Source organism: Clostridium caldaquaticum (assembly GCF_023806125.1).
In the GTDB taxonomy this organism is placed as follows: Bacteria; Bacillota; Clostridia; order Clostridiales; family Clostridiaceae; genus Clostridium_AT; species Clostridium_AT caldaquaticum.
Window position 1 is genome coordinate 1 of the sequence record NZ_JAMSKT010000018.1, and the last position, 57,671, is coordinate 57,671.

The following is a 57,671-nucleotide window of genomic DNA, read 5'->3' on the forward strand; positions in this document are numbered from 1 at the left end:
ATATCTGCATACTTGCCTATATTATTGACAGAGTTTGTACAGAATATACATTTTCATAAATTTTTGTGCCTTGAGCACAGCGAAAGGAATGATAGTTAATATGATAAAAGTCTTACTAAATGGCTGCTCTGGGAAAATGGGAACTATGGTTACAGCAGTTTCTAAAAACTTTTCTAATCTTAAAATTGTAGCCGGAGTGGATAAATTTAAAACTAAATTAGACTATCCGATATATGAAAACATATCTGAGTGTAGTGAAAATATAGATGTAGTTTTGGATTTTTCAAGACCTGATTCTTTAGATAATCTTTTAAATTACTGCAAAGAAAAAAATATTCCTCTTGTATTATGTACCACAGGCTTCACAGCTGAGCAGCTTCAAAAAATAGATGAATACAGTAATATTATTCCTATATTCCACTCTGCAAATATGTCTCTAGGAGTTAATGTAGTAAATAGTATTTTAAAGAAAATAAGTGCTTTGTTATATACCAATTTTGATATCGAAATAATTGAAAAACATCATAATCAAAAGGTAGATTCACCAAGCGGAACTGCAATTTTACTTGCAAATACTATAAAAGATTCTATATCTGACAAAACTCAATTTGTATATGGGAGAGAAGGTATAGGCAAGAGAGAGCATAAAGACATTGGAATACACGCAGTAAGAGGTGGAAGTATAGTAGGAGAACATGAGGTAATATTTGCAGGACAAGGTGAAATTATAGAAATAAAGCATACCGCACTATCTAGAGAGGTTTTTGCAGTTGGAGCTTTGAAAGCTTGTGAATTTATGCATGGAAAAAATAACGGATTATATAATATGGATGACCTTATAGAAAATCCAGTATCATAATAATAATGGACACACTTTTGAGTGTGTCCATTATTATCTTGTCTTATTCCATTTACTTTATTAATAACATTTCCTTAGTCTTCTACTTAAAGTTTTTATTTAGCCAGTTCTCTAATTTGTCCATTCCTTCTTTCAACGTATCTAAGCTATATGAATATGATATTCTTATATGTCCCTCTCCTCCATTTCCAAAGGCAGAGCCTGGAACCACTGCAAGATGTGCTTCTTTCAAAAGTCTTTCGCTAAACTCTTCGCTTTTTAAATTATACTTAGCTATTGATGGAAATATGTAAAAAGCTCCTTTAGGCATTACAATATCCATTCCCATGACTGTTAATCTTTCATAAACATAATCGCGTCTTTTGATAAATTCAGCTTTCATTTTTTCTACATCTTGAAGGCAATCTTTCAAACCTGCATAAGCTCCATATTGAGCAATGGATGAAGCACAGGAAACATTGTATTGATGCACCTTTATTATTTGAGTCATAAATTTTAAAGGAGCACAAACAAAGCCAACCCTGAGTCCTGTCATAGAAAACATTTTTGAAAAACCGCTTACTAAGATAATTCTGTCTTTTAACTCTTGTATTTGAGCTATTGAGTAATAATCTTTTTCAAAGCATAAGGAACTGTATATTTCGTCAGTAACTATAACAATAGACTTTTTTTTCAGTACATAATAAAGCTTATCTCTATCTTCTTTTGAAAGCACTGCTCCTGTAGGATTTGATGGATAAGATAAAACTAATATTTTAGGCTTCTCCTTATCAATAAGTTTTTGAAGCTCTACAAAATTTATTGAAAAATCTTCCTCGAGCTTATAATCTATAGTTTTTCCCCCCATAAGTCTAACACAGCTTTCATAGGCTGGATAGGCAGGAGTTGGAATAAGTACTTTATCACCAGGATTCAAAAGAGAAGTAAATACCGAAAGTATAGCTTCACTTCCCCCTATAGTTATGCATACTTCTTCAGCATTATATTTTATATTAAAGCCCTGTAAATAGTTACATATCTCCTCTCTGAGTTCTATTATTCCAGCATTAGCAGTGTATGCAGTTTTATTTTCTTCAATTGCTTTTATCATTGCTTTTTTTATCTTTTCAGGTACGCTAAAATCTGGCTGTCCTAGTGTTAATGATATAGCTTCTGGAAAATGCATCACCTTATTAAAAAACTTTCTTATACCTGATATTTCAATACTTTGTACATTTCTTGATATCAAATTCTCTGTGTTTTTTAAATCTGTCATTTTATAATCCTCCATATAATGCTTCATTAAATTATAATTTTTTGTACTGTTAAACTGAACTTTTAAATTGAATACATGTATATTAAATTATTATATACTTATTTGTTATTTTTTAAAAGATTTTCTTCCATGTCCAAATTCCCCCTTTTATTATTGCTTATTTTCTATTATAATTTATGATATACTGTCATACTTATTTGATTTTTGTCTTAAAAAGGAGGATTATGATATGGAATATAATTTAACAGATCCATATGAGATAGCAAGGTATATAAAAGAGGCAAAAAAAGTAACTCCTGTTAAAGCTTATATTTCTGGAGATTTAAGCGGAGTGGACTTTGGAAAAATTGAGGTTTTCGGCTCTGATAATTTCTATGTACTTTTTGGAGAAAGCCATGAAGTATGCGATTTAGTAATGAAAAACAAAGACAAGATAAGTAAATTCAAATTTGAAAATGATAGACGTAATTCTGCTATACCACTTATGGATATTTTAAATGTAGATGCAAGAATTGAGCCAGGTGCTATAATCAGAGATAAGGTTACTATAGGCAAAAATGCTGTAATAATGATGGGTGCCGTAATAAATATAGGAGCTGAAATCGGAGAAGGTGCCATGATAGACATGAATGCTGTTGTAGGAGCAAGAGGAAAAATCGGAAAGAGAGTACATCTTGGTGCCGGTGCAGTTGTAGCTGGAGTACTTGAGCCACCTAGCAAAGAACCTTGCATAATTGAAGATGATGCACTAATTGGAGCAAATGCAGTAATACTTGAAGGTGTTAAAGTAGGTAAAGGTGCAGTAGTAGCAGCAGGTTCAGTTGTAGTAGAAGATGTTCCTGATGGTGTTGTTGTTGCAGGAACTCCTGCTAAGATTATAAAAACTGTAGATGAGAGAACAAAAGAAAAAACTCAAATTCTAGAGGATTTAAGAAGATAAAAAATTAGCAGATAGAATAACTATCTGCTAATTTTTTATTAAAATAATATTATTCCTCTATATTTTCTATTATACTTTCTTCATCACCAGTGGAGGCATTTCTAGTATCTTTATTAACTCTTTCCATCTTTGATATTGAAACCTCATAGGCTACTTTCTTAATAATTTCAGTATCTGAAATCTTTTTCTCATACTCTCTGCTTTGCAATCTTCCCCAAACTCTTATATTATCTCCCACTTGAAGACCTTGACAAAATCTTGAGTTTCTTCCCCAAGCTATAGTTGGGATGTAATCTGATTTGTTATATGAACGATTTACAGCCAAGAGCATATCTGCTATTTCCCTTCCGAAAGGAGTAGTTCTATAAACTGGCTGTTTGCATATATATCCATCAAGGAATATTTGATTCGGGTTTTTACTTTTTTCAATACAAAACTCTACATTCCTTGCAAATACCGAAAGTATTAACCTATTAGCTCCATCAATAAATTTGTTGTAAGATCTAAGCTGTCCCTCAACTATTACCTCACTGCCTTCTTTTAACTCCATTCCCCCTATTAGTCTTTCTGAAACTGTAACGCATAATACGTCCTTAGCATCACTTAATCTAGGTACTTCAAGATTAAATGTATAAAATCCTTCTCCATACATCTCATGACTAAATTGAAGGTTAGATATTATCTTTCCCTCCAAGTAAATCTTGTTGTTTAACATTAAATTATCCATCGTAACCCCTCTTTCCCTTAGTTTTAATTACCTATACAAAATATAAATATTCAAATAAAATACAAAATATAACTTTTTTATATTAATTATAAAACTTTTTTACTAAATTTCTTTCTATAGTTTCACTATCTATACACTGAATTAAGCCTATAGTTATAGCAATCATAAGAGCGTATAAATGAATATCATCTGAAAATTGGAGACGAATTGGTATTTCCTGCGGTTCAATTTGATTTATTGTGTCTAAATTCAAATATCGTTGAAGGCAGTATACAAAACCTAAATTATTGTCCTCAACACTTGAAACAGTTACCGTATTTTTTATTCCAAAGCCATAGGTTATGGTATTTCCAAAAACATTCAGGTTATCACTGAAATTACTATCCATATTTACAAAGCAATACTTTCCCTTTAAGGTAATGTTCTCAAATTTTTTACTACTATTTAATAATATGTAATCTAAGTACATATTTTCTTTCAAACTTTCTGCTGCAACAAAACGATGACTAATACCTAGCACATTTAAAGCATCTTTTAAATATGTTTTTAGTTTTTCTTCCATAATACCTTCAACTACCGTTAATGTTTTCAAATTATCGCCCCCTGCCTATATGCTTGTTTAAATTTATTTTAAACAGGTATTATTATTTTATACCTTATGGCAGAGATATTACCATTATAATACATTTTAATTGCTGCTTTCAATAAAATATAATATTCAAAATTATTTAGAAATTTGTTTTCCTGCTGCATCTATGTAAAAATTATTTTTATATATTAAATCTGACACCTTTACAAAACTATACCCATCTTCTTGAAGCTTTTTTATAACCTTTGGCAGCGTTTCCGGAGTATATTTTGCAGTATTATGATATAAAAGTATAGAGCCAGGCTTAGTTTTTTTTATTACTCTATTATACTCAATATCTGCTCCATGTTCCTTCCAATCTATGCTGTCTACATCCCATTGTATGCAATAATACCCTGCATTTTGTACAGTTTCAATTACAAGATCATTATATGCACCTGATGGACATCTAAATAGTTTTGTACTCTGTCCACTTATAGCTATTATCTTAGCTTCACAACTCATAATATCTTGCAGCATTTTTTCTTTTGATATCTTTGTCATATCTGGGTGTTTATTTGTATGATTTCCTAACTCATGTCCTCTTTTTACAATATCTTTTACTAAATTTTCATTATCATCTATCCAAGCTCCTACAAGAAAAAAAGTAGCCTTTACCTTGTATTCATCTAATATGTCTAATATTTTAGAGGTATTATCATTCCCCCAGCTTAAGTCAAAAGTTAAAGCTATTTTCTTATCTTTAGTTTCTACACTGTAAATAGGAACTTTTTTATAAAACAGCTTAAAAACTCCTGTATCTCTATAATTGCTAATTATTGAGATAATTGAACCAAACAGCAAAAGAATTATAAGTAAATATACTTTTTTTAACCTAACACTTTTTATGTAAAAATTTCTCATACTTCTCCCTCTTATAAATTTATTTTCAATATAATTTTATTCTACTTTAAAGATTATATTCTTTTGTTTTAACTTAGTGGATAACTTAACCAATAAAGCCTGAAACATCACAGTATAAACTGTTATATGCAGCAAAAACTATTAATACAATACATAGCAAATATATATAAGGGAGGAATTATAATGGCACTAGGTTCATCAAGAAGCAGAAAATCTCAATTAATACCCGAAGCACATAAAATATTAGACAATATGAAATATGAAATTGCAGAGGAGCTAAATTTAGGTGTTCATCAAGGCTCTGAAGATTATTGGGGATATGTGTCAACAAAAAATTGCGGCCGTGTAGGTGGAGAAATGGTAAAAAGATTAATCTCCTTAGCTGAAAATGAATTAATTAATAATAAAAAAGCTTAAAATACATATGGAAAATATTTAATTTAAAAGCACCGATTCACTTCGGTGCTTTTTGTGATATAATATTTTATAGCTGATTTTATAAGCTTAACAAAAGGGGGAAAGGCTATGTTTGGAGATACTTCAGATTTAGCAGAGAATAAATTACTTGTACTTTATATATTGGATAAAATTAAATTTCCAATTTCAAATATACAAATAACACAAATAATTTTAGAAAATAATTTTATTAATTATTTTACTCTTCATCAATACATATCTGAGCTGGTGTCCTCAGGTTTTTTAGAATATAGCACTGAAGAATCTAAACAAAGATTGATTATAACGGAAAAAGGCACAAAAGTTCTATCTATGTTTAAAGAAAGACTTCCTCAAAACAAAATAGAAATAATAGACAGCTATTTAAAGAAGAACTTAGTTAAAATAAAAAAAGAAATTACTATTTCAGCTGATTATACTATAGAAAACAATAATAATTATATAGTAAATCTAAAAGCTACAGAAAACAGCACTACCTTGATTGACTTAAAGCTTAATGTCCCATCAAACAAACAAGCAAGTGACTTATGCAATAAGTGGAAAAAAAACTCTGCTGAGCTTTACAGCAGCATTATTCGTCTGTTGGTAGATTAAATTAATGTCATTCCAGTAGGTTCGCCGCCTATAGGTATGACTTTTTTATTTTCCTTATCTAAATTTAACTCCACTAATAAATTATTGTAGTTATCTCCAATATATATGTTTCTTCCTTCTTTAACTATTCCCCTTGGCATACCCCCTATTTTAATTCTTTTAACCTCTATCATCCTTTTTATATCAACAACACTAATTGTTCCTTCTCCAAAATTTGAAATATAAGAATAGTTCTCTTCAGTATATATATCTACAGGACAATTTCCTAATTTTACATTACCAACTGTCTTTAAACTAATTAATTCTATTATTTTTAAATTTCCATATTCATGTATTCCCATATTGCTCTCACACACCAAAACATATCTTCCATTTGGTGTAAATATTGCCTTTGTAGGATATGGTGCAACCTTTATGTTCGCTATATTTTCTTTATCACTGCAGCGTATTAATGTTATACTGTCACTTTGCATATTAGCAATAACCATAATACCCTTTTCTTTATCAATGCTTATACTGTGTGGAAAGCTTTCACAAGGTATTTCCTCAATTATTTTTCTTTTTATTAAGTTGAAAACTATTAAACAATTTGATTCTCCACAAATAATATAAGCATTGTCGCCAAATAATGAAACTCCATTGCAGTGCATACCAATAAAATAACTTTCAATTTCTTTGTTTTCATTTATGTCTACAATAGATAAACTATTGTTATAACTATTAGCAATTAATAATTTATCTTTATAAGGACAAATATCATGGGGACCTACTCTGTTTAACTTATCCTGGTTCAATGGTATTTTATATTCTTCTTTAAATGCTGCCAAATTTACTTTTGAAATATTGTCAGAAGATGTATTACAAATATATAAATAACTCACTTTTACCACCCCCGTTACACTTATATAATATGTAACCGGGGTAAAACTGTTAATACTTTATTTATTTCTTATTATCTTTCTCATGTCACCTATCATATAAAGAGAACCAGATATTAGCAGCAAATCATTTTCAGTACAATAGGTTTTTGCAGTATTATACGCAGCTTCATAGTCTTCAATAACCTCTACACTAGGATTGACTAAACTTATAGCATAAGCTAATTCTTCTGCCAGTTCTCCTCTATCAGAATGAGGAGTTACAGCTATTATTTTAAAAGCTTTAGGTGCTATAATATCTATCATCTCTTTTATTTGTTTATCTGCTAATATTCCTAAAATCAATATAAGTTTTTCATAATTAAAATAAGTATCTATACTTTCTGCAAGTTTTTTAATACCGTCAATATTATGTGCTCCATCAATTACTACTAAAGGTTTTCTGCTCATCATTTCTAATCTTCCAGGCCATTTTACCTTTTTAAGTCCGTTGATTATGTGTTCCTTCCTTATTTGCAAACCCTGCAGTGCTAATTCTTCAGCTGCATAAATTACAGTAGCGCAGTTTTGAATTTGATGTTTTCCTAAAAGTGAAAGATATATATCATAACTATCCTTTTCAGTATTAATTATTAAATGCTGCATATAATCTGAAACTTCTTTAAGCTTAGCTGAATCTTTAGAAACCTCTACAAGTTTAGCATTTTTCTCTATACAGATATTTCTTATAACCTTTAGGCTTTCTTCTTCCTGAGGGGATAATACTAACGGTACACTATACTTTATTATTCCAGCCTTTTCGTAAGCTATTTTGCTTAAAGTATCCCCTAAAATATTCATATGATCATAGCTTATTGAAGTTATTATGCTAAGTATTGGAGTAATTACATTAGTTGAATCCAACCTTCCTCCAAGACCTACTTCTACAACTGCATAATCTACTTTATGCAAATAAAAATAATAAAACATAGTACATGTAATAATCTCAAATTCTGTTGGATGTTCATAACCTAAGCTTACTACTTCATCTACGGCTTTTGACACTGCTGTTACCGAAAAGCTTAAATCATTCTTTGCAATATTTTCTCCGTTTATCTGAATTCTCTCTTCAAACTCTTCTAAATAAGGGGATATATACATTCCCACTTTATAGCCTGCTTCCTTTAATATTTCCGTAATCATAGCAGTAGTAGAACCCTTACCATTTGTCCCTGCTATATGTATGCACTTAAGCTTTTTATGTGGATTTCCTAAAAGTTCTAAAATTTTCTCTGTTCTTTCCAATCCATACTTACTTCCAAACTTTGCAGTATTTTTTATATAATTCATAGCTTCATTATAATTCATAATAGTCACCTTCTAATAATTTAGACACGGAAATTGTGGATTCCGTGTCTATAATTGTATTTAAAATTTAACATATTGTATTTATTTAGCATTAAGTTTTTTAGCGTTAAATTTCAACAGAGATTTAATTTAAGCTATCTATTCTTTGAAGAACAGCAGTTAACATCTCTTTGTACTTTTCTCCCTTTACTTTTTCTTCCTCTACAACTGAAGCTGGAGCCTTGCTTGTAAAATTACTATTAGAAAGTTTCTTTTCAACTCTGTCTATTTCGCTTAAAAGCTTAGCTTTTTCTTTGTTTAATCTTTCAAGCTCCTTTTCCCTATCAACCAAGTCTAATAATGGAATAAAAATTTCAGCTCCAGATGTTACAATTGAAACAGCATTTTCCGGAATACCTTCTTTTGAATCTAAAATTTCAACTTCTGAAGCAGAAGCCAGTTTTTCAAAATACACAGTTCCTGCATTAAATGCAGCTTTTGCTTCACTTGCTGCGTAAACCATGAGCTTAGCCTTTCTTGAAGGCGGTACATTCATTTCTGCTCTTACATTTCTTATTGATCTTATAGCATCTATAATATAGTTCATATCCTCTTCGGCATTTCTATCATTTAAAGATTCTTCATATTGCGGCCAATTTGAAATAGTAATAGATTCATATTCTGCATCCAAATGAGTATAAATTTCCTCGGTAATAAAAGGCATTATAGGGTGAAGCAGCTGTAAGCTGGTTGTTAAAGCTTTATATAATACATTTAAGGATGCACCCTTTTGTTTCTCATCATTACCATAAAGAACTGGCTTAACAAGCTCTATATACCAGTCGCAAAGCTCAGTCCAGATAAAATCATATATCTTTTGAGAAGCTATACCTATTTCAAACTTGTCTATATTATCAGTTATTTCCTTAACTATTGTATTTAATCTTGATAGCATCCATTTATCAGCTAAAGTATAAACTTTCTCTTCTTTATACTTGTCTATAAGAGATTTATCTAAGTTCATCATAACAAATCTTGAAGCATTCCAAATCTTGTTTGCAAAGTTTCTAGCAGCTTCAACTTTCTCTATTTGGAAGCGTATATCATTACCTGGAGCGTTTCCTGTTATAAGCATAAATCTTAAAGCATCAGCTCCATATTGTTCTATAACATCAAGAGGATCTACACCATTGCCTAATGATTTAGACATTTTTCTTCCTTCTGAGTCTCTTATAATACCGTGAATTAATACTGTTTCAAACGGAATATCCTTCATATTGTGAAGTCCTGAGAAAATCATTCTTGCTACCCAGAAGAATATAATATCATAACCCGTTACAAGTGTACTTGTTGGGTAAAAATATTTTAAGTCTTCTGTTTCATTTGGCCAGCCTAAAGTTGAAAATGGCCATAAGGCTGAACTAAACCAAGTATCAAGAACATCTTTGTCCTGCTCTAGATTGTTACTGCTGCATTTTAAACAAATCTTCGGAGCTTCTTCAGCAACTATCATATTACCACAGTCATTGCAGTACCAAACTGGAATTCTGTGTCCCCACCAAAGCTGCCTTGATATACACCAATCTTGAATGTTTTCCATCCAATTGTAGTATATCTTTTCAAATCTTTCTGGAACAAATTTAATCTTCTTTTCTCTAACAGCCTGAATAGCTGGCTTTGCAAGAGATTCCATCCTTACATACCACTGTTTTGATATCATAGGCTCAATTACAGTTCTACATCTGTCATGGCAGCCAACATTGTGAATATGGTCTTTTATCTTAACAAGGAAGCCTTGTTGTTCTAAATCATTAACAATAACTTTTCTTGCCTCGTATCTGTCCATGTTAGCATATTTACCGCCTAAATGGTTTATAGTACCATCGTCATTCATAACCTTTATCTGCTCTAAATTATGTCTCTTACCAACTTCATAATCATTAGGATCGTGTGCTGGAGTTATTTTTACTGCTCCAGTTCCAAATTCCATGTCTACATAGTCATCTGCTATAATTGGTATTTCTCTATTTATAAGAGGCAGCATCAAAGTTTTACCTACTAAATGAGCATATCTTTCATCCTTAGGATTTACTGCAACAGCTGTGTCACCAAGCATAGTCTCAGGTCTTGTAGTAGCAATTTCTATAAACTCATTACTTCCAACTACTGGGTATTTTATGTGCCAAAAGTATCCAGACTGCTCACTGTATTCTATTTCTGCATCAGAAAGTGCAGTTTTACATTTTGGACACCAGTTGGTTATTCTGTTTCCCTGATATATAAGACCTTCTTTATAAAGCTTAACAAAAACAGTTCTTACAGCTTTATTTAAATTCTCATCCATAGTAAAAGCTTCCCTAGTAAAGTCTGCAGAAGCTCCCATCTTCTTAAGCTGCTGTCTTATTCTATCTCTATATTCATCGGTCCATTCCCAAACCTTATCAAGAAAGGCTTCTCTTCCCATTTCCTTCTTTACAAATCCTTGTTTTAAAAGCTCATTTTCAACCTTTACTTCTGTTGCAATACTTGCATGATCTTCCCCTGGAAGCCAAAGAGTACTGTAGCCCTGCATTCTCTTTACTCTTATTAAAAAGTCCTGAAGAGTATTGTCAAGAGCATGACCTAAATGAAGCTTGCCTGTTATATTTGGAGGAGGCATTACTATTGTATAAGGCTTTTTAGATTTATCTACTACAGGGGTAAAATACTTTTTCTCTTCCCATGTTTTATAAATTCTTTCTTCAAATTCTTTTGGATTATAGGTTGTTGCAATGTTTTTAAACTCTTCCATATCTTTCATCTCCTTGTATTAAACATTATAACCAAATAAAAAAGCCTTCATCCATAAAAGGACGAAGACATACTCGCGGTACCACCTTTTTTCCTACAGGCAACCTGCCTTATAGGCTCTTAATCAAATTAACGGTAAAGAAAACCGTCCTGCTCTACTAAATTCAAGCAAGAAGCTCCAAAGCTACCTTCAAGGTAATTCATATAGAAAGTCTTACAGCCTATGAACCTTCCTCTCTTAATACTCCTTAACCTCTACTCCTCTTTTTCAAAGCTTTTATTTATGATATTATTACTAATTATTATACTATTATTTTAAAAACTGTCAACCTAAGATTTAAAAATCAAATAGAGGTTGTAGAAAAACTATTTTTAAATAGTTTTCCACAACCTCACATTAGCTCTTATAAATTCACCATAATATTAAAAACATAAATTTAAAGTGTTTATTTACTTTATAAGTCTTACCATTGTTACACCATCAATAGCTTTTATATTTTGCAGAATTTCTTCTGTTACATCTCCCTCAACATCCAATATGTTATATCCAGTATTTCCCTTGTGTGCATTTATCATACCAGAAATATTTATATTATTGCTTGCTAATATTGTTGTTATTTGTCCAACCATGTTAGGAATATTAATATTAGCAACTAAAAGTCTTATTCCTCCTGAGTAAGGAAGCTCACAGTCTGGAAAGTTAACAGAATTCTTTATAGTACCTTTTTCAAGAAAGTTTTTAAGCTCATCTACTGCCATAACAGCACAGTTTTCCTCAGACTCTGGAGTTGAGGCTCCTAAATGAGGAATAGGTATGATATTTTCATTATCTAATAGCTCATCCTCTGGAAAATCTGTAACATAACAGCTAACAGTACCATTTTCTATAGCCTCAAGCAAATGCTCGTTTACAACAAGTCCTCCTCTAGCCATATTAATTATCTTAATGCCTTTTTTCATTAAAGCAAATTTCTCTCTATTAATCATACCTTTAGTGTTTTTATCTAAAGGAATATGAATAGTAATGTAATCTGAAGTTGCTAATAAATTATCAAGACTTGTTGCCTTTTTTACATTTTGTGAAAGCTGCCATGCTGCATCAACTGATATATATGGGTCATAACCTATTACCTCCATACCAAGAGCAGCTGCAGCATTAGCAACTAATACTCCTATATGTCCAAGTCCTAAAATTCCAAGCTTCTTCCCCTTAATCTCCGGCCCCTCGAAATTAGATTTACCCTTTTCTACTAATTTTGCAACCTCTTCTCCTTTTCCTTTAAGAGATTTAGCCCAATTTATACCAGCATTTATCTTTCTTGAAGATAGAAAAAGAGATGCTAGCACAAGCTCCTTAACCGCATTTGCATTAGCTCCTGGAGTATTAAAAACAACAATTCCTTTTTCAGTACATCTCTCAACTGGTATATTGTTAACTCCCGCTCCTGCTCTTGCAATTGCCTTAAGATTTTCAGGAAGTTCATAATTAAGCAAATTAAAACTTCTTAGAATTATTGCATCTGGATTTTCAAAATTTTCTCCCTGCTCATATAAATCCTTTGGCAACACATCAAGTATTTCTTGCATAATATTATTATACTTTTGAATTTTAAACATAGATATAGCCCCCTTTTTTATATGCAATTTTTATTATATCAAAATTGCATTTATATTACAATTCTTATAATTTATAGGTCTTTCCAACTGGCTAAAACGATCATTTTTAATGACATTAGTAACCTTTGAAAAAAAACTATATAATATTGTTTTTTCTATTTAATTTTACAGCATTTCATCCAATCTTTTCTTGATTTCCCAAAGGAAGTTTTCAGTATTCACTACCTTAACCTCATTTGATTCAACCAATTGTGCAAGGTCTTTTGTCATGCAGTTTTCTTCAATAGTTTTTATAGACGCTTTCTCAAGTTTGTCTGCAAATTCAACAAGTTCCTTTATTCCATCCAGTTCTCCTCTCTTTTTAAGAGCGCCAGTCCAAGCAAAAATTGTAGCCATTGAATTTGTTGATGTTTCCATACCCTTCAAGTGATTATAATAGTGTCTTTGTACTGTTCCATGAGCTGCCTCATACTCATAATAACCTTCAGGTGAAACAAGCACTGAAGTCATCATAGCAAGACTTCCAAAAGCTGTAGCAACCATATCAGACATAACATCACCGTCATAGTTTTTACATGCCCAAACCATACCCCCTTCAGAACGTATAATTCTGGATACTGCATCATCAACAAGAGTATAAAAATACTCTATTTTTGCATCTTCAAACTTTGACTTATACTCTTTATCATAAATCTCCTGGAAGATATCTTTAAAGGTGTGATCATAAATCTTTGATATAGTATCTTTACTTGAGAACCATAAATCTTGTTTTAAATCCAAAGCATAATTAAAACAAGCTCTAGCAAAGCTTTTTATGGACTCATCAAGATTGTGCATTCCCATTAATACTCCGGAACCTTCAAAATCCTGAATTGTCTGTCTTGTAATATTTCCACTTTTTGATGTAAATACTAGCTCTGCCTTCCCAGCTTCTTGTACACGATACTCTACATTTTTATAAACATCACCATAGGCATGTCTTGCAATTGTTATAGGCTTATTCCAAGTTCTTACAAACGGCTTGATATTATTCACTATTATTGGAGTTCTAAAAACAGTACCATCTAAAATAGCTCTTATAGTACCATTAGGGCTTTTCCACATTTTTTTCAAATTGTATTCTTTAACTCTATCAGCATTGGGTGTTATAGTAGCACACTTTACGCCTACTCCATACTTCTTAATAGCCTCAGCTGCATCTACTGTAACCTGGTCGTTAGTTTCATCTCTATACTTAAGTCCCAGATCATAATACTCAGTATTTAATTCTACATATGGGTTTATAAGAATTTCCTTAATTTTGGCCCATATTATCCTTGTCATTTCATCGCCATCCATTTCCACTAAAGGAACTAGCATTTTAATCTTAGTACTCATAAATAACCCCCTATGAATTTTTTAGCTACAGATATTGCATAATTTTAAATATTAAATAAATCATTAATCTATATTATTATAGTTTATTATAGTGTTAATATCAAGAGATTATTGGAATTTAACAGAATTGTAATAATGAATGTTTTTATTAATTTTGTATCAAAAACTCTTAAAAGATTTTTAAATTTTTCAAACTTGCATGAAGAACTGCATAGATTATATGTTAGTAACAATTTTCTATTCTTATATTTATCATATTTGAAGCCTATATAAATAAATTTTTCTTTAACACTATCTCCCTCCATAACATATTATAAATTATACTTAAATTTTAATGGAGGTGTACCATGAAGAAAAGACGCATAACTTTATTTTCCCTGCTTGTCTCTTTTATAATAATTGCAACTATATTTGCAGGCTGTAAAAAACAAGTCAGTGATACTGTAGTAAAAGTAAAATTAAATGAGGTAACTCGTTCCATTTTCTATGCTCCATTTTACGTTGCCATGAATGAAGGTTTTTTCAAGGAAGAGGGTTTGGAAATCGAACTTACAACTGGTGAAGGTGCAGATAAAACTATGCAGCAAGTACTTAGCAAAAGCGTAGATATAGGCTTCTCTGGTCCAGAACAAGTATTATATATTTATAACCAAAAAAGAGAAGACTACCCTATAGTATTTGGTCAGCTTACACAAAAGGACGGTTCCTTTTTAGTGTCAAGAAAAGAAGAAAAAGATTTTAAATGGGAATCCTTAAAAGGAAAAAACGTTATTGGAAGACGACCTGGTGGAATGCCTGAAATGGCTCTTGAATATGTACTTAGAAATCATGGGCTAACTCCAGGAAAGGATCTAAATGTAATTACAAATATAGCTTTTGCTGCAACAACAGGAGCTTTTAAAGGTGGTACAGGAGATTATGCTGCACTGTTTGAACCAAATGCAAGTCTTTTAAAAAAAGATAACGCTGGTTATATTGTAGCATCAGTTGGAGCTTCTGCTGGAATAATTCCATATACCTGTTACTATGCAACAAAATCCTATATAGAAAATAACCCGCAAATTATAGAAAAATTTACAAGAGCTGTTTACAAAGGTCAGCTTTGGGTTCAGAAAAATAATGAAACAGAAATTGCTAAAGCCATAAAATCCTTTTTTCCTGGAACTGATGAAGCTTTAATAGCACAAGTTGTTAAAAACTATAAAGATATAGACGCTTATGCATCAAATCTTATCCTTAAAGAAGAAAACTTAACAAGACTTATGGATATAATCCAATCCTACAAAGCAGATCTTTTAACAGAAAGACCACCATTTGATAAGATAGTAAACAATACTTTTGCTGAAAAAGCAATAAAAGATTTAAAATAATTTTAATGGCATGCCAGCTTTGGCATGCCATTACACTAGATTTAAATACATATTTTCTTAACGTGGGCTACTCCTATTCTCTAACAGAACGAATCGCACCTGTAGCTGCTGAAGCAGTACTTACTGAATATAATCTTAATAACTTTCCTGCTTCTCGTTTTACCACTTCTAACTCTTGTTTTCTCTTTTCCAATTCTTCATTAGACACAAGTAATGTAATTGAACGATTTGCGATATCTATGGAAATTTTATCACCATTTTTTACCAGTGCAATAATTCCGCCTTCTGCTGCCTCTGGACTTACATGTCCAATAGATAATCCTGCAGATGCACCTGAAAAACGACCGTCTGTAATTAAAGCAACGTATTTAAATTTGCCTAGAATTTCTGTACAACGATGCATTTCTCTCATTCCTGGTCCACCTTTAGGTCCTTCATAACGAATAACAACAGCATGATTTTCACGAATTTTCCCTGCCTGATAAGCTTCTTCAAAATCTTCCTCACAGTTAAAGACGATTGCATCACCAATAAAGGATTTTAAATATTCAGGAACCGCAGACTGTTTAATTAAGGCGCCATCTGCAGCCAAATTACCTTTCAGTACAGCAATTCCGCCTTCATTGTCGATTGGTCTATCAATATAGTGAATAATTTCGCGGTCAAGAACCTTAGCATCCTTAATATTTTCTGCAACTGTTCTTCCTGTTACTGTTAAAACATTAAGATTTAAATACTCTGAAATTTCCTTCATTAAAGCAGGCATTCCTCCAGCACGTTGTAAATCATTCGTTGTATATTCATTATTGTTTGGTGTCACACCAGCAAGGAATGGAACCTTACGGCTAATTTCATCAAATAGTTCTAAAGGCAGCTCTATTCCAGCTTCATGGGCAATTGCAGGCAAATGAAGACATGCATTAAGGGAGCCACCCATAGCTAGCAGTACTGAAATTGCGTTTTTAAAGGCATCTAATGTAAGTATATCTCTTGGCTTAATTCCTTTTTTCACAAGTTCTACTGCTTGACGCCCTGCTTCCTCAGCAGCCAATAGCTGCTCTTCAGATAAAGCCTGCATCCATGATGTTTTAGGCAATGTCATTCCTAATGCTTCTGATAATCCCTGCATAGTGTTAGCTGTACCTAAAAACGGACATGCTCCTGCACTTGGATAATATTTTTTTGTTACCTCAACAAGACCTGCTTCATCCAGCTCTCCTGCTAAAAATTGTTTTCTAGCTTCCTTTGACTCCTTTGGCTTAATGTGATTTGGCATTACACCGCCTAATACTACTAAACTTGGTAAATTCAATCGTGCAGCAGCCATTAGCATACCTGGAACAATCTTGTCACAAGAACTTAGTGCAACCATTCCATCGAATATACCGTGTCCATTTACCATTATCTCAACACTATCTGCAATAGTTTCACGGCTTGGAAGAGAATATTTCATTCCTTCATGCCCTTGAGTAATACCATCACAAACCGCAATAGTATTAAACTCAAGTGCAAGTCCACCTGCTTCTTCTACACCTTTTTTAACACGGTCAGCTAATTGTCTTAAATGAACATGACCTGGAACTATTTCATTCCACGAATTTGCTATTGCAATTATTGGCTTATCCATATTTTTATAATCAATACCACATGAACAAAGATGACCTTTCAATATGGCACGAGTGTATGGTTTTATTGTTGACAGACGATTTTGCATAATTACTCCCCTTTAACTCAAGAAATTTATTTTCTTAACTCTTTTTTAAAATACGTATATGTGCAATTGTTTGAAAAAAATTTTCTTCATTTATATTATATCATTTAATTTTATATTGTAAATAAAAAATTTTTTTCATTAAAATTAATCACATTATAATAGTAAAAATGGTATTTACAGACTGAAAAATCCTTTTGCCATTACGACAATTCCTCAATCTATAAATACCACCTTTTAAAATGCTTTACTGATTTCTGAAGCTGCTTATAAGCTTTTTATTTTTTTCTAAACAAAATATTTGATTTATTATTTACCTTTAAAAATAATTTTAAATTACCATAAAACTATTATTAATGAACCTATAAAAATTTAATTAATTCCTTAATACTATCTATTAAAATATCAGCTTCAGCAAGTTCTCCATCTAATGCAAATCCATAAGTACATCCTATGGTATAAATATTGTTTTTCCTTCCGGCTTCTATGTCTTGTTTTCTGTCACCTACTATAACCATATCATATGGGTAATTATTCTTTATTGCCTTTAAAATCTCATACTTAGGGATAAAATCATACTCATGTGAGCAAATTAAAGTTTCAAAATATCTGTCCAGCTTAAATAGCTTACTATGACACTCTTTATAATAAATGTTACAGTTGCTAATAAAAACAAGATGATATCCTTTATTTTTTAAATATCCTAATGTTTCTAGTGCGCCTTCATAAAGAATAGGTTTTCCTTTTTCAATTAGAAGTTTCATTTCTGTTCCAATAATACTGCTGCACTTCTCTCTAAGCTCATCACTTAAATTCGGCATAAAGATTTTCCACATATCCTGAGCATTAAACCCTAAGAAGTAACTTATTTCCTTATCTGACCATTCCTTTTCTTCAGCTAAACCTTCTTTAACAAGAAACTCATATGCCTTTCTAAAAGCAGGAGCATATATTTTTACACTATTGTGCAATGTTCCATCATAATCAAAAAATATAGTATTAATATTATTAAGCCGCATAAGATTTAACACCAATAAATTCTAAAACTGCTTTAGTAAATTTGCCATTTCAATAGCAGTAACCGCTGCATCATAGCCCTTATTTCCAGCCTTTGTCCCTGCTCTTTCTATTGCCTGTTCAATTGTATCTGTTGTCAAAACGCCAAATATTACAGGCACTTCTGTTTCAAGTGATACATTAGCAATACCTTTTGATACCTCACTTGATACATAATCAAAATGAGGTGTTGCTCCTCTAATAACAGCACCAAGACATATTACTCCATCATATTTCTGAGTTTTAGCCATTTTTTTAGCAACAAGAGGTATTTCAAAGGCTCCTGGTACCCAAGCTATTTCTATATCTTTATCTTCAACACCATGTCTTTTTAAGGCATCAACAGCTCCAGCTACAAGCTTTCCGCCTATAAATTCATTAAACCTTCCTACAATAATACCAAACTTCAATCCTTGTGCAATTAAATTACCTTCAATTGTTCTCATCTTATTTAACCTCCTCAAATTTTAATAAATGTCCAAGCTTTTCCTTCTTAGTTTTTAAATAATATTCATTTCTTTCATTATGCTTCATCTGAATTGGAACTCTATCTACAATTTCTATTCCAAAACCAGATAGACCTTTAATTTTTCTAGGGTTGTTTGTCATTAATCTTACTTTTTTTACTCCTAAATCAGCAAGTATCTGAGCACCGATTCCATAATCTCTCATATCCTCTGGAAAACCTAAAGCTAAATTTGCTTCTACTGTATCCATTCCTTTATCCTGAAGAGAATAAGCTTTTATTTTATTTATAAGACCAATTCCTCTTCCCTCTTGACGCATATATAATAAAATTCCTCTTCCCTCTTCTTCAATTCTTCTCATTGCTGCTGCATACTGTTCACCGCAATCACATCTTAGTGATCCAAAAGCATCACCAGTAAGACATTCTGAATGAACTCTAACTAATACTGGCAAATTATCTGAAACATCACCTTTAACCAAGGCTACATGGTGCTCTCCATTTAGCGTATTTTCATAGCCAATTATTCTAAATTCACCATATTTTGTTGGAAGCTTTGCTTCTGCTGTTCTTTTTATATAATTTTCCTTTTTTCTGCGGTAAGCAATTAAATCTGCTATTGTTATTATTTTTAAATTATGTTCTTTAGAATATTCCATAAGCTGTGGAACTCTTGCCATTGTACCATCTTCATTCATTATTTCGCATATTACTCCTGCAGGATATAATCCTGCTAAATTGGGAAGATCAACTGCAGCTTCTGTATGTCCTGCTCTTTTCAGTACTCCTCCCTTTTTAGCAACTAGCGGAAAAATATGTCCAGGCCTTTTAAAATCCTCTCCTTTAGCTTGGGGATCAATAACTTTTTTAACTGTTAATGCCCTTTCATAAGCAGATATTCCCGTTGTAGTTTCTACTGCATCAATAGATACTGTAAAAGCTGTTTGGTGAGAATCTGTGTTTCTATCAACCATATATCCTATGTTAAGTTCTTTAAGCCTTTCCTCTATAACAGGCATACAAATCAAACCTCTGCCATACTTAGCCATGAAATTGATTGCCTCTGGAGTAACTTTCTCAGCTGCCATAAGTAAATCTCCTTCATTTTCTCTATCCTCATCATCAACAACAATTATAATTTTCCCAGCCTTGATATCCTCTATTGCTTCATCTACAGTATTAAACTTATACATTGTTTATCCTCCTTATAATATTATACAAATCCATGCTCACTCAAAAATTTCATATCTATGCATTTTTTAACTGATTGCTGCTCTTTAGATACAAGCAGTTTTTCTATGTACTTGCCCACCATATCACATTCTAAATTAACAATATCACCAGCTTTTTTCCTAAGCAGCGTTGTAACTTCCTTAGTATGCGGGATAATTGAAACTTTAAATATATTTTCATCTACATAGGCAACTGTTAAGCTTACTCCATCTATAGCAATAGAACCCTTTTGAATTATATATCTTAATATATCAGTATCTGCAGAAATTGTTACCCATACTGCATTGTCTTCATTTTCGAATCTTTCTATACTTCCCATTCCATCTATATGTCCACTGACCATATGACCACCTAGCCTGTCTCCAAGCCTTAAAGCTCTTTCAAGATTAACTTCATCACCTGGAGATAATAAATGAAGATTGCTTCTTCTCATAGTTTCTGCCATAACATCAACTGCAAAACTTTTAGATGTAAATTCTGTAACTGTAAGGCATACTCCATTAGTGCTTATGCTATCTCCAAGCTTTACTTCTTCTAAAACCTTACTAGCTTTAATTATAATTTTCGCAGACTTAGCTCCCTTAACTATGGACTGAACCTTTCCTATCTCTTCTATAAGCCCAGTAAACACCTCTTTATCACTCTCCTTTCAAATAGCCTTCTATCATGATATCATCTCCAAATTTATAAACTTCTACATCTTTAAGCAATGCTGCCTCTTTCATTAAAGTTCTTCCTATTCCTCCAACAGGCGTCTTTGCTTCCCTCCCGCATATAATCTTTGGAGCAATGAATACATTTACTTTATCAACAATACCTGCATCAATTGCTGAATAATTTAACTCGCTGCCACCTTCTAATAGAACGCTGTCAATTTTCCTTTCTCCTAGTGCTTTCATTAAATATCGTAAATCAACTTTATCATCCTTCAATGGGGTTATAATTATTTCTGCTCCTTTTTCTTCAAGATTTTTAAGCTTTTTCTTATCTGCAAGCTCCGTTGAAGCAATAATTGTTCTAGAATTTGACTGTATATTTAAAACATTTGCCTCTAAAGGTATTTTTGCATAAGTGTCAACAATAACTCGTATCGGATCACTCCCATTGCCTTCTTCTAATCTTGTATTAAGATAAGGATTATCTTGAAGTACTGTACCTACTCCAACCATTATAGAGGAAACTCTATGTCGTAATCTATGTACATGCTTTCTAGCTTCCTCACCTGTTATCCACTTAGAATCACCAGTTCTTGAAGCTATTTTCCCATCCAAAGTCATAGCAGTTTTCAATATGCAAAAAGGTAATTTTGTTGTAATATACTTTAAAAATATTTCATTTAATTTTCTACTTTCTTCCTCTAAAACACCAGTTACCACTTCTATACCATTATCCCTTAAAATTTTAATTCCTCTGCCTGCTACCTCTGGATTTGGGTCTCCAAGTGCTACAACTACCTTCTTAATTCCTTTTTCCACTATAGCATTTGCACAAGGCGGGGTTTTACCATAATGAGAGCAAGGCTCTAAAGTAACATACATAGTAGCTCCTTTAACATCCTCTGTAGCATTTTTAAATGCATTTACCTCCGCATGACTACTTCCATAAATCTCATGATAACCTTCTCCTATAATTCTTCCATCTTTAACTATAACAGCTCCCACAAGCGGATTAGGATTTGTATAGCCGATGCCTTTTTCAGCTAATTCTAATGCTCTTTTCATATACTTTTCATCCATACACTAACACCTCTAAATATATTGTTACCAATAAACAATAAACTTCTCATTTTTTGAAAAAAATAAAAGCCCTGAATAAATTCAGGGCTTACATAGCAAATGTTTATACAACAATTTTATATCTATACCAAAAATATAGACAACAAACATAAACGTTTCATCTAATCTTCTTCCATCCAGACTTTACTGTCGGCCTCGGAGTTTCACCGAATCTGCCTTACGGCTCGCGGGCTTTACCGCCGGTAGGGAATTACACCCTGCCCTGAAGATTTATTTAATTATTATATTTTTAATATATCATTGTAATTTATTTCTGTCAACAACTTAAAAGCTTGTATTTACGCCAGTTTCAAATTCTGAAACCTCATGTGAACTAGCTGCTTCATCTAGCGCATTATTTACTGATTGATATTCTAAATTTTTAAAAGCTACAGAAAGCATAAGCTTTATTCTGTTTAACTGATTTACTTCGCTTGCTCCAGGATCATAGTCAATTGCTGTAATATTAGCCTGCGGATATTTAATTTTAAGTGCCTTAATCATTCCTTTGCCTGTAACATGATTTGGAAGACAAGCAAAAGGCTGCATACAGACTATGTTATTTACTCCACTTTCAATAAGCTCCACCATTTCAGCAGTTAAAAACCAGCCTTCACCAGTTTGATTACCAAGAGATAATATTGATTCTGCTCCCTCTGCAAGACTTCTTATATTTTTTGGTGGTTCAAACCTTTTACTCTTATGAAGAGCTTTTTTCATTTCTTTTCTATAAAATTCAATCCCTAGTATGGCAGCATTACTAAATATCTGTGATTTTTTCGTACCTGATAACTTCTTATATTTAAAGTCAGCATCATAGGCAGAATAGAGAAAAAAGTCAATTAAATCAGGCATAACTGCTTCTGCACCTTCGTTTTCTACAATGTCTACAACATTATTGTTAGCTGTTGGATGAAACTTGACAAGTATTTCCCCAACTAAACCAACCTTTGGTTTTACTATATCTTTTATAGGGAAATTATCGAAATCTTCAACAATTTGCCTAATACACTGCTTAAATAACTTATACTCTCCACTTCTTACAGCTTCCTTACATCTTAAAACCCAGTTATCATAAAGTAAGTTTGCTGCTCCCTTTATCTTTTCATAAGGTCTTACCTTTAAAAGCACTCTCATAAGCAAATCCCCAAATACTAATGCCATCATAGCTTTATTGAAAAGCCCTGGAGTAATAGAAAAACCTGGGTTTTTTTCCATTCCCAGTGCATTTAAAGATATTACAGGAATATGGCCATAGCCTGCATCTTTAAGAGCTTTTCTTAAAAACCCAATATAGTTAGTTGCTCGGCAACCTCCGCCAGTTTGTGATATCATTACAGATAATTTATTAGTATCATATTTACCTGACTTAATAGCTTCTATAATTTGACCAACTACTATAATGGATGGATAACAAGCATCATTATTTACATACTTAAGCCCTTCATCCACTGCATTTTTATCTACAGAAGGAAGTACAACAACATTGTAGCCAGAAGATTTAAAAGCCTCTTCTAAAAACTGAAAATGTATTGGAGACATTTGCGGTGCTAATATTGTATGTGTCTCTTTCATACTTTCAGTAAATAAAATCTTCTTAGAAACAGTTGTTGCTTTTACAGGCTTAAAACCATTCCTGGCTCTTTCCTCCATAGCTGCCTTTAAGGAACGGATACGAATTCTAGCTGCTCCAAGGTTGTTTCCCTCATCTATCTTAAGCACTGTATATATTTTTTCAAAACTACTGAGTATCTCTTGAACCTGATCTGTCGTTACAGCATCAAGACCGCAGCCAAAAGAATTCAACTGAACTAATTCTAAATTATCCTGTTCTTTAACAAAATTTGCTGCAGAATAAAGCCTTGAATGATAAACCCACTGGTCAACAACTCTTAAAGGCGCTTTATCCCTTTCAAGATGTGCAACAGAATCTTCAGTAAGTACAGCTATTCCAAATTCAGTTATTAAGTTAGGTATACCATGATTTATTTCAGGATCTATATGATAAGGTCGTCCCGAAAGAACAATGCCTTTTTTACCTGTTTCCTTTAAATAACTTAATACTTCCTCCCCTTTTTGTCTAATATCATTTTTCATATTTTCTTGTTCCTGCCAAGCTTTTTCCACTGCAGAATTTATTTCACTTTTAGATATATTAAAGCACTTGAATTCTTCCAGCAATCTCTTTTTTAGTTTTTCTTTATTATCTAAAGATAAGAATGGATTCATAAAAAGTATTCCTTTTTCTTTTAACACATCCATATTTGTTCTTATTACCTCTGCATAGGAAGTAACTATAGGACAATTATAGTGATTATCCGCTTCCTGTTTTTCTATCCTTTCATACGGAATGCAAGGATAGAATATAAACTTAATTCCTCTGTTAACCAAGCTCATTATATGTCCATGAGTTATTTTTGCAGGATAACAAGCAGATTCTGAAGGTATAGTTTCCATTCCTAATTCATAAACAGCTTTAGAAGATCTTGGTGATAACTCTACTCTAAACTTTAATTCATTAAAGAAAGTAAACCAAAAAGGATAATTTTCATACATATTTAACACTCTAGGAATTCCTACAGTTCCTCTTGATGCTTGTTCAAGCTTCAGTGGTTTGTAGGAAAAAATTCTATTATACTTATAATCATAAAGATTAGGTATAGTTTCTTTGTTTTTGTTTATCCCTAGTGGTCTTTCACATCTGTTTCCTGAAATAAATTCCTTGCCTTCATTGAATTTATTTATAGTTAAGAGGCAGTTATTTCCGCAGAGTCCGCATCTTTTCATAGTAGTTTCTGCAGTAAAACTGTCTAGCTTATCTTGTGACAAAATGCTGCTTTCTGCTCCTTCTTTATATCTTTCTTTTGCTATAAGGGCTGCACCGAAAGCTCCCATAAGACCTGCTATATCTGGTCTCACTACTTCTCTTCCAGAAACTATCTCAAAACTTCTAAGCACTGCTTCATTATAAAAAGTGCCTCCCTGAACAATTATTTTCTTTCCCATTTCCTTTGGATCTCGTATTTTTATAACCTTTAAAAGAGCATTCTTTATTACTGCATAAGAAAGTCCTGCAGATATATCTCCTACTGTAGCCCCCTCCTTTTGAGCCTGTTTTACTCTAGAATTCATAAACACAGTACATCTAGAACCTAGATCTACTGGGTTTTCAGCTGCAAGTGCAGATTTAGAAAATTCTGACACTGTCATATTTAACGAATTTGCAAAAGTCTCAATAAAGGAACCGCAACCTGAAGAACAGGCTTCATTTAAAAGTATGCTATCTATAACTCCATCCTTAACTCTAAGACATTTCATATCCTGCCCACCAATATCCAGTATAAAGTCTACTCCCGGCAAGAAAAACTCAGCAGCCTTATAATGTGCTATAGTTTCTATTTCACCTATATCTATAGACAAGGCTGATTTAAGCAATGCTTCACCGTAACCAGTTACAGCAGAATTTACTATTTTTGCTTTAGGTGGAAGTATATTATATAAATTTTTTAATATTTTTACAGTACTCTTTAAAGGGCTTCCTTCATTACTTCCATAGTATGAATATAATATAGAGCCCTCTTCATCTATAAGTACAGCTTTTGTAGTAGTAGAACCTGCATCTATTCCTAAAAAACATTTTCCCTTACAGCTTTCTATTTCTTTTCTAACTGCTTTATTCTTTTCATGCCTTTCTTTAAAACTTATAAGTTCAGCTTCATCTTTAAATAGAGGTTCTAATCTACGAACCTCTAGCGAAGTATTATTTTGCAAAGTACTTAGTTTCCTCATAAATGTTCTAAAAGGAATAGGCTGATTTTTTTTAGATGACAAAGCCGCACCCATTGCAACAAAAAGCTGTGAATTTTTAGGAAAAATAACCTGTTCTTCAGATAAACTAAGCGTTTCTATAAATCTTTTTCTAAGCTCTGAAAGGAAGTACAGCGGTCCTCCTAAAAAGGCTACTTTTCCCTTTATAGGCTTTCCACAGGCAAGACCGCTTATAGTTTGATTAACCACAGCCTGAAATACAGACACAGCAATATCTTCCTTTGCTGCCCCTTCATTTAACAAAGGCTGTATATCTGTTTTAGCAAAAACTCCGCACCTGGCAGCAATTGGATATATAACTTTATAATCTTTAGCCAGCTCATTGAGGCCTGCTGCATCTGTTTTAAGAAGAGATGCCATTTGGTCAATAAATGCACCTGTACCGCCAGCACAAGTACCATTCATTCTCTGCTCTAATCCACCTGAAAAATATGTAATCTTAGCATCTTCTCCTCCAAGCTCTATTGCTACATCTGTCTGCGGTATAATATTTTCTACAGTCTTGGTTCCTGCAATCACTTCTTGAATAAATGGTACATCTAACCATTTAGATATTGTAAATCCTCCGGAACCTGTTATAGCCATTCTTATATTGTATTCTTTATACTGAGTATATGCATCGTTTATTATATTTGATATAGTCTTTTTTATATCTGAGTAATGCCTTTTATAACTGCTGTAAATTATATTGTCAGAGCTATCTAAAACTACTAATTTAACTGTGGTTGAACCTACATCAAGTCCCATGTTTAGCAGCATGTCCATATATTCATAGCTTTTATAAAAAGCTATGTCCCCCCTCTCATACTATAAAACATTTTTTACATTCTCAAAAATAAAAATAAAAAAATATATATAATAATTATATTATAATTATATTGGTAAAATATAGTAAATATTGTTATTTTCTGTTTAAATATATTTATAATTATATAACTTTATTACCGGATATTCAATATTTAATAAAAATACCCAAATGACGTTTTCATAGTTCATTTGGGTATTTTTATTAATCTTTTGCTTTTATTCTAGCTACAGCTCTTTTAAGCCTTAGTTCTTCTTTTTTATAATCAAGTTGAGCCTTATTTTTTAAATGTTTCTCTGCTTTTTTTCTTGCTTCTTCTGCTCTATTTATATCTATTTCTTCAGGCCATTCAGCAGTTTCACAAAGAAGATTTATTTCATTATTCTTCACCTTAAGTATGCCAGTGGATGTAAACAGTTTATATTTTAACCCGTCTAACGTAGTAAAAGAAGTAACTGTTGGACTTAACAATGTAACCATAGTTATATGCTTTGGGAGAATTTCTAATCGTCCAATATCATTTTCTGTAGTAAGTTCTTTAACCTCTCCATTAAATATTTTTCTTTCTGGAGTTAATATGGTAAGCTCTAAACATTCACTCATATTTATTCTCCCCTTTACTAAGCCATCATCCTTTTAGCATTCTCTACAGCTTCTTCAATAGTTCCTACGAATAAGAAAGCAGCTTCCGGAAGATTATCATGCTTTCCTTCTAATATTTCCTTAAAACCTCTTACAGTATCCTTTACGGATACAAACTTTCCTGGTATTCCAGTAAATTGTTCTCCTACTGTAAATGGCTGAGAAAGGAATCTCTGTACCTTTCTTGCTCTTGATACAACCAGCTTATCTTCATCTGAAAGCTCATCAATACCTAAGATAGCTATTATATCTTGAAGTTCTTTATATCTTTCAAGAATATGCTTAACATCATTAGCAACCTTATAGTGCTCTTCTCCAACTATTCTTGGATCTAATATTCTAGAAGTTGAATCCAAAGGATCAACAGCTGGATATATACCTAATTCAACTATAGATCTTGAAAGAACTGTTGTAGCATCAAGATGAGCGAAGGTAGTAGCTGGTGCCGGGTCTGTCAAATCGTCTGCTGGCACATATACTGCCTGAACAGAAGTAATAGACCCATGCTTTGTTGAAGTAATTCTTTCTTGTAAAGCACCCATTTCTGTAGCTAAAGTAGGCTGGTACCCAACAGCACTTGGTATTCTTCCAAGAAGTGCTGAAACTTCTGAACCTGCTTGTGTAAATCTAAATATATTATCTATGAATAGAAGTACATCCTGTCCTTGATCTCTATAATATTCTGCCATAGTAAGACCAGTAAGTGCAACTCTCATTCTTGCCCCTGGCGGTTCATTCATTTGACCAAATACTAAAGCAGTCTTATCTATAACTCCAGATTCTTTCATCTCATTATAGAGATCATTTCCTTCTCTTGTTCTTTCACCTACACCTGTGAATACAGATATACCGCCATGCTGCTTTGCTATATTGTTTATTAGCTCCTGTATTAAAACAGTCTTTCCAACCCCAGCACCACCAAAAAGTCCTATTTTTCCACCTTTTTGATATGGTGCTATAAGATCAATTACCTTTATTCCTGTTTCAAACATCTCAGGCTCTACAGACTGCTCTTCAAAGCTTGGTGCAGGCCTGTGTATTGGATAGTATAAAGATGCTTCTACAGGTTTATCTTCATCTATTGCCTGACCTAATACATTAAATAACCTTCCTAAACATTCTTTACCAACTGGAACAGAAATAGGCTTTCCTGTATCAATAGCTTCCATTCCTCTTTTTAAACCTTCAGTGGAATCCATTGCTATAGTTCTAACTATATCATCGCCTATATGATGTTCAACTTCTACAACAAGAGGCTTTTCGTGCTCTCTTTTTATTTCAATGGCATTATATATGCTAGGAAGATTTTCTGAGTTAAATTTAATATCTACTACAGGCCCTATAACCTGTACGATCCTTCCAATGTTTTTAGACATCAGATTTCCTCCTTACTTTTGTGCCTCTGCTCCTCCAACTATTTCAGATATTTCTTGAGTAATGGCACCTTGTCTCATTCTATTATATTGAAGCTTTAACTTATCAAGTAATTGGTTAGCATTTTTTGTTGCTCCATCCATAGCAGACATTCTGATGGATTGTTCACTTGTCTTTGAATGAATTAGAAAATTAAGCATTTTTTCTCTCATATATAACGGAATAACATCTCTTAAAAAAGTATTCGTATAAGGTTCAAATAAAATATTATCTCCGTTAGCTGCTGCATTCAGACTTACTTTATCGAAAGGCAGAAGTTTTTCAACTACAACTTCCTGCTTTGTCTGAGAAAAAAATTTCGTATATATAACATTTATTTCTCCTACTTCACTATCGTCATATAACTTAAGTCCATAAGTTGAAACCTCATTAGCATCTCCCAAACTAGGAACATCTGCAATATTTATATATTTTTGAATTAAATTATAATTAAATCTATTAAAAAAGGATACACCCTTTTCTCCAATAACAATTATAATAGAGTTTTTCATATCCTTCGAAATTTCTTGAGTCGCTCTATTCAGTATATTAAGATTAAAGGAACCGCAAAGCCCAGTATCTGATGTTACTACAATATATAATTTCTTTTTGCTGCCATTTCCATCTAAATATATACTGCTAATACTGTTATCTTTTAAAACATCATTTAAAATTTTACTAAAAGACTCATCATACAAATTGCAGATATCTAATTCTTCTTTCGTCTTTCGAAGCTTAGAAGTTGCAACAAGTCCCATGGCCTTTGTAATCTTTTTTGTATTTGTAACAGATTTGATTCTTCTTTTAATAGCAACAAGTCCTGTTCCAGCCACCCTAAACCCTCCTGTATTCCTCATACTGTACTGAACAATTATTAATTGTTCTGCTTCCTCAAGAAACTATGCTTGTTCAGTAAAAAAAACTTTCTTAAACTCTGCTATGGCTTCTGAAAGAGCCTTCTTAATATCGTCCGTAAGCTCCTTCTTTTCAAGTATGAGCTCTCCTATTTCTTTATGATGAATATCCATAAATTCAAAAAACTTCTTTTCAAAAAGCTTTATTTTAGAAACATCTATATCCATTAAAAAATCGTTAACAGCCGCATAAAGTATCATTATCTCCTTTTCAACGGGCATAGGTGAATACTGACTTTGTTTTAATATTTCTGTCAATCTCTTTCCCTTTTCAAGTCTTCTCTTAGCTTCTTTGTCTAAATCTGAACCAAACTGTGAAAAAGCTGCAAGTTCTCTGTACTGTGCAAGATCAAGTCTTAGTGTACCAGAAACCTGCTTCATAGCTTTGATCTGTGCACTTCCACCTACTCTTGAAACTGAAATACCTGCATTTACCGCCGGTCTTTGTCCTGCAAAAAACAATTCTGTTTCTAGAAATATTTGACCATCAGTAATAGATATTACATTAGTTGGAATATATGCTGTTACATCTCCAGCCAAAGTCTCGATTATAGGAAGTGCTGTTAAAGAGCCTCCTCCTAATTTGTCTGAAAGCTTAGCTGCTCTCTCAAGCAATCTTGAATGAAGGTAAAATACGTCACCAGGATAAGCCTCTCTGCCAGGTGGTCTTCTAAGAAGTAGAGCCATTGCTCTGTAAGCTGCTGCATGTTTTGATAAATCATCATAAACTATAAGAACATGTTTTCCTTTATGCATAAAATATTCGCCCATACTGCAGCCAGCATAAGGTGCAAGAAATTGACGAGGAGATGTTTCAGATGCTGTGGAAGATACAATTATTGTGTAATCCATAGCCCCCATTTCCGTAAGAGTATTATATATATGAGCAACTGTAGATTGCTTTTGACCTATAGCTACATATATGCATATAACGTCTTTGCCCTTTTGATTTATTATAGTATCAATTGCTAGAGCAGTTTTACCTGTCTGCCTGTCTCCAATAATAAGTTCTCTTTGGCCTTTACCTATTGGAATCATAGAATCTATAGCTTTTATACCAGTTTGAAGTGGCTCTTTAACAGACTGTCTATCTATAACACCTGGAGCTGCCACTTCAGTAGCTCTATAACCTGCTGCTTTTATAGGTCCTTTACCATCTATAGGTTCCCCAAGTGCATCTACAACTCTTCCAAGCAATGCCTCGCCAACAGGCACTTCAACAACTCTTCCAGTTCTTTTAACAAGATCTCCTTCTTTTATTCCTCTCTCACTTCCAAATAAAACAGCACCAACATTATCCTGCTCAAGGTTTAGAACCATGCCATATACACCATTAGCGAATTCAAGAAGCTCGCCTTCCATACATTCATCTAAGCCATATATTCTAGCAACCCCGTCTCCAACCTGAATTACAGTACCTGAATCCACAGTCTCTAATTTAATTTCATATCTTTGTATTTGCTGTTTTATAATAGATGTAATTTCTTCAGGTCTTATGTTCATAATTTCACCTCTATTCTGTTTTAAGGGTTAATTTTTTAATTTCTTCATATTTACCTTTTATAGTTCCATCAATAATATCATTACCTACTCTTACATAAACTCCGCCTATTATTGACTTATCAATTTCTTCATTCAATATAACATTTTTGTTATACTTTTTCTGAAGCTTGTCTAAAAGACTCTTTCTTTCTTCGCTGCTAAGAGGCACCACAGTCTTAACAAATGCATCAATAGTTCTTTTTTTCTCTAAATGAATCTTTTTTATTTCCTCTACTATTCCTTTCAGTTCAATCAAACGATTTTTCTCAATAAGAATTAACAGAAACGACAATACATCATTTTGTATTTTTCCCTTAAATATATTTTGGAATATTTCTTTTTTCTTAGAAGTATTAAAATCTGGTAGCTTTATAAGCTTCAGAAAGTCATTATTATCCTCGATTATTTTAATAATTTCATTTAGCTCGCTTAAATACTCTTCCTGTTTACCTTTTTCCTCTGATATTTCATATAAGGCAAGTGCATATCTTCTATCTAAATATTCATGAAACTCATTCATGTTTAAATACCTACCTTATCAATATATTCCTTAATGAGCCTTCTATGTTCTTCCTCATCAATAGCTGTTTCCAGCACCTTAGAAGACATAAGCATTGCCAAGCTTACAGCCTGAGCTTTTATTTCATCCTGAGCCTTTTCTTTTTCTCTTTCTGCATCTACCCTTGCTCTTTCAAGAATAAATTCTGCTTCTTCCCTAGCTTTTTCCAAAATTTCTTCTGATACTTTTTTAGCTCTGCTTTTAAATTCTTCTATTATAGCCTTGCCTTCTTCTCGAGAATTTTTTAGATTATTTTCATTTTCTATTTTGAGTGCTTCAGCCTTTTTTAAGTTATCTTCAGATTTTTGTATTTTATCTTTAATTTCAGCTTCTCGTTCAGAAATTACTTTCATTACTGGCTTATAGAAAAAATAACTTATTACAAGAACAAAAATTCCAAAATTTATTATGGTGGCTACAACTGTTAGAGGATTTATCTCCATAAGCTTTTTCCTCCTTTAGACGTAAATTTTTTAGTGCCCTTAAGGCACTAAAACGAAACTAACCTGCAATTTTTCCTAATATCATTATTGCAATTAATAGTCCATAAACAGCTGTAGCTTCCGCAAAGGCATTACCTAAAAGCAATGCTGTAGTTATCTTACCGCTTGCCTCTGGTTGTCTTGCAATAGCCTCCACCGCTCTACCTGTTGAAAGACCTGTTGATATTCCTGCTCCTACTCCTACTAATACCGCAATACCAGCAGCAATAGCCATTAATCCTGCATCTGTCATAATAAATTCCTCCCTTTAAAATAGTAAAATATAATTTTATATAATTCCCTATTATCAGATAATTTTTATAAGTTTACTTAATGTAATAAACTTAATTTTAATGTTCAACTATAACTTTTAAATTAATCATAGTAAGCATTGTAAAAACAATCATTTGAACAGCACCATCGAAAATATCAAAATATACATGTAATGGTATTGGTATTACTAATTGCGCAAACCAAGTAATACCCTCCAACCCTTTATAAATTATAGTCATTATAGTTGCTGCAGCTGTCATATTTCCAAAAAGACGAAGGCTTAAAGAAACTGGCAGTAATATTCTTTCCAGTATATTCATAGGTGCGAGAAACGCAACAGGTTTACCATATCCTAAAAAGTAATGACCTATTCCAACCTTTTTAATAGCATATACTTGAATTATGAAAAAAGACGTTAATGCCATACCTAATGCAACACTATAATCCATTGTGGGTGGTTCAATACCAACTAACCCTGTTAGATTCATAGCTAGAAGAAACAATATAAGTGACCCTACGTAAGGTACTAGTTCCGTATATTTTTCTCCTATATTTGATTTAACAAAACTATTAGTATATTCAACTATCATCTCAGCAACAGCTTGCTTTTTTCCTGGTACTCTTTTTAATCCCCTTGTAAATAAAATAGATAAGACTCCAAATAATATAATAATAACCCACTGGATTACTATATTTTCTGAAAATCCATACTGCTGTCCAAAAAGCGATAATTTAAACAGATATTTTGCTTCCCCCACTCAATCACTTCCTTTCATTTGCTAAATTAATTACTCCATATAATATTAGAGCCAAAAAATGTGAAGTGAATCCCATAATAAATGAAATTATATTCTTGATATTATTATTGAAAATAGAAACTCCTATTATACAAATAATAAATATCCTTACAAAAGTAATAAAAAAAACTAATCCTCTATTTCTCTTAAACTTACTACCTAAAATATTCTCTATCATAAATTTTGAAAATGCAAAATTTATAACAGCTGTAAATAAACCTAAAATAAAAATATTAGAATAATTATCCCATATCAATTGAATGGTTATTCCTGCAGTAACTGCTATTATTAAATCATAAAATATAATTTTTTTAAGCATGCTTTATACTTCCTTAATGCTTCATTTTCCTATAGTGCACCTACTAGACTATTATAAACCTTGTACATTAATAATCAATTTAAGAAATTGACTAAAAAAGTCGATTTTACCTTGTTTAAACGTTTTAATACATTTGTTGCCAATACTATCTTTGCAACACATCTTTTGTATTAAGTCTTTAATTTTAAGGATTTTTAAATAATAGAATATTAATATTGTTAAATCATTAATAAATCCTTTTTTAAATTTTAAATTGTTATCTATAACAATATTAGTAATTATTTCATATACTAAAGTATCCATATTATTTTTTATTTTACTATTATAAAAAGGGAGCTGATTTTTTGAGAAAAGTTGATGTTAACCATATATATATGAACTATCATTCTTTAAAAACAGAAACGGAAGCTTTAAAAGATATAACCTTCAGCGTTGATGAAGGTGAATTTGTTAGCATAGTAGGGCCCTCCGGCTGCGGTAAATCTACAATCTTAAACATAATTGCAGGACTTATTAAACCTTCTTCAGGTGATGTTTGCATAAGTAGCAGCGAATGCAGTATCCTATCGAAGAAAATAGGGTACATGTTTCAAAGAGATCATCTTTTTGAATGGCTTACTGTTTGGGAAAATGTATCCTTAGGTCTTAAAATTCAAAAAAGATTCTCAGCTGATACTAAAGATAAGCTAGAAAAGCTTCTAAAAAATTATAATCTTTGGGACTTTAGAAACCACCGTCCAGATGAACTTTCAGGCGGTATGAGACAAAGAGTTGCCCTTATCAGAACTTTAGCTTTAAATCCTGATGTTCTGCTTCTTGATGAACCATTTTCTGCACTAGACTATCAAACAAGACTAAATGTTAGTGATGAAATATATGAAATAATAAAGAAAGAAAATAAAACAGCTATAATGGTCAGTCACGATATAGCAGAAGCTGTATCTATGTCCAACCGAGTTATAGTTTTATCTAAAAGACCTGCTACTGTAAAAACAATAGTTGACATAAAATTTACACAGGAATACAACACACCCTTAAAGCATAGAGAAGCTCCTGAATTTAGAGTTTATTTTAACAGTATATGGAAGGAGTTGGACTTAAATGACAAATTATAGCTTAGAACACAAACATTATCTAAAAAATGTAAAGAAACAAAATACTATAATAATAGTAACAAGATTAGTTATACTTATAACCTTTTTCATCCTGTGGGAAATTGCTGGATACTATAAATGGGTAGACCCCTTTTTAACAAGTACGCCATCAAGAATATTAAAAAGCTTAATAAAAGTATACAGCGAAGGTACACTTTTTAGACACATACTAGTAACCTGCTTTGAAACTATATTAGGTTTTATATCTAGTACTGTACTAGGAACCTTGATTGCCATATTATTGTGGACCTCAGATTTTACCTATAAAGTATTAGATCCCTATGTAGTTGTACTAAATGCTCTGCCTAAAGTTGCATTAGCACCTATTATAATTTTCTGGATGGGTAATGGCATGAAAGCTATAATTTTAGTTGCTATACTAATATCCATAGTTACCACAATAATCAGCGTATTAAATGGCTTTAGAGAAGTAAGTGAAGATAAAATCAAGCTTCTTCAAACATTTGGTGCTTCAAAACTGCAGATTTTAACTCACCTTATAATACCAGCGTCAGTTCCAACTTTTATCTCAGCACTTAAAATAAACGTTGGTCTATCTTGGGTTGGTGTAATTATGGGAGAATTTTTAGTATCAAAGGAAGGTCTTGGATTTTTGATTGTTTTCGGTGGACAAATTGCTCAGTTAGATACTGTAATGATGAGTATTATTATTCTTTCTGTACTAGCTTATCTTATGTATCAAATAGTTGCTGTTATCGAAAAAAAATTTTTATAGTTCAAAACCTTATCCTAAAATGAATTTAACCGTTAGATAATAAGAATTCTAAAACTTTAGACTTCTTATTATCTAACTTCACCAAACATAATGAAAACTGTTCAGTATAACTAATAATAAAAAAACTTTATGACTATATAACTAAAAATAAAAATATAATATTTTTTATGTATATATCCTAGAGCATTTGGATAAAATTGTAATGGAATATTTTACATAAAACTAAAATATATTAGTAATGAATTTTATATTACTAAAGATATTTAGAGTTTTAATTAATATTCTAACATTATAGGAGGATACATATGAGTTACTTTCAAAAAGCAAATGATTTATATAACACTAAAGATTATAAAAAGGCCATTGCTATGTACCAAAGAGCAATTTTGGATAAGGATAATGAAGCAGCTTCTTTGTATAATGCTGCTGTATGTTTTATTAAGCTTAAGGAATACGACAAAGCCATCCCACTTTTAAAATCAGCAATAATAAAGAAACATGAAGCTAAATATTTCTTTAACTTAGGCTATTGTCATGCTATGCTTGGAAACAATAAAAAAGCTCTGATATACTTTAATACCGCCTGGTCTCTTGATAATAATGATAACGACTGTGAAAAAGCTATAAATCTTATAATGAAAAATTATATTAAAAAAGTCCAAGATTAATTCTAGGACTTTTTTACCATTCTCCAGCAATTTTTGAATTTCTGTGGTCTAAGTCAAACCTTCTGCTGTTAAAATAATTACCCCCTTTATAAAAGGTTGGGTCTACATTAATCCACTTACCTTCTTCTGAAATATATACCTGATTCCATGCATGACTTACCCAGCTTACACCATTAAAGCCTTCTCCAGTTATAATTCTTGCTTTTAATCCGTTAGCTCTTGCCATTGCTATATAAAGAGAGGCATAATCAAAGCATATACCTTTTCTTGTCTGAAAAGTTGGTATGGCACCTGATTTTACACTCAAATCATTGTTCAGTACTCTTTCAGCCTTTTCATAATCATAGTCTATATTGCTTCCAATCCAGTTATATAATACTTTAGCTTTTTCGTTGGTAGTTTGTGAATTCTTAGTAATCTCTTTTGCAAATCTGTCTATTATTTCATTAGACTTTACAGCTTCATCTAAGGTAACTCCGTTATAATAAACTATTACCTTTCTATTACCTATTTTTTCAACAAAATTACTGTTTAATTCCTGCGGCTCAGCTTCCTTAATAACAACTTTAAAAGAATTGTCCAAAATATTTGGAAGCTGCTTTGCAAGTTTTGAATTAGTTACTGGTATAACAACCTCCTTACATAAACGATTGTATAGCTTAGATTCTTCTAAATACACATTATATTTATTTATTATATTAAACATTGATAAAATATTTAATATAAATGTAATAAAAAGAACGTAACCAATAGCTTTTGGCAGCTGAAATACTGCTCCGCTTACTCTTTTAAATATGCTGCTCTTATTTTCAAGAAACTTTCCCATCAAATCTACTACTGGATAGAAAGTTATATGGTTAAAAAGTTCAAAAATTAATATTATAAGCCTATTAATTACAAGTATCATTACAGGTATGACTACTACATAATACACAAGTGTATTGTTGTCTAAGTATACTTTAAAGTTAAGAGGGATAATATCATAAATTTTATTATAAAACTCAGTATCATGCTCAATAAATATTTTTTTAGAAAAATATATTCCAAGAAATAGTGAAATTATAAAAGCTATGTTCCCTTCTAGTTCCTTTATATCTCCCTTCAATCCCTGAGAAGAAAACTTAAATAAAAATCCTTTTATTATTGGATATATAAAAACTACTGCTAAAATAAAAGAAATAGGATTTATGTTCATTGTACCTCACCCTCTCATCTACTAAGATAATTATATCAAAATCTCACTTTATGCATATATTGTCAAAAGAATTATATACTGAACTTAGCATAATGTTCATTAAATTGCTGTTAAGCTTATTTTTAAAACTAAATATATGGCTGATGCCTCCTACTTAAAATTTATACTATTATTATATCACTTAACTTGTTAAAAATTAAATCACATTATCGATATTGTTAATCTTCTTCAATTGCAATTTACTTTTTAATTTTTTGCAGTAAACCTACGCTTAAACTTGACACCGCAAAACCCTTATTATATGATAAAAGAGGATATTTTTATGCTTTCATCCTCTCTTTTATGAGAGGTTTTTATTTTATATTGGGCATAATTTTAAAAAGGATATTAACAGAGGAGTGAACAGAATGTGTAATCATAAAATAAGAACTAGATATGCCCCAAGCCCAACTGGCTATATGCACGTTGGAAACCTTAGGACAGCACTATACGCTTATCTAATAGCAAAACATGAAAATGGTACATTTATACTTAGAATTGAAGATACAGATCAGGAGAGGTATGTGGAAGGAGCTGTTGATGTTATATACAACACTATGAAAATTACAGGTCTTATCCACGACGAAGGCCCAGACAAAGGAGGTCCTGTTGGTCCTTATGTTCAAAGCGAAAGAAAACCAATCTACATGGAATATGCTAAAAAGCTTGTAGACAAAGGTGAAGCTTACTACTGTTTCTGCTCTAAGGAAAGACTTGATATGCTTAAAGCCAATGCTGAAGCCTTAAAGAGACCATTTAAATATGATAAGCACTGTATGCACTTAAGCAAAGAAGAAGTTGAAGAAAAATTAGCAGCTGGAGTGCCATATGTTATAAGACAGAATAATCCTACAGAAGGAACAACAACCTTTGACGATGTTATATATGGAACTATTTCAGTAGATAATTCCGAACTTGAAGATATGATTCTTATAAAATCAGACGGATATCCTACATATAACTTTGCTAATGTTGTAGATGACCACTTAATGGGAATAACCCATGTAGTTAGAGGAAGCGAATACTTATCTTCTTCACCTAAATATAACCGTTTATATGAGGCTTTTGGCTGGGATATCCCTGTGTATGTTCATTGTCCTCCAATAATGAAGGATGCTCAGCATAAGCTAAGCAAAAGAAACGGTGACGCTTCCTTCGAAGATTTAATTGCAAAGGGATATTTAAAGGATGCAGTAATGAATTATATTGCACTTCTTGGCTGGAATCCTGGAAATACTCAAGAAATATTTTCACTTGAAGAACTTGTTAACATATTTGACTATAGGCAAATAAACAAAGCTCCTGCTATTTTTGATCCGATTAAACTTAAATGGATGAATGGAGAATATATTAGAAAGCTTACACTAGAAGAATTTCACGAAATGGCTCTCCCTTATTATAAAGAAGCCATTAAAAATTCTAATATAGACTTAATGAAAGTTAGTAAACTGCTTCACACTAGAACTGAAGTGCTTGGAGAAATTCCAGAACAGATTGATTTCTTTGATGTTCTGCCCGAGTATTCAAATGATTTGTATATTCATAAAAAAATGAAAACTAATCTAGAAAACTCACTAGAAAGTCTTGAAAAAGTACTTCCGTTATTTGAAACAATTGAAAATTGGGATTTTAACACTTTACACGATTCTATTCTTAAATTAGTTGAAGAAATGGGAATTAAAAACGGAGTAATGCTATGGCCAATAAGAACTGCCTTGTCTGGTAAAGCCTTTACCCCAGGAGGTGCTTTTGAACTTGCTGAAATACTCGGAAAAGAAGAATCTATAAGAAGAATTAAGATTGGAATAGATAAACTTAAAAATGCTTAAAATAAAACGTGCCAGTACTTAATAAAGACTGGTACGTTTTATACTAAATAACATAAATTTATAGTCGCTATCTTTATGTTATCACATTTTTGACGTAATATAAATGTTCTACTTAGTTTATAACGTAACGAAATTTTTTTATTGACATAAAAGCACTTTTATTTTATTATTGTTTTGAAATATTTTAAAATATAATATATACTGTGAAGAGGAATAGTAAAAATAAATTCTTTTTTCAGAGAGGAAATTATTTGGTGTGAGATTTCCAAAGCTTTATTTTGAACCCGCCTTGGAGTTCTGTACTGAATACAAAGTACAGCGGTTTTCTTCCGTTATAGAACTTAAGCTGGATGCTTTATGCATCAATTAGGGTGGTACCGCCGATATTGCCTCGGTCCCTTTTGGGATTTGAGGCTTTTTTATATTTTTTATTTAGGAGATGAAAACAATGAGTAAAGAAAAAGAAAAAAAATTTGTTGAAGCAATTACTCCAATGGATGAAGATTTTGCTCAATGGTATACAGATGTTGTTAAAAAAGCTGAGCTTGTAGATTATTCAAGCGTTAGAGGATGCATGGTTATTCGTCCTTACGGATATGCTATATGGGAAAACATACAAAAAAATTTAGATGCTATGTTTAAAGAAACTGGTCATGAGAATGTGTATATGCCAATGTTTATTCCAGAATCACTGCTTCAAAAGGAAGCTGACCACGTAGAAGGTTTTGCGCCTGAGGTTGCATGGGTTACTCATGGAGGAAATCAAGAGTTAACTGAAAGATTATGTGTACGTCCTACTTCTGAAACCTTATTTTGCGACCACTATTCAAAGATAATTCAATCCTATAAAGATTTGCCAAAGTTATATAATCAATGGTGTTCAGTTGTTAGATGGGAAAAGACTACAAGACCTTTCCTTCGCACATTAGAATTTTTATGGCAGGAAGGTCATACAGCACATGCTACAGCTGAAGAAGCTCAAGAAGAAACTATCAAAATGCTGAATGTTTATGCTAAACTTTGCGAAGAATATTTAGCAATTCCAGTTATTAAAGGGCAAAAAACTGATAAAGAAAAATTCGCTGGAGCTGAAGCTACTTATACTATTGAAAGCTTAATGCATGATGGAAAGGCTTTACAATGCGGAACTTCTCACAACTTTGGAGATGGTTTTGCAAAAGCCTTTAACATTCAATATACAGATAAAACAGGAAAGCTTCAATATGTGCATCAAACCTCCTGGGGCATGACTACAAGACTTATTGGTGCTATGATAATGGTTCACGGTGATGACAGCGGTCTTGTTATTCCTCCAAGAATTGCTCCAACTCAGCTTATAATAATTCCAATAGCTATGCACAAAGCTGGAGTTCTAGATAAGGCTGCTGAATTAAAAAATAGACTTTCAAAAGCAGTTAGAGTTAAAATGGATGATAGTGATAAAATGCCTGGCTGGAAATTTAACGAGTACGAAATGAAGGGTGTCCCTCTTCGTCTTGAAATTGGACCTAAGGATATAGAAAATAATCAAGCAGTTCTAGTAAGAAGAGATACTAGAGAAAAAATAATTGTTTCCCTTGATAATTTAGAAACTAAGATATCAGAACTATTAGAAGATATTCAAAAGTCACTTCTAGAAAAAGCAAGAGCTGCACAGCTTCAAAAAACAAGTACTGCAGTTAACTTAAATGAATTTAAGAATCTTCTTGATAATAAGCCTGGTTTCGTTAAAGCAATGTGGTGCGGTGACAGAGCCTGTGAAGACAGAATTAAAGAAGAAGCCGCAGCTACTTCAAGATGTATGCCTTTTGAACAAGAACATATATCTGATACCTGCGTATGCTGCGGAAAACCGGCTAAAAAACTTGTTTACTGGGGAAGAGCTTATTAAAACTAATATAAAAAAGCCTTGAAATTCACTTATTCCAAGGCTTTTTCTCTATTTTCATCACTATTTTTTTCTTCAATTTTAATAACATTATTCCAATTTATATACATATGAAATAAGCTAACAACATCCTGCTCATTATATAATAATATTTTTTCTTTTTTCTCCTCTGGCATTCTGTTCATATAGTCATCGTCTTTTATTATTTTATTAAAGGTTTTTGCTAAATTAGCTCCGCTTATAAGCTCGCTGTCTCTAATTATTCCGAATTCTTTTTCTAAAGCTTTTAAACCTATTGATGTTTTCTTAATTTTTTCATACTCTTTCTGTAAATCTATTCCTATAAAAAAATCCTGCACTTTAAAATGCAGCTTATATCTTTGAAAAAGATAATTTATAATTGTGTAATCATTGTTGCCTGAAAAAGTAACTATATATTTCTTATTTTCTTTTATCATTTTCTCAAAATAACTCTTTGACAAAATTAAAATATCATAAGCATCTTGATTGTTTTCAATCATATATTGAGTTATCTTCAAGCATTTTTCGCTATCTTCAAAATAGCAGCAGCCAAATACACCTACACATATTGGCTTTTTATAAACATAATGTTCCAAATCAAAGAATATTGCCTGTTTAAACAAGTCCTTCTGTCCATTAAAGACTAATGCACCACTGTTATCTAAATCTCCAACATATATATCATTTTCTCTGGTAATCACTAAAAATCACTCTTTTCTAGTCAATCTGAATTAAATCTGATGAGAATTTATAAATAACATCTTTTCTCTCTACAACAATCATAGCTTTCCTCCTAGTTTCCTCATTTCCTTGTACCTTTTTTATAAGTTCTTTTGTAGGATTTACACAAACAGGATTGCCTACAAGCTGAAACATAGAGAAATCCCCTGCAGTATCTCCATAAGCATAGCTTTTATCTAAATCAATGTTATATTTTTCTTTAAAGTAATGTATTGCTTCCTTCTTGCTCCTGCTATCCCACATAGGTATAACTTCACCAGTATAGATATTCTTCTCATCCATACCATAAACCGCTCCACTATAATCATCAAAGCCATGCTTAAGTGCCATTTCCTTAACAAGCTCTACTGGACTTCCCGATATCGTAATTAGAATATGGCCTTGACTTTTATGCCATTTTATCTTATCTCTAGTAAAGGTATATACTCTATCTCCTTTTTGATTTACTACATTTCTAGCAATAAACTCTACCTGAGATTTATGAAGCCCTTTTATTGCTTCCACATAGATATCAGCCATTTTTAAAAGATAGTTATCATAATTTCCCTGTCTTTTATCATATCTTTGATATTCTGGTCTTACTTCATTATACCATCTTTCTGGCTCTATAATCTCATATTTAACTAATTTTTTAAATATTTCTGCTATAAGCCCTTCCCTATATAAAGTACCGTCTATATCAAAAAATGCCCCAATTTTATTACTCATTACAGCCTCCATATTATCCTTTATTATTATAATATTACAACTATTACTATAATGCTATTATTTTTATATAATAAGTATAACCAATTTAGATGTATTAAATAAAAAAAGTAGACATAATAGTCTACTTTTAAATATTAAAATGCAGGAACTATGCTTCCGTTGTATTTTTCTTCAATAAACTTCTTAACTTCTGGAGAAGTTAATGCTTCTGATAAAGCTTTTATATATGGTTTATCCTTATCCTCTTTTCTAACTGCTAATATATTTGCAAATGGTGAATCTTTTGATTCTATTGCCAATGCGTCCTTTGAAGGATTAAGTTTTGCTTCTAGTGCATAATTTGTATTTATAACTGCAGCCTCTACATCTTCAAGGGTTCTTGGAAGCTGTGCTGCTTCTAATTCTTTAAATTTAAGATTTTTAGTATTTTCTGTAATATCTAGTGGTGTTACTAAATCTCCATCTTTAACCTTAATTAAACCTGCTTTTTCAAGAACTCTTAAAGCTCTTGCTTCATTAGTTGGATCATTTGGAACAGCAATAGTTGCCCCATCCTTTAAGTCATTTAAACTTGTGATTTTCTTTGAGTATACGCCCATTGGCTCTAAATGAACCTTAACAGTATAATCTAACTTAAGCCCCTTTTCCTTATTCATGTTCTCAAGATAAGGTACATGCTGAAAAAAGTTTGCATCTAGTTCCCCATCATTAACACTTATATTAGGTTGAACGTAATCCGTAAATTCTTTTATCTCTAATTGGTACCCCTTTTTTTCTAGTAATGGCTTAACAACCTCTAATATTTCCTTATGTGGAACTGGAGTTGCACCAACCTTTATAACTTTCTTATCATTATTAGTTGTAGCATTAGCATTTACTGCTGATGCATCTTTTTTAGCACCACATCCTGCTAATCCTATTGTTAAAATTGCTGTTAAAACTAAGCTTAATGATTTTTTCATTGTAAATTACCCCCTGTTTAATAATATTTATTTTGATAATTTTTTATATGCATAATTGCCTAAACTTTGTAAAACTTGAACAATAATGATTAATATTATAATTGTATAAATCATAATATCAGTTTTAAATCTCTGATAACCATATCGAACTGCTATATCTCCAAGACCGCCTGCTCCGATTGTTCCAGCCATAGCTGAATATCCTATAACACTTATAACTGTAAGAGTTATTCCTAATACTATAGATGGCAGAGCTTCCTTCAGCATTACCTTGAATATTATCTGGGAAGTACTTGCTCCAAAGGATTTAGCTGCCTCAATTATACCTGGGTCAACCTCCTTTAAGGCTGATTCAATTACTCTAGCCGCAAACGGTGCTGCTCCAATAGTTAATGGTACTATAGCAGCATTTCTGCCTATAGAAGTTCCCACTAACAGCCTTGTAAAAGGAATAATAGCTATCATAAGTATAATAAATGGAAAAGACCTTAAAAGATTTATAACAAAATCTAAACTTCTGTTAACAGTTTTATTAGGTTTCAATCCTTTTTCATCTGTTATAACTAATACTATAGCTGGTATAAAACCAATAATAACAGCAAATAAAGTAGATAATATAACCATATATAAAGTATCTATTAATCCTGGAAGCAATATCTCAACAAATAAATTACTAATCGACATTTCTTATAACCTCCCAGCTAACGGATTGTTTATCTAAAAATTCAAATATCCTTTCCTCATCTTGTTCACATACGTTGATAACAAGACTTCCTAAAACATCCTCTCTAAACTTTTCTAACCTTCCCCAGACTATAGAAAAGTCTATATTTAACTCTCTTGCCATAGAAGTTATTATACTCCTCTGACTTGTTTCTTTAGGGAAAAATATCTTTATATTAACCCCTTCTTTAGGTAAAACATCTTCTTCTCCCATTAAATCCTTTAGTTCGTCTGTAGGTTTTAGGAACAATTCTTCCACTCCACCTAAAGCCTTAACTACGCCTCCCTCCATAAGAGCGACTCTATTACATGCCTCCTTTATAACTTCCATCTGATGCGTAACAATAACAATAGTAATATTAAGCTTTTGGTTTATTTCCTTTAAAAGCTGAAGTATTGATTTAGTTGTTTTAGGATCCAAGGCTGAAGTTGCTTCATCGCAAAGAAGTATCTTAGGCTGAAGTGCCAAAGCTCTTGCTATTGCAACTCTTTGTTTCTGTCCACCGCTTAACTCTCTTGGATAATTATTAACTTTCTCTGACAATCCAACTAAATTTAAAAGATTATACACTCTTTCCTTTATTTCATCTTTTGAAAATCCCCAAAGCTCTAAGGGTAGTGCAACATTCTCATACACGCTTAGTCTATTTAAAAGATTAAAGCTTTGAAAAATCATACCTAATTCTTTTCTAAATTCTCTAAGTTCATTAGAGGTTAAGTCTTTAACCTCCTTATTCATAACAACAATGCTTCCTTTATCATAACTCTCAAGTCCATTTAAGCATCTTAAAAGAGTTGATTTTCCAGCACCGCTATGTCCAACTATCCCAAATATTTCTCCCTGTGCAATATTAAAGCTTACAGAATTTAAAACTTTTGTACCTGAAAAACTCTTGGAAACATTTCTTATGCTTATCAAATTAAGTCCTCCATCCATTATATTTAATAATATTTATAAACATACAGCAATATAAAAATTAAAAACCCGAGGAAACCTCGGGTTTGCATAAACATCCCTTATTTCCTCATCTCTCAGTATTCACTATAGAATACTGCAGGAATTGGCACCATTGTATTATTAAAAATAACACCGGTTGCCGGGCTTCATAGGGCCAGTCCCTCCACCTCTCTAGATAAGCTTCATTGATAATATTCATTTTTAACACATTGTCTTTATTATAATAACATTTGGTGTATATGTCAATAGTATTTATGCATATTTTACTCTATCATTTGATTTTGATTCATCATTTGTTTTTAAGCTGTCATTTAAGACTTTCTCTAATTCTTTTGTTCTATTTTTATCCATTGGCGCTACATCTTTTAATTTATAAGGGATGTTCATTTTCTCATATTTTTGTACTCCTAAAGTATGATAAGGAAGCAGCTCGACTTTTTCCACATTTTTTATAGATTTAATTATTTCCTTAAGTTTTTCCATATGCTCATCTGAATCTGTTATTCCAGGAACTACTACATGCCTAATCCATACCTTCACATTAGTTTTGCCAAGAGCATGTAGAAATTGATTTAATCCATGTTTGCTTCTCCCAGTAAGGTTTTTGTATCCAAAATCATCAACATGTTTTATATCTAATAGAACCAAATCTGTATACTTTAATATTTCATCATAATCTCCAAAACCGTATCCAGCTGTATCTATTGTTGTGTGTATTCCTTTTTCCTTACAAAGTTTTAGCATTTCCAGTAGAAATTCAGGTTGAAGCAGGGGATCTCCTCCTGAAAAAGTAACCCCGCCACCAGAACGTTCAAAGTATGGCTTAAATCTCATAATCTTTCTTAAAAGCTCTTCGGAAGTAATCTCGTATCCTCCGTCTATTGCCCAAGTATCTGGATTATGACAATAAGAACATCTCAGCTTGCATCCTTGAAGAAAAACTACAGTTCTCACTCCAGGACCATCCACTAATCCCATGCTTTCAATTGAGTGTACTCTTCCTTTTAACATAAAATCCCCTCCTTCATAATTGCTATTTTATTATATTATAACAGATTTATTATATTATAACAGAATAACCGCAAGAAAAACTCCTTTAATTACATTTTTTCGTGGAAAGTTCTGTTTATAACATCCTTTTGTTGAGCCTTTGTCAATCTGTTAAAGTTAACAGCATAACCTGAAACTCTTATTGTTAATGTAGGGTACTTTTCTGGATGTTCCATTGCATCTATTAGAGTTTCTCTATTTAATACATTTACGTTTAAGTGATGAGCATTTTGTGCAAAATATCCATCCATAACAGCAACTAAGTTATTTATTCTAGTGCTGTGATCTTTTCCTAGCGCATCTGGAAGTATTGAGAAAGTATTTGATACTCCGTCTTCACAGCAGGAATATGGTACCTTAGCAACTGAGTTAAGTGATGCTAATGCTCCCTCTATATCTCTTCCATGCATTGGATTTGCACCAGGTGCAAATGGCTCACCAGCTTTTCTTCCGTCAGGAGTTGCCCCTGTTTTCTTACCGTAAACAACATTTGATGTTATTGTAAGAACTGATAATGTGTGCTTAGCTCCTCTATAAGTTTCATGTTTCTTAAGTTCTCCTGAAAACTTTTCAACAATTTCTAGAGCTATGCTGTCAACTCTATCATCATCATTTCCGTATTTAGGAAATTCTCCTTCAACTTCAAAGTCTACAGTTATTCCGTTTTCTCTTATCGGCTTAACCTTAGCATACTTAATAGCACTTAAAGAGTCAGTTGCAACTGATAATCCTGCTACACCGAAGGCCATAAGTCTTCCTACCTTAGTATCGTGCAATGCCATTTGTGCTGCTTCATAAGCATATTTATCGTGCATGTAATGAATTATATTCATTGTATTTACATAAAGCTCGCTGATGTAATCAAGAACCTTGTAGTAGCTAGCTTTTACTTTCTCATAATCAAGAACTTCATCTGTTATTGGCTCAATTCCTGGTACAACCTTTATTCCAGTCTTTTCATCTATTCCTCCATTTAATGCAAGAAGTAAGGACTTACCTAAATTGCATCTTGCTCCAAAGAACTGCATTTGCTTTCCAACCTGCATTGCAGATACACAGCACGCTATAGCATAGTCATCTCCGTAAATTGGTCTCATAACATCATCATTTTCATATTGAATTGAGTCTGTTAATATAGACATTTCCGCACAATACTTCTTGAAGTTTTCTGGCAGATCTTGTGCCCAAAGAACTGTCATATTTGGCTCTGGAGCTGTTCCTAAATTTATTAATGTGTGTAAATATCTAAAGGAAGTCTTAGTTACTAATGGTCTTCCATCTAATCCTACACCGCCTAAAGATTCAGTTACCCAAGTTGGATCTCCAGCAAATAACTCATTGTAATCTGGAGTTCTTAGATGTCTAACAAGTCTTAGCTTAATTATAAATTGATCAATTATTTCTTGAGCTTGTTCTTCAGTAATTAAACCTGCTTGTAAATCTCTTTCAATATATATATCAACAAATGTACTTGTTCTTCCAAGAGACATTGCTGCACCGTTATTTTCCTTTATAGCAGCAAGATATCCAAAATATAAGAATTGAACTGCTTCTCTAGCATTTGCTGCTGGCTGTGATATATCAAAACCATAAGAAGCTGCCATGTTTTTTATCTTAGCAAGAGCTCTTATTTGCTCATTTAATTCTTCTCTTAATCTAATAGTTTCTTCCACCATAGCACCTTTTAGGTTCTTAAGGTCTTTTTTCTTTTCTTCAACTAATCTGTCTATTCCATAAAGAGCAACTCTTCTGTAATCACCTATAATTCTTCCTCTACCATAAGCATCTGGAAGACCAGTTATTACTCCTGTTTTTCTTGCAGCCCTTATTTCCTCAGTATAAGCGTCGAAAACACCTTGATTATGAGTCTTTCTGTAGTGAGTAAAGATTTCGTCCATCTTCTCATTTACTTTATAACCGTAAGCTTCAAGTGCCTGCTCAGCCATTCTTATTCCGCCCCAAGGATTTGTGATTCTCTTTAGTGGAGCATCTGTCTGTAAACCAAAAATTACTTCATTTTCTCTATCTATATATCCAGGTCCAAAAACATCAACACCTGAAATAGTTTCAGTGTCAACGTCTAGTACACCTTTTTTAATTTCTTCTAAAATTAACTGACTGCATTTTTCCCATACCTTCTTAGTCTTTTCAGTTGGTCCTACTAAGAAACTTTTGTCACCTTCATATAATTTATAGTTTTTTTGAATGAAGTCTCTAACATCTATGTTATTCATCCAATCGCCTTGATTAAAGCCTTCCCATTGTTTAAACATGCTCTTCACTCCTTGTTTCGTCTTTTTACATTTTCTATTATACAATGTTTTTTTATCTGTATCAATAGTATTTTTTGCTGTTTTTATGCCATTTTTACTACTTATACTGCAACAGTTTTGTTTTCTGTAGCATTACTTTGTTTTGCTGTTATATTCAACAATAATTATTTATTAATTATTGTTTTAATATTTTTATTTTTTTATTCTGCAAAAACAAAAACCCAGATACTCTGGGTTTTTAGATATGATAATTATTAGCTATTGTTTATTTACAAAATTCTTTATTATATTTTTCTGTTCCCAAGTTAGAGTAAAAAACTCACATCCACTATAATACAATTCATCTTCCTTTTTTACCCACTTAACTTCAGCTAAACACCAAAAAGAAGGATTATCTTCTAAAGTAAGGGTGAAATTTACAAAATCCCCTTCAGTTAAAGGTACTCTGCTCTTGAAGCATATTCCTGTTTCCGAAATATTGATTACCTCCATTAAAGGTTTATCTGTAGTATAATCTTTATAAACGCTTTTGTTGTTGACACGAGGATAATGAATATCCAGATTGTAATTAACTCTCTTTTTAAATCTTTTATCCTCATTTAATAAGTGTTCTATCCTTCCCCCTGAACCCATTTTACCCTCCTATTTATTACTATTATTCAAATTTTAGACTGTCTTAATTTATGCCTGTTCCTTCTCTTAAAAAGTTTAAATTTATTTTTTACACTTGAAACTCCTTATTATATTATATGTTAGGTATAACAGTTCTTTGTTACAATAATACCTTATTTTTAATATATATTCAATTATTTCTGTTAACTTTTGAACTTCTACCATTGACATTCTTACTAACAAGTGGTATTATTTAATTGAGAATGATTTTCAGTACGAGGTGGTAATAATGAGCATTTACGATTTAAAACCTGGACAATGTGCTTATGTTAGTGATATTATCGGAGATCAGAAACTAGCTAAAAGATTGTTAGCACTTGGAGCAATTGAAGGAACAGAAATAAAGGTTAAAAACACAGCTCCACTTGGAGATCCAATTATTATTAACTTTAGAGGTTTTGATTTAGCAATTAGAAAAAAAGACGCCAAAAATATTGTAGTAAATAACATAAGATAAAGGAGGGTAAATATGGTTACAGTTGCTCTGCTTGGAAACCCAAATGTAGGTAAAACAACCCTTTTCAATCTACTTACAGGTTCCAATCAACATGTAGGAAACTGGCCTGGAGTTACTGTTGAAAAAAAAGAAGGCTATATAGGAGACAATATCAAGATAGTAGACTTGCCTGGAATATATGCAATGGATACTTATTCAAATGAGGAAAAAGTAGCAAAAGACTTTTTGATAAATGGTAACGTAGATTTAATTATAAATATAGTTGATGCTTCAAATTTAAATAGAAACTTATACTTGACTACACAGTTAAAAAAATTTAACAAACCTATCATTCTACTCTTAAATATGATAGACACGGCGGAAAGCAAAGGGATAAAAATAAATTATGTTAAATTATCCAAAATCATTGGTGTTACTGTTCTGCCAATTATAGCATCAAAAGGCAAAGGTATTGAGGAGCTAAAGAAAATGCTTATAAGCTCTGATTTTTTAAGTTTTAAAACTGATAATAATTATCAATTTCACAGCGAAAAAGAAACATATGAATATATAGAAAATATACTTAAGGATTGCATTACAATAACCAATAAAGATAAGATTACTGCAACAGAAAAAATAGATAAAATATTAATAAATAAATTTCTTGCTTACCCAATATTCATAGCTGTTTTAGCTTTTATATTTTTAGTTACATTCAGCTGGATAGGTCAACCCTTAGCAGATTTATTGGATAGCGCTGTAGCAGATATACTTGTTCCTAAGGTTGAGGTTTTGCTTTCTAATAGCAGTGACTGGTTTAAATCACTTATATTAGATGGAATAATAGGAGGAGTAGGTTCTGTTATAGTTTTCCTACCAGTAATACTTGTACTGTTTTTATGCATATCTTTTTTGGAAGACAGCGGATATATGGCTAGAGTAGCATTTATTATGGATAAACTAATAAGAAAGATGGGACTTTCGGGTAAGGCATTTATTCCACTGGTTATAGGAATTGGCTGTTCTGTTCCCGGAGTTATGTCTGCCAGAACACTTGAAAGCGAGAAAGATAGAAAACTAGCGGCTTTACTTGTACCTCTTATGTCTTGTAATGCCAGGCTTCCTGTTTATTTAGTTTTTGCTGGTGCATTTTTTAAAGGTTATGAAGCACTAGTTGTTGCATCACTATACTTATTAGGAATTATCGTGGCATTTATTGTAGGAATAATATTTAAAAATACGTTGTTCAAAAAAGATGACGAGCCTTTTATAATAGAACTTCCTGAATATAAGCTTCCGGAAGTAAAATCATTAGCTATGCATACCTGGGAAAAAGGAAAGGGCTTTTTAAAAAAAGCTGGAACATTAATTTTCTCAATATCTGTATTAGTTTGGGTACTCTCAAACTTTAATCTAAGTGGATATACTGATATAAATACAAGCTTCTTAGCTTCTATAGGTAAGTTTATTAGTCCTATATTTTATCCACTTGGTTTTGCTTCCTGGCAAAACTCTGTATCCTTACTTGCAGGTATTATGGCAAAAGAAGTTGTTGTAGGTACCATGGGTGTTATATACGGTGGAGAACTATCCAGCATTCTGCCAAATAACTTTACCCCACTTGCAGCATATAGCTTTTTAGTCTTTGTTCTTTTATACACTCCATGTGTGTCATTAATCGCAACAATGAAAAAAGAATATGGAAACAAAATGGCTATATTTTCAGTAACTTATCAGCTAATTTTAGCCTGGATTGTATCCTTCATAGTATTTAATCTAGGAACCCTCATCTTCAAAATAATTTAATTTTAAGCGGGTGATAATATGTATGAACTAATTATAACTGCTCTAGTTTTAGGAGCAGCAGGATTTATATTATATAAAAATTTAAAAAAGAGCACTAATGGTGAATGTAACTGTGGAAGTTGTTCCTCTAGCTGCCCGAAGTATACCATAGAGAACAAAAAGAAGTAGGTACATTTACCTGCTTCTTTTTAATAGCTGCTAAATATTATGTTGTTTAACTCCTCACTGTTTCTATTCCCTTTAAGTATTAAATCAATAATTTTAGCTGCGGATTTTTTTGATATTTTCTCAACATCATAAGATAATATAATATTATGTTTATTAATCAAACTTTTTAGAAACTTAAGCTGTTTTTCTGTTATACAATCCTCTCTTACAAGCTCACTATTATTTTCAACATCAAAAATAAGCTTAAAAATCTTAGGAAGATTTAAGACATCTTCATAATTATGAAGCATTATAATATCTTTAAGTTCCTCATCTTTTGTTTCTAAATACTTATAGTACAGTTCTACACTCATAGCGCCGTCTATCTGATCTTCCCTATGCACTCCTAAAAACTTTTCAACAGATTTTAAATTACATCTATCCATTCCTAACTGTTTGTAGTAAGGTCTTATAAGCCTGTATAAATCTATGTGTTCAACAGGAGAAGTAAAAAAAGTATTATATTTTTCCATTCTCTTAATAATAAAAGGCTCATCAAAAGCCATACCATTATAAGAACACCATTTATTAAACTTAGCTAAATCCGAAGCAAAAACATTTAGCACCTCTGCTTCATCATGAAGCTCCTCTGCATAATACTGCTTAATATTATAAAATCCTTCTTCATCAAAATACCCTAAGGATATAAGAATAATATAATCCTTGTCCTTATCAAATCCAGTAGTTTCTATATCGAAGTAAGCTATATCATGCATATTATATTTTTTAACTATATGTGATTCAATTTTAATTTCATCTTTATATTCTTTAATAAGCATCTTTTCCTCCAAGGTATAAAGTTTCCTTTGTAAAAATTATATAACAAAAACTTAGTTTTTTAAATAAAAAACTTCATAGAGTTTATTAAGTAAACTCTATGAAGTCAATATTACATTTTTTCTACTACGTCTATCCCTATAATATATAAACCATTTTTAATTACTTGACAAGCAGCTTCAACTAGTTTCAGCCTTGTATTTTTAACCTCTTCATCCTCTGAATTTAATATACTATGTGCATTATAAAATTTATTAAAGGCCTTTGAGATTTCTATAATATGTCTTGTAACAATTGAAGGCTCAAGTTTATCTATTGCAAAAAGCACCACATCCTGAAATCTTGAAATAAGCTTAACAAGTTCAAATTCCTCTGCAGAGGTTATCTTACTATAATTAATACTTCCTGTAACCTCTCCTGCCTTTCTTAATATGCTCCTTCCTCTTGCATAAGTATATTGAACATATGGTCCTGTTTCCCCTTCGAAGTTAAGCATTTCTTTCCAATCAAAAATAATATCCTTTTCTCTGTTATTTTTAAGGTAGGTAAATACTATAGAACCTATTCCGATTTTTTTAGCAACTTCTTCTTTATTCTCTAAATTAGGATTTTTTTCATTAATAACCTCTAAAGCTTTTACTACTGCCTCATTTAAAAGCTCCTCCAAATAAATAGCATTACCACTTCTTGTAGAGAATTTCCCTTCTGCAAATTTAACCAATCCAAAACCAACATGCTTACAATCATCTGCCCAATCATATCCCATAAGCTTTATAGTAGTAAATACCTGCTTAAAGTGCAAAGCCTGTGAACTTCCAACAACATAAATATTCTTGTAAAAGTCATAGGTTTTCTTTCTATAAAAAGCAGCAGCCAAATCTCTCGTTGCATATATAGTAGCTCCGTCAGACTTCTTAATTATACATGGAGGCATGTTATACTCATCAAGCATTACAACCTTAGCACCATTACTTTCAGTTAGAAGTCCTTTTAGCTCTATTTCCTCAACTACTGCATCCATTTTATCGCTGTAAAAGCTCTCTCCAGCATAGGAATCAAAATTAACATTTAACATATCGTAAACTCTCTTAAATTCCTTCAAGCTTAGCTCCTTAAATTCATTCCAAAGCTTTACTTCCTCTTCACATCCATCTTCAAGATTTTTAAAATGCTTTCTTGCAACATCCTCTAAGGAAGGATCCTTTTCAGCTTCATCATAAAACTTAACATATAACCTTTCAAGCTCACGAATAGCATTTTTCTGCAGAGCTTCTTTATCTACCCATCTATGATAAGCTGCAATCAGTCTTCCATACTGCGTACCCCAGTCACCTAGATGATTTACTCCAATAGCCTTATAACCTTCAAAGTTCATCATTCTATAAAGTGAGTTTCCTATAACAGTTGTAGTAAGATGTCCAACATGAAAGTTTTTAGCAATATTTGGTGAAGAGTACTCAACTATAACATTTTTTCCTTCTCCTATTTTTGAAGAACCATATTTATCTCCTTCAGCCTGAACCTTTTCTAAAATTTCCTTAATAAAAGAAGCTTTATCCATAAAAAAGTTTAAATATGGCCCAAGATTTTCAACCTTTTCAAAGCCCTCCTTATTTATCTTATCTTTAAGGTCTGATGCAATCATATTTGGTGCTTTTCTAAGTACCTTGGAAAGCTGGAAACAAGGGAATGCAAAATCCCCCATCTCTGGTCTTGGCGGAATTTCAATAAGTCTTTCTATAAGATTAAACTCTAAATCTACATGTTCTTTAATTCTTTGTGCAATCAATGCTTTATAATCCATAAAATCATCTCCTTTTAAAGTATACAAATAAAAAAGCCGTCCCTAAAAATATAGAGACGGGCATAACAACCGTGGTACCACTCTAGTTGATATAAATAAAAAATATTTATATCCACTCTAAACTTTAACGCAGTCAACGGCTTACCATACACACAATCAGCTTCCGGCAGCTTCTCAAAGGCTCTCTTCCTCTTTTATATTCTGCAAGGCTTCCACCCTCCCCTGCTCGCTTTAAGAACTCTAAAAAAGTACTCTTCTTATCAATGAATTTTAATATAAATATTTACACTGTATTATATTATTTTATACAGTTTTTGTCAATATATACATCCATATTTATTATACTACAGAATACTATATCAATAATTAAATACATCTTTAAAAAACCTGTTTTTTAAAGGGTAGCTAATATTAATTGATGTTATTGTACTCTATGACAACTTTTTACCTGAAAATTTTCACAAATTCATCACATTTAAAACATTTTTTAGTCAAATATATAAAATATGATTATAATATTAAGTAGATTATAAAATAATAAGGCAGGTTCTATTATGAATAAAAAAATACTTTTAGTTGAAGATGAAACTAAGCTATCCGAAGTAATGACTTTATATTTAAAAAAAGAAAATTATGATGTAGTCTCTGTTTCTGATGGCAGAACTGCTGAAGACATAATAAACAATAATACATTCGATTTAATAATTCTTGATATTATGCTTCCTGGTAAAGACGGTTGGGCACTACTTAGAAAAATTAAATCGTTAGGTAATACTCCAGTTATACTAACAACTGCAAGAGGAGAAGAAGATGATAGAATATTTGGGTTAGAATTAGGTGCTGATGACTACATGGTTAAACCAATCAGCATGAGAGAACTAGTTCTCCGTGTTAATCTAAGAATTAATGCAAAAGCTAATCCTGGAAAATCCCTGAATTTTAACAACTTAACTATACATGAAGAAAGCAGAGAAGTACTTGAAAATAATAAACCTATTTCTCTAACCCCTAAAGAATTTGATCTTTTGCTATTTTTAAGTAAAAACACAGGACAGGTTTTTAATAGAGAACAACTTTTAAATACGGTCTGGGGTTATGATTTTATAGGTGATTCAAGAACTGTTGATACTCATATAAAAAAGCTAAGAGAAAAAATAAAGTTTTGCGAAACTCATCTTTTAACTGTATGGGGAGTGGGATATAAGTTAGTACCTTAACATTAAACTAACTATTATTAAACAGTATAAGCTTATATGCAATTTTCTTGAAGGGAGCATTTATGGAAAAAATAACAATAAAACTTATAAAATATTTTATGCTTATAAATATCTTTATTCTTGCCATAAGCCTTATATCAAGCAGTATTTTTCTGTATAAATTTTATCTAGAACAGCAGTATAACAGTTTACAATCTTCTGCTGAAAATGTATACAATTCTTTAATTACTGATAAACAAATTACTGATACAGATATAAGCGGAATACTTATAAATGGTAATACTATTACGCCTTTAACTCATGGCAAAATGGGTATGATGCCATTTTTACGTTCTGCAAGTGAAAATAACTTTAAAACTAAAGGTGTTTTCCAAAATGGTATGGGGGCTGAGTTTTTATATTATAAACTGCAAACTGATTTAGGAGACATTGTAGTTTTTCAAAACAACAAATATTCCTCAGATTATCTAAGAGTAATTTATATTATTTTGTTTTTTATATTTATATCAGCAGTTTTACTTTCAATTCCATTAATATCTTATGTGGGCAAAAAATTTACAAGACCTATACTAAAATTACAAAAAGTAGCCTCATCAATATCTAAAGGAGACTTTGATGTAGACTGCATTGTAAATACTAATGATGAAATAGAAACATTATCTGAAAATCTTAGTCAAATGGCTGTAAGTTTAAAAAAGAAATATCAGCTTCAAAGAGATTTTATTGCAAATGTATCACATGATTTTAAAACTCCTTTAAGTGTAATTAGAAGCTATAGTGAAGCAGTATCAGATGGAATAATTGATGAAAAAAACACTAAAAAATATGCTTATGAGATTATTAAAGAAGTGGATAGATTAAATTCTCTGGTTATGGATTTACTTCAGCTGTCAAAGCTTCAAGATGGTGCTTACTCACTATCTAAAGAATTTATTAATTTATCTGATCTTGTAAGTGAATGCGTTAACCAATTTACCCCAATAATTAGCAAAAAAAATATATCAACTGATATTTCTGTTAAACATGTAGAAATCTATGCAGATAGAAAATACCTTCAAAGGGTACTATACAATTTTATTGATAATGCCCTCAAATTTAGTTTAGAAAATAGCAAAATAGAAATCTATACCACCGTCATAAATGATTCTTTAAAACTATCTGTAAAAGATTATGGAATAGGTATAGAACAACACTTATTAGAAGATATATGGGACAAATATTATAAAAATTCACAAAGCGGTGGTATGGGCTTAGGTCTTCCAATCTGCAGAGAAATTTTAAAAATTCATGATTTTGAATATGGAGCTAAAAGCTCTGCTAATGAGGGAACTGAATTCTACTTTATTATACCCAAATATAATATACGTACTTTAAATATATAATATTTTTATAACTTCAGTACAAAATATAATAAAATGCAGTTAAAGTATAATTAATAGTAAAAACCATTAAAATCACTTAAAAAAACTAGTTTTCAAAAGAAATTTCAAGCTAATTTTAAATAATCTTGATATACCCCTGCAAGGTATGTATACAAAAAACATTTTTCTGTATATAATACCTATGTAGGGTATATTTTGTATTTGGAGGTAGCTATGAGTATAGAAACTAAAAAGAAAATTTTAAAAAGAAAAGCCCAAGTAGACAAAAATAATTGTGTGGCTTGTGGAACTTGTGCAAATGTATGTCCACTAGGAGCAATCAAAATTGTTGCTGGTGTTTTTGCAGAAGTTGACGAACAAAAATGCGTGGGGTGCTCAAAATGTGTTAAAGAATGTCCTGCTTCTGTAATAGAAATTATTACAAAGGAAGAGGTGAAGTAATATGGTTAATAAGAAAATGAAATCCTGGTATGAATATTTATATTTTGTATCATTAATTTATTTATTTCTAGGTATTTTTAACATACTTTTTGCCTGGATAGGTATAATATGCTTCATTGTTCCATTAATTATTACTTTCTTTGGTGGCGGAAAAATTTACTGCAATAAATACTGTGGTAGAGGTCAGCTTTTTTATCTTCTAGGTACTAAATATAAACTATCAAGAAACAAACCTATGCCTAACTTTTTAAAATCCAAATGGTTTAGATATGGATTTTTAGCATTTTTTATGTTTATGTTTGGAAACATGATTTTTAGCACATACCTGGTTTTTGCAGGAACTAAAAATTTAAAAGAAGTTGTAACTATTCTTTGGACATGGAAAATGCCGTGGCAATGGGTAAATACTAGCTTTGTTTCACCCTGGATAGCTCAATTTGCTTTTGGTTTTTATAGCATAATGTTGACTTCCACAATATTAGGTGTAT

The 57,671-nt window shown here is 31.8% G+C and carries 52 protein-coding genes, 1 pseudogene, 2 riboswitches and 3 other annotated features (1 of these 58 running past the window's edge); of the genes and pseudogenes, 17 read left to right on the top strand and 36 right to left on the bottom strand.

From position 1 onward, the window contains the following. Window positions 1-100 precede the first annotated feature (100 nt). On the top strand, window positions 101-859 hold the full coding sequence (gene dapB, locus M2651_RS11425; protein WP_252132480.1) for a 4-hydroxy-tetrahydrodipicolinate reductase: 759 nt from the start codon (window positions 101-103) through the stop codon (window positions 857-859). A gap of 82 nt (window positions 860-941) precedes the next feature. On the opposite strand, the gene M2651_RS11430 is transcribed toward dapB, so the two are convergent. Next, window positions 942-2,114 (bottom strand): pyridoxal phosphate-dependent aminotransferase, encoded by a 1,173-nt coding sequence (locus tag M2651_RS11430; protein ID WP_252132481.1) that lies wholly within the window; start codon window positions 2,112-2,114, stop codon window positions 942-944. Window positions 2,115-2,343: 229 nt separating this feature from the next. On the opposite strand from M2651_RS11430, the gene dapD reads away from it, so the two are divergent. Then, a complete protein-coding gene (gene dapD, locus M2651_RS11435) occupies window positions 2,344-3,054 on the top strand; it encodes a 2,3,4,5-tetrahydropyridine-2,6-dicarboxylate N-acetyltransferase (RefSeq protein WP_252132482.1) in 711 nt (236 codons plus the stop codon). Between the two features lie 49 nt (window positions 3,055-3,103). On the opposite strand, the gene M2651_RS11440 is transcribed toward dapD, so the two are convergent. The 3 genes from M2651_RS11440 to pdaB form a co-directional block, all read right to left on the bottom strand. Beyond that, on the bottom strand, window positions 3,104-3,781 hold the full coding sequence (locus M2651_RS11440) for a single-stranded DNA-binding protein (protein ID WP_252132483.1): 678 nt from the start codon (window positions 3,779-3,781) through the stop codon (window positions 3,104-3,106). A gap of 82 nt (window positions 3,782-3,863) precedes the next feature. Next, entirely contained in the window at window positions 3,864-4,373 is a 510-nt protein-coding gene (locus tag M2651_RS11445) for a UDP-N-acetylmuramoyl-tripeptide--D-alanyl-D-alanine ligase (RefSeq protein WP_252132484.1), read from the bottom strand. A 132-nt stretch (window positions 4,374-4,505) separates the two neighbouring features. Beyond that, entirely contained in the window at window positions 4,506-5,273 is a 768-nt protein-coding gene (pdaB, locus tag M2651_RS11450; RefSeq protein WP_252132485.1) for a polysaccharide deacetylase family sporulation protein PdaB, read from the bottom strand. A gap of 183 nt (window positions 5,274-5,456) precedes the next feature. Here pdaB and M2651_RS11455 point away from each other — a divergent pair, with 183 nt between their 5' ends. Both M2651_RS11455 and M2651_RS11460 read left to right on the top strand, forming a co-directional pair. Continuing rightward, complete coding sequence (locus tag M2651_RS11455) at window positions 5,457-5,690, top strand: alpha/beta-type small acid-soluble spore protein (RefSeq protein ID WP_252132486.1); 234 nt, start codon at window positions 5,457-5,459, stop codon at window positions 5,688-5,690. Between the two features lie 108 nt (window positions 5,691-5,798). Then, complete coding sequence (locus tag M2651_RS11460) at window positions 5,799-6,323, top strand: DUF4364 family protein (RefSeq protein WP_252132487.1); 525 nt, start codon at window positions 5,799-5,801, stop codon at window positions 6,321-6,323. Here the strand turns inward: M2651_RS11460 and M2651_RS11465 are convergent. The 5 genes from M2651_RS11465 to M2651_RS11485 all read right to left on the bottom strand — a co-directional run bounded on the left by M2651_RS11465 (window position 6,320) and on the right by M2651_RS11485 (window position 14,311). Beyond that, window positions 6,320-7,204, bottom strand: a complete 885-nt coding sequence (locus tag M2651_RS11465) for a YncE family protein (RefSeq protein WP_252132488.1) — start codon at window positions 7,202-7,204, stop codon at window positions 6,320-6,322. The two genes, M2651_RS11460 and M2651_RS11465, sit on opposite strands and share 4 nt — an antisense overlap. 57 nt (window positions 7,205-7,261) lie before the next feature. Beyond that, the gene (locus tag M2651_RS11470; RefSeq protein WP_252132489.1) at window positions 7,262-8,548 is read right to left on the bottom strand and encodes a bifunctional folylpolyglutamate synthase/dihydrofolate synthase; all 1,287 of its coding nucleotides are present in this window, start codon (window positions 8,546-8,548) and stop codon (window positions 7,262-7,264) included. Between the two features lie 124 nt (window positions 8,549-8,672). Continuing rightward, window positions 8,673-11,318 (bottom strand): valine--tRNA ligase, encoded by a 2,646-nt coding sequence (locus M2651_RS11475; protein WP_252132490.1) that lies wholly within the window; start codon window positions 11,316-11,318, stop codon window positions 8,673-8,675. Window positions 11,319-11,372: 54 nt separating this feature from the next. Further along, window positions 11,373-11,598, bottom strand: a binding site (T-box leader). Between the two features lie 169 nt (window positions 11,599-11,767). Then, on the bottom strand, window positions 11,768-12,934 hold the full coding sequence (locus tag M2651_RS11480; RefSeq protein ID WP_252132491.1) for a phosphoglycerate dehydrogenase: 1,167 nt from the start codon (window positions 12,932-12,934) through the stop codon (window positions 11,768-11,770). Between the two features lie 165 nt (window positions 12,935-13,099). Next, window positions 13,100-14,311, bottom strand: coding sequence for an NADP-dependent isocitrate dehydrogenase (locus tag M2651_RS11485; RefSeq protein ID WP_252132492.1), 1,212 nt, complete (start codon window positions 14,309-14,311; stop codon window positions 13,100-13,102). Window positions 14,312-14,658: 347 nt separating this feature from the next. On the opposite strand from M2651_RS11485, the gene M2651_RS11490 reads away from it, so the two are divergent. Then, on the top strand, window positions 14,659-15,681 hold the full coding sequence (locus M2651_RS11490; protein WP_252132493.1) for an ABC transporter substrate-binding protein: 1,023 nt from the start codon (window positions 14,659-14,661) through the stop codon (window positions 15,679-15,681). A gap of 73 nt (window positions 15,682-15,754) precedes the next feature. On the opposite strand, the gene ilvD is transcribed toward M2651_RS11490, so the two are convergent. The 16 genes from ilvD to M2651_RS11570 all read right to left on the bottom strand — a co-directional run bounded on the left by ilvD (window position 15,755) and on the right by M2651_RS11570 (window position 33,496). Continuing rightward, entirely contained in the window at window positions 15,755-17,395 is a 1,641-nt protein-coding gene (gene ilvD, locus M2651_RS11495; protein ID WP_252132494.1) for a dihydroxy-acid dehydratase, read from the bottom strand. 359 nt (window positions 17,396-17,754) lie between these two features. Then, on the bottom strand, window positions 17,755-18,411 hold the full coding sequence (locus M2651_RS11500; RefSeq protein ID WP_252132495.1) for an HAD family hydrolase: 657 nt from the start codon (window positions 18,409-18,411) through the stop codon (window positions 17,755-17,757). 21 nt (window positions 18,412-18,432) lie between these two features. Further along, complete coding sequence (ribH, locus tag M2651_RS11505; protein WP_252132496.1) at window positions 18,433-18,894, bottom strand: 6,7-dimethyl-8-ribityllumazine synthase; 462 nt, start codon at window positions 18,892-18,894, stop codon at window positions 18,433-18,435. A 1-nt stretch (window position 18,895) separates the two neighbouring features. Next, window positions 18,896-20,107, bottom strand: a complete 1,212-nt coding sequence (locus tag M2651_RS11510; RefSeq protein ID WP_252132497.1) for a bifunctional 3,4-dihydroxy-2-butanone-4-phosphate synthase/GTP cyclohydrolase II — start codon at window positions 20,105-20,107, stop codon at window positions 18,896-18,898. Between the two features lie 20 nt (window positions 20,108-20,127). Next, on the bottom strand, window positions 20,128-20,778 hold the full coding sequence (locus tag M2651_RS11515; protein ID WP_252132498.1) for a riboflavin synthase: 651 nt from the start codon (window positions 20,776-20,778) through the stop codon (window positions 20,128-20,130). Between the two features lie 7 nt (window positions 20,779-20,785). Beyond that, a complete protein-coding gene (ribD, locus tag M2651_RS11520) occupies window positions 20,786-21,883 on the bottom strand; it encodes a bifunctional diaminohydroxyphosphoribosylaminopyrimidine deaminase/5-amino-6-(5-phosphoribosylamino)uracil reductase RibD (protein WP_252132499.1) in 1,098 nt (365 codons plus the stop codon). Window positions 21,884-22,043: 160 nt separating this feature from the next. After that, window positions 22,044-22,157: riboswitch (FMN riboswitch) on the bottom strand. 50 nt (window positions 22,158-22,207) lie between these two features. Next, complete coding sequence (locus M2651_RS11525) at window positions 22,208-26,515, bottom strand: 2-hydroxyacyl-CoA dehydratase (RefSeq protein WP_252132500.1); 4,308 nt, start codon at window positions 26,513-26,515, stop codon at window positions 22,208-22,210. Window positions 26,516-26,759: 244 nt separating this feature from the next. Then, entirely contained in the window at window positions 26,760-27,158 is a 399-nt protein-coding gene (locus tag M2651_RS11530; RefSeq protein WP_252132501.1) for a F0F1 ATP synthase subunit epsilon, read from the bottom strand. 17 nt (window positions 27,159-27,175) lie between these two features. Continuing rightward, window positions 27,176-28,573 carry a F0F1 ATP synthase subunit beta gene (gene atpD / locus M2651_RS11535; RefSeq protein ID WP_252132502.1) on the bottom strand — a complete coding sequence of 466 codons (1,398 nt, stop codon included), beginning with the start codon at window positions 28,571-28,573 and terminating at the stop codon, window positions 27,176-27,178. 12 nt (window positions 28,574-28,585) lie between these two features. Beyond that, window positions 28,586-29,443 (bottom strand): ATP synthase F1 subunit gamma, encoded by an 858-nt coding sequence (atpG, locus tag M2651_RS11540; protein WP_252132503.1) that lies wholly within the window; start codon window positions 29,441-29,443, stop codon window positions 28,586-28,588. 66 nt (window positions 29,444-29,509) lie between these two features. Continuing rightward, on the bottom strand, window positions 29,510-31,027 hold the full coding sequence (gene atpA, locus M2651_RS11545; protein ID WP_252132504.1) for a F0F1 ATP synthase subunit alpha: 1,518 nt from the start codon (window positions 31,025-31,027) through the stop codon (window positions 29,510-29,512). A 10-nt stretch (window positions 31,028-31,037) separates the two neighbouring features. Further along, window positions 31,038-31,586 (bottom strand): F0F1 ATP synthase subunit delta, encoded by a 549-nt coding sequence (locus M2651_RS11550; protein WP_252132505.1) that lies wholly within the window; start codon window positions 31,584-31,586, stop codon window positions 31,038-31,040. Between the two features lie 2 nt (window positions 31,587-31,588). After that, window positions 31,589-32,068 carry a F0F1 ATP synthase subunit B gene (locus M2651_RS11555; protein ID WP_252132506.1) on the bottom strand — a complete coding sequence of 160 codons (480 nt, stop codon included), beginning with the start codon at window positions 32,066-32,068 and terminating at the stop codon, window positions 31,589-31,591. Between the two features lie 58 nt (window positions 32,069-32,126). Further along, entirely contained in the window at window positions 32,127-32,360 is a 234-nt protein-coding gene (atpE, locus tag M2651_RS11560) for an ATP synthase F0 subunit C (RefSeq protein WP_252132507.1), read from the bottom strand. A gap of 97 nt (window positions 32,361-32,457) precedes the next feature. Further along, window positions 32,458-33,138: a F0F1 ATP synthase subunit A gene (locus M2651_RS11565; RefSeq protein WP_252132508.1), complete on the bottom strand. Its 681-nt coding sequence runs from the start codon at window positions 33,136-33,138 to the stop codon at window positions 32,458-32,460. Window positions 33,139-33,142: 4 nt separating this feature from the next. Beyond that, window positions 33,143-33,496 carry a hypothetical protein gene (locus M2651_RS11570; RefSeq protein ID WP_252132509.1) on the bottom strand — a complete coding sequence of 118 codons (354 nt, stop codon included), beginning with the start codon at window positions 33,494-33,496 and terminating at the stop codon, window positions 33,143-33,145. Window positions 33,497-33,840: 344 nt separating this feature from the next. On the opposite strand from M2651_RS11570, the gene M2651_RS11575 reads away from it, so the two are divergent. The 3 genes from M2651_RS11575 (at window position 33,841) to M2651_RS11585 (ending at window position 36,054) form a co-directional block, all read left to right on the top strand. Next, a complete protein-coding gene (locus M2651_RS11575) occupies window positions 33,841-34,611 on the top strand; it encodes an ABC transporter ATP-binding protein (protein ID WP_252132510.1) in 771 nt (256 codons plus the stop codon). Further along, window positions 34,598-35,386, top strand: coding sequence for an ABC transporter permease (locus M2651_RS11580; RefSeq protein WP_252132511.1), 789 nt, complete (start codon window positions 34,598-34,600; stop codon window positions 35,384-35,386). Before M2651_RS11575 ends, M2651_RS11580 begins: the two co-directional genes overlap by 14 nt. A gap of 305 nt (window positions 35,387-35,691) precedes the next feature. After that, the gene (locus M2651_RS11585) at window positions 35,692-36,054 is read left to right on the top strand and encodes a tetratricopeptide repeat protein (protein WP_252132512.1); all 363 of its coding nucleotides are present in this window, start codon (window positions 35,692-35,694) and stop codon (window positions 36,052-36,054) included. Window positions 36,055-36,067: 13 nt separating this feature from the next. Here the strand turns inward: M2651_RS11585 and M2651_RS11590 are convergent, their stop codons facing one another. After that, on the bottom strand, window positions 36,068-37,249 hold the full coding sequence (locus tag M2651_RS11590) for a transglutaminase-like domain-containing protein (RefSeq protein WP_252132513.1): 1,182 nt from the start codon (window positions 37,247-37,249) through the stop codon (window positions 36,068-36,070). A 407-nt stretch (window positions 37,250-37,656) separates the two neighbouring features. Here M2651_RS11590 and gltX point away from each other — a divergent pair, with 407 nt between their 5' ends. Both gltX and proS read left to right on the top strand, forming a co-directional pair. Further along, on the top strand, window positions 37,657-39,117 hold the full coding sequence (gene gltX, locus M2651_RS11595) for a glutamate--tRNA ligase (RefSeq protein ID WP_252132514.1): 1,461 nt from the start codon (window positions 37,657-37,659) through the stop codon (window positions 39,115-39,117). 194 nt (window positions 39,118-39,311) lie between these two features. Beyond that, window positions 39,312-39,520, top strand: a binding site (T-box leader). A gap of 45 nt (window positions 39,521-39,565) precedes the next feature. Then, window positions 39,566-41,008 (top strand): proline--tRNA ligase, encoded by a 1,443-nt coding sequence (gene proS, locus M2651_RS11600; RefSeq protein ID WP_252132515.1) that lies wholly within the window; start codon window positions 39,566-39,568, stop codon window positions 41,006-41,008. Window positions 41,009-41,037: 29 nt separating this feature from the next. Here proS and M2651_RS11605 read toward each other — a convergent pair whose 3' ends face one another. The 8 genes from M2651_RS11605 to M2651_RS11640 form a co-directional block, all read right to left on the bottom strand. After that, a complete protein-coding gene (locus tag M2651_RS11605) occupies window positions 41,038-41,727 on the bottom strand; it encodes a ribonuclease H-like domain-containing protein (protein WP_434062148.1) in 690 nt (229 codons plus the stop codon). A gap of 16 nt (window positions 41,728-41,743) precedes the next feature. Then, window positions 41,744-42,475, bottom strand: a complete 732-nt coding sequence (locus M2651_RS11610) for an HAD-IB family hydrolase (protein WP_252132516.1) — start codon at window positions 42,473-42,475, stop codon at window positions 41,744-41,746. Between the two features lie 134 nt (window positions 42,476-42,609). After that, window positions 42,610-43,437 (bottom strand): MetQ/NlpA family ABC transporter substrate-binding protein, encoded by an 828-nt coding sequence (locus tag M2651_RS11615; protein ID WP_252132517.1) that lies wholly within the window; start codon window positions 43,435-43,437, stop codon window positions 42,610-42,612. A gap of 27 nt (window positions 43,438-43,464) precedes the next feature. Further along, on the bottom strand, window positions 43,465-44,121 hold the full coding sequence (locus tag M2651_RS11620; protein ID WP_252132518.1) for a methionine ABC transporter permease: 657 nt from the start codon (window positions 44,119-44,121) through the stop codon (window positions 43,465-43,467). Further along, a complete protein-coding gene (locus M2651_RS11625; protein WP_252132519.1) occupies window positions 44,111-45,079 on the bottom strand; it encodes a methionine ABC transporter ATP-binding protein in 969 nt (322 codons plus the stop codon). The genes M2651_RS11620 and M2651_RS11625 overlap by 11 nt, the downstream gene beginning before the upstream one ends. Before the next feature lie 103 nt (window positions 45,080-45,182). After that, window positions 45,183-45,300: riboswitch (SAM riboswitch) on the bottom strand. Window positions 45,301-45,370: 70 nt separating this feature from the next. After that, entirely contained in the window at window positions 45,371-46,129 is a 759-nt protein-coding gene (gene pflA, locus M2651_RS11630; protein ID WP_252132520.1) for a pyruvate formate-lyase-activating protein, read from the bottom strand. A gap of 89 nt (window positions 46,130-46,218) precedes the next feature. Continuing rightward, a complete protein-coding gene (gene pflB, locus M2651_RS11635) occupies window positions 46,219-48,441 on the bottom strand; it encodes a formate C-acetyltransferase (RefSeq protein WP_252132521.1) in 2,223 nt (740 codons plus the stop codon). 258 nt (window positions 48,442-48,699) lie between these two features. Further along, on the bottom strand, window positions 48,700-49,074 hold the full coding sequence (locus M2651_RS11640; protein ID WP_252132522.1) for a PilZ domain-containing protein: 375 nt from the start codon (window positions 49,072-49,074) through the stop codon (window positions 48,700-48,702). A 268-nt stretch (window positions 49,075-49,342) separates the two neighbouring features. Between M2651_RS11640 and M2651_RS11645 the strand changes: the two genes are divergently transcribed. Genes M2651_RS11645 through M2651_RS11655 form a run of 3 tightly spaced genes read left to right on the top strand, consistent with a single transcriptional unit; the run spans window position 49,343 to window position 51,523 of the window. Beyond that, window positions 49,343-49,570: a FeoA family protein gene (locus M2651_RS11645; RefSeq protein ID WP_252132523.1), complete on the top strand. Its 228-nt coding sequence runs from the start codon at window positions 49,343-49,345 to the stop codon at window positions 49,568-49,570. A 12-nt stretch (window positions 49,571-49,582) separates the two neighbouring features. After that, entirely contained in the window at window positions 49,583-51,355 is a 1,773-nt protein-coding gene (feoB, locus tag M2651_RS11650; protein WP_252132524.1) for a ferrous iron transport protein B, read from the top strand. A gap of 18 nt (window positions 51,356-51,373) precedes the next feature. Next, window positions 51,374-51,523 (top strand): FeoB-associated Cys-rich membrane protein, encoded by a 150-nt coding sequence (locus M2651_RS11655; protein WP_252132525.1) that lies wholly within the window; start codon window positions 51,374-51,376, stop codon window positions 51,521-51,523. Between the two features lie 20 nt (window positions 51,524-51,543). On the opposite strand, the gene M2651_RS11660 is transcribed toward M2651_RS11655, so the two are convergent. Both M2651_RS11660 and argS read right to left on the bottom strand, forming a co-directional pair. Continuing rightward, a complete protein-coding gene (locus tag M2651_RS11660; RefSeq protein WP_252132526.1) occupies window positions 51,544-52,341 on the bottom strand; it encodes a ribonuclease H-like domain-containing protein in 798 nt (265 codons plus the stop codon). Window positions 52,342-52,451: 110 nt separating this feature from the next. After that, the gene (gene argS / locus M2651_RS11665; protein WP_252132527.1) at window positions 52,452-54,143 is read right to left on the bottom strand and encodes an arginine--tRNA ligase; all 1,692 of its coding nucleotides are present in this window, start codon (window positions 54,141-54,143) and stop codon (window positions 52,452-52,454) included. A 49-nt stretch (window positions 54,144-54,192) separates the two neighbouring features. Continuing rightward, window positions 54,193-54,416, bottom strand: a binding site (T-box leader). Between the two features lie 281 nt (window positions 54,417-54,697). On the opposite strand from argS, the gene M2651_RS11670 reads away from it, so the two are divergent. The 4 genes and pseudogenes from M2651_RS11670 to M2651_RS11685 form a co-directional block, all read left to right on the top strand. After that, window positions 54,698-55,360: a response regulator transcription factor gene (locus M2651_RS11670; protein ID WP_252132528.1), complete on the top strand. Its 663-nt coding sequence runs from the start codon at window positions 54,698-54,700 to the stop codon at window positions 55,358-55,360. Window positions 55,361-55,422: 62 nt separating this feature from the next. Continuing rightward, on the top strand, window positions 55,423-56,742 hold the full coding sequence (locus tag M2651_RS11675) for a sensor histidine kinase (protein ID WP_252132529.1): 1,320 nt from the start codon (window positions 55,423-55,425) through the stop codon (window positions 56,740-56,742). Between the two features lie 177 nt (window positions 56,743-56,919). Continuing rightward, window positions 56,920-57,183: pseudogene (locus M2651_RS11680) on the top strand (4Fe-4S binding protein); the annotation flags it as partial. 1 nt (window position 57,184) lies between these two features. Beyond that, window positions 57,185-57,671, top strand: the 5' portion of a protein-coding gene (locus tag M2651_RS11685) for a 4Fe-4S binding protein (protein ID WP_252132531.1). The gene runs 104 nt beyond the window's last position; 487 of the gene's 591 nt are visible here — the first part of the coding sequence; the start codon lies at window positions 57,185-57,187; its stop codon lies off the right edge, out of view.

Bases quoted from the DNA above. Each gene is read 5' to 3' on its own strand.
- dapB (WP_252132480.1), top strand. From the start codon at position 101: ATGATAAAAGTCTTACTAAATGGCTGCTCTGGGAAAATGGGAACTATG.
- M2651_RS11430 (WP_252132481.1), bottom strand. From the start codon at position 2,114: ATGACAGATTTAAAAAACACAGAGAATTTGATATCAAGAAATGTACAA.
- dapD (WP_252132482.1), top strand. From the start codon at position 2,344: ATGGAATATAATTTAACAGATCCATATGAGATAGCAAGGTATATAAAA.
- M2651_RS11440 (WP_252132483.1), bottom strand. From the start codon at position 3,781: ATGGATAATTTAATGTTAAACAACAAGATTTACTTGGAGGGAAAGATA.
- pdaB (WP_252132485.1), bottom strand. From the start codon at position 5,273: ATGAGAAATTTTTACATAAAAAGTGTTAGGTTAAAAAAAGTATATTTA.
- M2651_RS11455 (WP_252132486.1), top strand. From the start codon at position 5,457: ATGGCACTAGGTTCATCAAGAAGCAGAAAATCTCAATTAATACCCGAA.
- M2651_RS11460 (WP_252132487.1), top strand. From the start codon at position 5,799: ATGTTTGGAGATACTTCAGATTTAGCAGAGAATAAATTACTTGTACTT.
- M2651_RS11470 (WP_252132489.1), bottom strand. From the start codon at position 8,548: ATGAATTATAATGAAGCTATGAATTATATAAAAAATACTGCAAAGTTT.
- M2651_RS11475 (WP_252132490.1), bottom strand. From the start codon at position 11,318: ATGGAAGAGTTTAAAAACATTGCAACAACCTATAATCCAAAAGAATTT.
- M2651_RS11480 (WP_252132491.1), bottom strand. From the start codon at position 12,934: ATGTTTAAAATTCAAAAGTATAATAATATTATGCAAGAAATACTTGAT.
- M2651_RS11485 (WP_252132492.1), bottom strand. From the start codon at position 14,311: ATGAGTACTAAGATTAAAATGCTAGTTCCTTTAGTGGAAATGGATGGC.
- M2651_RS11490 (WP_252132493.1), top strand. From the start codon at position 14,659: ATGAAGAAAAGACGCATAACTTTATTTTCCCTGCTTGTCTCTTTTATA.
- ilvD (WP_252132494.1), bottom strand. From the start codon at position 17,395: ATGCAAAATCGTCTGTCAACAATAAAACCATACACTCGTGCCATATTG.
- M2651_RS11500 (WP_252132495.1), bottom strand. From the start codon at position 18,411: ATGCGGCTTAATAATATTAATACTATATTTTTTGATTATGATGGAACA.
- ribH (WP_252132496.1), bottom strand. From the start codon at position 18,894: ATGAGAACAATTGAAGGTAATTTAATTGCACAAGGATTGAAGTTTGGT.
- M2651_RS11510 (WP_252132497.1), bottom strand. From the start codon at position 20,107: ATGTATAAGTTTAATACTGTAGATGAAGCAATAGAGGATATCAAGGCT.
- ribD (WP_252132499.1), bottom strand. From the start codon at position 21,883: ATGGATGAAAAGTATATGAAAAGAGCATTAGAATTAGCTGAAAAAGGC.
- M2651_RS11525 (WP_252132500.1), bottom strand. From the start codon at position 26,515: ATGGACATGCTGCTAAACATGGGACTTGATGTAGGTTCAACCACAGTT.
- M2651_RS11530 (WP_252132501.1), bottom strand. From the start codon at position 27,158: ATGAGTGAATGTTTAGAGCTTACCATATTAACTCCAGAAAGAAAAATA.
- atpD (WP_252132502.1), bottom strand. From the start codon at position 28,573: ATGTCTAAAAACATTGGAAGGATCGTACAGGTTATAGGGCCTGTAGTA.
- atpA (WP_252132504.1), bottom strand. From the start codon at position 31,027: ATGAACATAAGACCTGAAGAAATTACATCTATTATAAAACAGCAAATA.
- M2651_RS11550 (WP_252132505.1), bottom strand. From the start codon at position 31,586: ATGAATGAGTTTCATGAATATTTAGATAGAAGATATGCACTTGCCTTA.
- M2651_RS11555 (WP_252132506.1), bottom strand. From the start codon at position 32,068: ATGGAGATAAATCCTCTAACAGTTGTAGCCACCATAATAAATTTTGGA.
- atpE (WP_252132507.1), bottom strand. From the start codon at position 32,360: ATGACAGATGCAGGATTAATGGCTATTGCTGCTGGTATTGCGGTATTA.
- M2651_RS11570 (WP_252132509.1), bottom strand. From the start codon at position 33,496: ATGCTTAAAAAAATTATATTTTATGATTTAATAATAGCAGTTACTGCA.
- M2651_RS11580 (WP_252132511.1), top strand. From the start codon at position 34,598: ATGACAAATTATAGCTTAGAACACAAACATTATCTAAAAAATGTAAAG.
- M2651_RS11585 (WP_252132512.1), top strand. From the start codon at position 35,692: ATGAGTTACTTTCAAAAAGCAAATGATTTATATAACACTAAAGATTAT.
- M2651_RS11590 (WP_252132513.1), bottom strand. From the start codon at position 37,249: ATGAACATAAATCCTATTTCTTTTATTTTAGCAGTAGTTTTTATATAT.
- gltX (WP_252132514.1), top strand. From the start codon at position 37,657: ATGTGTAATCATAAAATAAGAACTAGATATGCCCCAAGCCCAACTGGC.
- proS (WP_252132515.1), top strand. From the start codon at position 39,566: ATGAGTAAAGAAAAAGAAAAAAAATTTGTTGAAGCAATTACTCCAATG.
- M2651_RS11610 (WP_252132516.1), bottom strand. From the start codon at position 42,475: ATGAGTAATAAAATTGGGGCATTTTTTGATATAGACGGTACTTTATAT.
- M2651_RS11615 (WP_252132517.1), bottom strand. From the start codon at position 43,437: ATGAAAAAATCATTAAGCTTAGTTTTAACAGCAATTTTAACAATAGGA.
- M2651_RS11620 (WP_252132518.1), bottom strand. From the start codon at position 44,121: ATGTCGATTAGTAATTTATTTGTTGAGATATTGCTTCCAGGATTAATA.
- pflA (WP_252132520.1), bottom strand. From the start codon at position 46,129: ATGTTAAAAGGAAGAGTACACTCAATTGAAAGCATGGGATTAGTGGAT.
- pflB (WP_252132521.1), bottom strand. From the start codon at position 48,441: ATGTTTAAACAATGGGAAGGCTTTAATCAAGGCGATTGGATGAATAAC.
- M2651_RS11640 (WP_252132522.1), bottom strand. From the start codon at position 49,074: ATGGGTTCAGGGGGAAGGATAGAACACTTATTAAATGAGGATAAAAGA.
- M2651_RS11645 (WP_252132523.1), top strand. From the start codon at position 49,343: ATGAGCATTTACGATTTAAAACCTGGACAATGTGCTTATGTTAGTGAT.
- feoB (WP_252132524.1), top strand. From the start codon at position 49,583: ATGGTTACAGTTGCTCTGCTTGGAAACCCAAATGTAGGTAAAACAACC.
- M2651_RS11655 (WP_252132525.1), top strand. From the start codon at position 51,374: ATGTATGAACTAATTATAACTGCTCTAGTTTTAGGAGCAGCAGGATTT.
- M2651_RS11660 (WP_252132526.1), bottom strand. From the start codon at position 52,341: ATGCTTATTAAAGAATATAAAGATGAAATTAAAATTGAATCACATATA.
- argS (WP_252132527.1), bottom strand. From the start codon at position 54,143: ATGGATTATAAAGCATTGATTGCACAAAGAATTAAAGAACATGTAGAT.
- M2651_RS11670 (WP_252132528.1), top strand. From the start codon at position 54,698: ATGAATAAAAAAATACTTTTAGTTGAAGATGAAACTAAGCTATCCGAA.
- M2651_RS11675 (WP_252132529.1), top strand. From the start codon at position 55,423: ATGGAAAAAATAACAATAAAACTTATAAAATATTTTATGCTTATAAAT.